Annotated in this window: 59 protein-coding genes (1 of these 59 only partly in view); 24 read left to right on the top strand and 35 right to left on the bottom strand. The window is 63.1% G+C overall.

Translation table 11 applies throughout. The features are described from left to right. Positions 1-239: 239 nt before the first annotated feature. From SM130_RS03860 to SM130_RS03845, 4 genes are read left to right on the top strand one after another with little or no spacing between them, the layout of a single operon-like run. Positions 240-773: an iron transporter gene (locus SM130_RS03860; RefSeq protein ID WP_102824496.1), complete on the top strand. Its 534-nt coding sequence runs from the start codon at positions 240-242 to the stop codon at positions 771-773. Beyond that, entirely contained in the window at positions 773-1,111 is a 339-nt protein-coding gene (locus SM130_RS03855) for a cupredoxin domain-containing protein (RefSeq protein WP_102824495.1), read from the top strand. Before SM130_RS03860 ends, SM130_RS03855 begins: the two co-directional genes overlap by 1 nt. Before the next feature lie 17 nt (positions 1,112-1,128). Next, positions 1,129-1,986: an FTR1 family iron permease gene (locus tag SM130_RS03850; protein WP_102824494.1), complete on the top strand. Its 858-nt coding sequence runs from the start codon at positions 1,129-1,131 to the stop codon at positions 1,984-1,986. Continuing rightward, positions 1,983-3,356: a 4Fe-4S binding protein gene (locus tag SM130_RS03845; RefSeq protein WP_102824642.1), complete on the top strand. Its 1,374-nt coding sequence runs from the start codon at positions 1,983-1,985 to the stop codon at positions 3,354-3,356. Before SM130_RS03850 ends, SM130_RS03845 begins: the two co-directional genes overlap by 4 nt. A 177-nt stretch (positions 3,357-3,533) precedes the next feature. On the opposite strand, the gene SM130_RS03840 is transcribed toward SM130_RS03845, so the two are convergent. The 3 genes from SM130_RS03840 to SM130_RS03830 form a co-directional block, all read right to left on the bottom strand. Beyond that, positions 3,534-4,229, bottom strand: coding sequence for an anaerobic ribonucleoside-triphosphate reductase activating protein (locus tag SM130_RS03840; RefSeq protein ID WP_102824493.1), 696 nt, complete (start codon positions 4,227-4,229; stop codon positions 3,534-3,536). Continuing rightward, entirely contained in the window at positions 4,226-4,381 is a 156-nt protein-coding gene (nrdD, locus tag SM130_RS03835) for an anaerobic ribonucleoside-triphosphate reductase (RefSeq protein WP_003279708.1), read from the bottom strand. The genes SM130_RS03840 and nrdD overlap by 4 nt, the downstream gene beginning before the upstream one ends. A 73-nt stretch (positions 4,382-4,454) precedes the next feature. Next, positions 4,455-6,473 carry a ribonucleoside triphosphate reductase gene (locus SM130_RS03830; protein ID WP_102824492.1) on the bottom strand — a complete coding sequence of 673 codons (2,019 nt, stop codon included), beginning with the start codon at positions 6,471-6,473 and terminating at the stop codon, positions 4,455-4,457. A gap of 231 nt (positions 6,474-6,704) precedes the next feature. On the opposite strand from SM130_RS03830, the gene SM130_RS03825 reads away from it, so the two are divergent. Next, a complete protein-coding gene (locus SM130_RS03825; protein ID WP_102824491.1) occupies positions 6,705-7,382 on the top strand; it encodes a Crp/Fnr family transcriptional regulator in 678 nt (225 codons plus the stop codon). A gap of 99 nt (positions 7,383-7,481) precedes the next feature. After that, positions 7,482-7,865, top strand: coding sequence for a putative zinc-binding protein (locus SM130_RS03820; RefSeq protein WP_102824641.1), 384 nt, complete (start codon positions 7,482-7,484; stop codon positions 7,863-7,865). Between the two features lie 173 nt (positions 7,866-8,038). On the opposite strand, the gene ubiT is transcribed toward SM130_RS03820, so the two are convergent. The 5 genes from ubiT to norR all read right to left on the bottom strand — a co-directional run bounded on the left by ubiT (position 8,039) and on the right by norR (position 12,442). Continuing rightward, positions 8,039-8,533, bottom strand: coding sequence for a ubiquinone anaerobic biosynthesis accessory factor UbiT (ubiT, locus tag SM130_RS03815; RefSeq protein WP_102824490.1), 495 nt, complete (start codon positions 8,531-8,533; stop codon positions 8,039-8,041). Then, positions 8,527-9,417 carry a U32 family peptidase gene (locus SM130_RS03810; protein WP_102824489.1) on the bottom strand — a complete coding sequence of 297 codons (891 nt, stop codon included), beginning with the start codon at positions 9,415-9,417 and terminating at the stop codon, positions 8,527-8,529. Before SM130_RS03810 ends, ubiT begins: the two co-directional genes overlap by 7 nt. 14 nt (positions 9,418-9,431) lie before the next feature. Then, positions 9,432-10,427, bottom strand: a complete 996-nt coding sequence (gene ubiU / locus SM130_RS03805; protein ID WP_102824488.1) for a ubiquinone anaerobic biosynthesis protein UbiU — start codon at positions 10,425-10,427, stop codon at positions 9,432-9,434. A 204-nt stretch (positions 10,428-10,631) separates the two neighbouring features. Next, complete coding sequence (locus SM130_RS03800; protein ID WP_102824487.1) at positions 10,632-10,841, bottom strand: hypothetical protein; 210 nt, start codon at positions 10,839-10,841, stop codon at positions 10,632-10,634. A gap of 74 nt (positions 10,842-10,915) precedes the next feature. Then, positions 10,916-12,442: a nitric oxide reductase transcriptional regulator NorR gene (gene norR, locus SM130_RS03795; protein WP_102824486.1), complete on the bottom strand. Its 1,527-nt coding sequence runs from the start codon at positions 12,440-12,442 to the stop codon at positions 10,916-10,918. A 144-nt stretch (positions 12,443-12,586) separates the two neighbouring features. Between norR and ytfE the strand changes: the two genes are divergently transcribed. The 4 genes from ytfE (at position 12,587) to SM130_RS03775 (ending at position 14,963) form a co-directional block, all read left to right on the top strand. Then, positions 12,587-13,291 carry an iron-sulfur cluster repair protein YtfE gene (ytfE, locus tag SM130_RS03790; RefSeq protein WP_102824485.1) on the top strand — a complete coding sequence of 235 codons (705 nt, stop codon included), beginning with the start codon at positions 12,587-12,589 and terminating at the stop codon, positions 13,289-13,291. Next, positions 13,288-13,809: a DnrO protein gene (locus SM130_RS03785; protein WP_102824484.1), complete on the top strand. Its 522-nt coding sequence runs from the start codon at positions 13,288-13,290 to the stop codon at positions 13,807-13,809. Before ytfE ends, SM130_RS03785 begins: the two co-directional genes overlap by 4 nt. A 136-nt stretch (positions 13,810-13,945) precedes the next feature. Then, positions 13,946-14,629 (top strand): Crp/Fnr family transcriptional regulator, encoded by a 684-nt coding sequence (locus SM130_RS03780; RefSeq protein ID WP_102824483.1) that lies wholly within the window; start codon positions 13,946-13,948, stop codon positions 14,627-14,629. A 142-nt stretch (positions 14,630-14,771) separates the two neighbouring features. Further along, positions 14,772-14,963, top strand: coding sequence for a DnrP protein (locus SM130_RS03775; RefSeq protein ID WP_102824482.1), 192 nt, complete (start codon positions 14,772-14,774; stop codon positions 14,961-14,963). Between the two features lie 383 nt (positions 14,964-15,346). On the opposite strand, the gene SM130_RS03770 is transcribed toward SM130_RS03775, so the two are convergent. The 13 genes from SM130_RS03770 to SM130_RS03710 all read right to left on the bottom strand — a co-directional run bounded on the left by SM130_RS03770 (position 15,347) and on the right by SM130_RS03710 (position 26,778). Continuing rightward, positions 15,347-17,188, bottom strand: a complete 1,842-nt coding sequence (locus SM130_RS03770) for a nitric oxide reductase activation protein NorD (RefSeq protein WP_102824481.1) — start codon at positions 17,186-17,188, stop codon at positions 15,347-15,349. Between the two features lie 82 nt (positions 17,189-17,270). Continuing rightward, entirely contained in the window at positions 17,271-18,698 is a 1,428-nt protein-coding gene (locus tag SM130_RS03765) for a cbb3-type cytochrome c oxidase subunit I (RefSeq protein ID WP_102824480.1), read from the bottom strand. A gap of 44 nt (positions 18,699-18,742) precedes the next feature. Further along, positions 18,743-19,183 (bottom strand): c-type cytochrome, encoded by a 441-nt coding sequence (locus SM130_RS03760; RefSeq protein ID WP_102824479.1) that lies wholly within the window; start codon positions 19,181-19,183, stop codon positions 18,743-18,745. Positions 19,184-19,440: 257 nt separating this feature from the next. Continuing rightward, positions 19,441-19,947, bottom strand: a complete 507-nt coding sequence (locus tag SM130_RS03755) for an Lrp/AsnC family transcriptional regulator (RefSeq protein ID WP_102824478.1) — start codon at positions 19,945-19,947, stop codon at positions 19,441-19,443. After that, a complete protein-coding gene (locus SM130_RS03750) occupies positions 19,922-20,365 on the bottom strand; it encodes an Lrp/AsnC family transcriptional regulator (protein WP_102824477.1) in 444 nt (147 codons plus the stop codon). The genes SM130_RS03755 and SM130_RS03750 overlap by 26 nt, the downstream gene beginning before the upstream one ends. Further along, on the bottom strand, positions 20,358-20,870 hold the full coding sequence (locus SM130_RS03745; protein ID WP_102824476.1) for an Lrp/AsnC family transcriptional regulator: 513 nt from the start codon (positions 20,868-20,870) through the stop codon (positions 20,358-20,360). Before SM130_RS03745 ends, SM130_RS03750 begins: the two co-directional genes overlap by 8 nt. Then, positions 20,867-21,325, bottom strand: a complete 459-nt coding sequence (locus SM130_RS03740) for an Lrp/AsnC family transcriptional regulator (protein ID WP_102824475.1) — start codon at positions 21,323-21,325, stop codon at positions 20,867-20,869. Before SM130_RS03740 ends, SM130_RS03745 begins: the two co-directional genes overlap by 4 nt. A 1-nt stretch (position 21,326) precedes the next feature. Then, positions 21,327-22,502, bottom strand: coding sequence for a cytochrome D1 domain-containing protein (locus SM130_RS03735; protein WP_102824474.1), 1,176 nt, complete (start codon positions 22,500-22,502; stop codon positions 21,327-21,329). Continuing rightward, the gene (locus SM130_RS03730; protein WP_102824473.1) at positions 22,499-22,840 is read right to left on the bottom strand and encodes a c-type cytochrome; all 342 of its coding nucleotides are present in this window, start codon (positions 22,838-22,840) and stop codon (positions 22,499-22,501) included. The genes SM130_RS03735 and SM130_RS03730 overlap by 4 nt, the downstream gene beginning before the upstream one ends. Positions 22,841-22,858: 18 nt before the next feature. Then, the gene (locus tag SM130_RS03725) at positions 22,859-23,173 is read right to left on the bottom strand and encodes a c-type cytochrome (RefSeq protein WP_015275758.1); all 315 of its coding nucleotides are present in this window, start codon (positions 23,171-23,173) and stop codon (positions 22,859-22,861) included. 323 nt (positions 23,174-23,496) lie between these two features. Further along, positions 23,497-24,372, bottom strand: a complete 876-nt coding sequence (locus SM130_RS03720; RefSeq protein WP_102824472.1) for an ethylbenzene dehydrogenase-related protein — start codon at positions 24,370-24,372, stop codon at positions 23,497-23,499. Between the two features lie 48 nt (positions 24,373-24,420). Beyond that, entirely contained in the window at positions 24,421-25,026 is a 606-nt protein-coding gene (locus tag SM130_RS03715) for a cytochrome c3 family protein (protein WP_102824471.1), read from the bottom strand. Positions 25,027-25,095: 69 nt separating this feature from the next. After that, a complete protein-coding gene (locus SM130_RS03710; RefSeq protein ID WP_102824470.1) occupies positions 25,096-26,778 on the bottom strand; it encodes a nitrite reductase in 1,683 nt (560 codons plus the stop codon). 333 nt (positions 26,779-27,111) lie between these two features. On the opposite strand from SM130_RS03710, the gene SM130_RS03705 reads away from it, so the two are divergent. From SM130_RS03705 to SM130_RS03645, 13 genes are all read left to right on the top strand, one after another. Next, positions 27,112-27,924 carry a CbbQ/NirQ/NorQ/GpvN family protein gene (locus SM130_RS03705; protein WP_102824469.1) on the top strand — a complete coding sequence of 271 codons (813 nt, stop codon included), beginning with the start codon at positions 27,112-27,114 and terminating at the stop codon, positions 27,922-27,924. Further along, on the top strand, positions 27,908-28,495 hold the full coding sequence (locus SM130_RS03700) for a cytochrome c oxidase subunit 3 (protein WP_102824468.1): 588 nt from the start codon (positions 27,908-27,910) through the stop codon (positions 28,493-28,495). The genes SM130_RS03705 and SM130_RS03700 overlap by 17 nt, the downstream gene beginning before the upstream one ends. Before the next feature lie 3 nt (positions 28,496-28,498). Beyond that, a complete protein-coding gene (locus tag SM130_RS03695) occupies positions 28,499-28,747 on the top strand; it encodes a cytochrome C oxidase subunit IV family protein (protein ID WP_102824467.1) in 249 nt (82 codons plus the stop codon). Positions 28,748-28,915: 168 nt separating this feature from the next. Then, entirely contained in the window at positions 28,916-30,097 is a 1,182-nt protein-coding gene (gene nirJ, locus SM130_RS03690) for a heme d1 biosynthesis radical SAM protein NirJ (protein WP_102824466.1), read from the top strand. Between the two features lie 69 nt (positions 30,098-30,166). After that, the gene (gene cobA / locus SM130_RS03685) at positions 30,167-31,003 is read left to right on the top strand and encodes a uroporphyrinogen-III C-methyltransferase (RefSeq protein WP_102824465.1); all 837 of its coding nucleotides are present in this window, start codon (positions 30,167-30,169) and stop codon (positions 31,001-31,003) included. Then, positions 30,994-32,517, top strand: coding sequence for a nitrite reductase (locus tag SM130_RS03680; protein WP_102824464.1), 1,524 nt, complete (start codon positions 30,994-30,996; stop codon positions 32,515-32,517). The genes cobA and SM130_RS03680 overlap by 10 nt, the downstream gene beginning before the upstream one ends. A gap of 312 nt (positions 32,518-32,829) precedes the next feature. Next, on the top strand, positions 32,830-33,222 hold the full coding sequence (locus tag SM130_RS03675) for a type IV pilin protein (RefSeq protein WP_102824463.1): 393 nt from the start codon (positions 32,830-32,832) through the stop codon (positions 33,220-33,222). A gap of 5 nt (positions 33,223-33,227) precedes the next feature. Next, a complete protein-coding gene (pilV, locus tag SM130_RS03670) occupies positions 33,228-33,788 on the top strand; it encodes a type IV pilus modification protein PilV (protein WP_181019232.1) in 561 nt (186 codons plus the stop codon). Next, positions 33,785-34,903 carry a PilW family protein gene (locus tag SM130_RS03665; RefSeq protein WP_102824462.1) on the top strand — a complete coding sequence of 373 codons (1,119 nt, stop codon included), beginning with the start codon at positions 33,785-33,787 and terminating at the stop codon, positions 34,901-34,903. Before pilV ends, SM130_RS03665 begins: the two co-directional genes overlap by 4 nt. After that, positions 34,900-35,373 carry a pilus assembly PilX family protein gene (locus SM130_RS03660; protein ID WP_102824461.1) on the top strand — a complete coding sequence of 158 codons (474 nt, stop codon included), beginning with the start codon at positions 34,900-34,902 and terminating at the stop codon, positions 35,371-35,373. The genes SM130_RS03665 and SM130_RS03660 overlap by 4 nt, the downstream gene beginning before the upstream one ends. Positions 35,374-35,395: 22 nt before the next feature. Further along, positions 35,396-38,413, top strand: a complete 3,018-nt coding sequence (locus SM130_RS03655; RefSeq protein ID WP_102824460.1) for a pilus assembly protein — start codon at positions 35,396-35,398, stop codon at positions 38,411-38,413. An 8-nt stretch (positions 38,414-38,421) separates the two neighbouring features. Next, positions 38,422-38,937 carry a GspH/FimT family pseudopilin gene (locus SM130_RS03650; protein ID WP_102824459.1) on the top strand — a complete coding sequence of 172 codons (516 nt, stop codon included), beginning with the start codon at positions 38,422-38,424 and terminating at the stop codon, positions 38,935-38,937. Between the two features lie 65 nt (positions 38,938-39,002). Next, entirely contained in the window at positions 39,003-39,863 is an 861-nt protein-coding gene (locus SM130_RS03645) for a LysR family transcriptional regulator (RefSeq protein ID WP_102824458.1), read from the top strand. A 9-nt stretch (positions 39,864-39,872) separates the two neighbouring features. Here the strand turns inward: SM130_RS03645 and SM130_RS03640 are convergent, their stop codons facing one another. The 13 genes from SM130_RS03640 to SM130_RS03580 form a co-directional block, all read right to left on the bottom strand. Beyond that, complete coding sequence (locus SM130_RS03640; RefSeq protein ID WP_102824457.1) at positions 39,873-41,012, bottom strand: HPP family protein; 1,140 nt, start codon at positions 41,010-41,012, stop codon at positions 39,873-39,875. A gap of 341 nt (positions 41,013-41,353) precedes the next feature. Further along, positions 41,354-42,097: an SDR family NAD(P)-dependent oxidoreductase gene (locus SM130_RS03635; protein ID WP_102824639.1), complete on the bottom strand. Its 744-nt coding sequence runs from the start codon at positions 42,095-42,097 to the stop codon at positions 41,354-41,356. A 118-nt stretch (positions 42,098-42,215) separates the two neighbouring features. After that, entirely contained in the window at positions 42,216-43,406 is a 1,191-nt protein-coding gene (locus SM130_RS03630; RefSeq protein WP_102824456.1) for an NnrS family protein, read from the bottom strand. Positions 43,407-43,730: 324 nt separating this feature from the next. After that, positions 43,731-43,913, bottom strand: coding sequence for a twin-arginine translocase TatA/TatE family subunit (tatA, locus tag SM130_RS03625; protein WP_102824455.1), 183 nt, complete (start codon positions 43,911-43,913; stop codon positions 43,731-43,733). A gap of 52 nt (positions 43,914-43,965) precedes the next feature. Next, positions 43,966-44,529 (bottom strand): nitrous oxide reductase accessory protein NosL, encoded by a 564-nt coding sequence (locus tag SM130_RS03620; protein WP_102824454.1) that lies wholly within the window; start codon positions 44,527-44,529, stop codon positions 43,966-43,968. A gap of 25 nt (positions 44,530-44,554) precedes the next feature. Further along, on the bottom strand, positions 44,555-45,385 hold the full coding sequence (locus tag SM130_RS03615) for an ABC transporter permease (RefSeq protein WP_102824453.1): 831 nt from the start codon (positions 45,383-45,385) through the stop codon (positions 44,555-44,557). Then, on the bottom strand, positions 45,382-46,308 hold the full coding sequence (locus SM130_RS03610; protein WP_102824452.1) for an ABC transporter ATP-binding protein: 927 nt from the start codon (positions 46,306-46,308) through the stop codon (positions 45,382-45,384). The genes SM130_RS03615 and SM130_RS03610 overlap by 4 nt, the downstream gene beginning before the upstream one ends. After that, entirely contained in the window at positions 46,305-47,615 is a 1,311-nt protein-coding gene (locus tag SM130_RS03605; protein ID WP_102824451.1) for a nitrous oxide reductase family maturation protein NosD, read from the bottom strand. The genes SM130_RS03610 and SM130_RS03605 overlap by 4 nt, the downstream gene beginning before the upstream one ends. A 126-nt stretch (positions 47,616-47,741) precedes the next feature. Continuing rightward, positions 47,742-49,655, bottom strand: coding sequence for a TAT-dependent nitrous-oxide reductase (gene nosZ, locus SM130_RS03600; protein WP_102824450.1), 1,914 nt, complete (start codon positions 49,653-49,655; stop codon positions 47,742-47,744). A gap of 66 nt (positions 49,656-49,721) precedes the next feature. Further along, entirely contained in the window at positions 49,722-51,899 is a 2,178-nt protein-coding gene (nosR, locus tag SM130_RS03595) for a transcriptional regulator NosR (protein ID WP_102824449.1), read from the bottom strand. A 259-nt stretch (positions 51,900-52,158) separates the two neighbouring features. After that, positions 52,159-53,409, bottom strand: coding sequence for an acyl-CoA dehydrogenase family protein (locus SM130_RS03590; RefSeq protein WP_102824448.1), 1,251 nt, complete (start codon positions 53,407-53,409; stop codon positions 52,159-52,161). Between the two features lie 231 nt (positions 53,410-53,640). Beyond that, complete coding sequence (locus tag SM130_RS03585) at positions 53,641-54,081, bottom strand: CopD family copper resistance protein (RefSeq protein WP_102824447.1); 441 nt, start codon at positions 54,079-54,081, stop codon at positions 53,641-53,643. A gap of 69 nt (positions 54,082-54,150) precedes the next feature. Further along, positions 54,151-54,504, bottom strand: coding sequence for a hypothetical protein (locus SM130_RS03580; protein WP_102824446.1), 354 nt, complete (start codon positions 54,502-54,504; stop codon positions 54,151-54,153). Positions 54,505-54,720: 216 nt separating this feature from the next. Between SM130_RS03580 and SM130_RS03575 the strand changes: the two genes are divergently transcribed. Continuing rightward, a complete protein-coding gene (locus SM130_RS03575; protein ID WP_102824445.1) occupies positions 54,721-55,140 on the top strand; it encodes a DUF488 domain-containing protein in 420 nt (139 codons plus the stop codon). Here SM130_RS03575 and SM130_RS03570 read toward each other — a convergent pair. After that, positions 55,124-55,881: the 3' portion of a TRAP transporter substrate-binding protein gene (locus SM130_RS03570; protein WP_181019231.1), read on the bottom strand. It continues 241 nt past the right edge of the window; the window shows 758 of its 999 coding nt (coding positions 242-999); its start codon lies off the right edge, out of view; the stop codon is at positions 55,124-55,126. The two genes, SM130_RS03575 and SM130_RS03570, sit on opposite strands and share 17 nt — an antisense overlap.

Raw genomic sequence — 55,881 nt, 5'->3', positions numbered from 1 at the left:
AGGATTCGTTCGATGCAGGTTCGCAACGCGCCGCTCGTTGGCGGGCAACCAGGCTTACTGTGACGACTGGTCGCAGCTCGGCTACAGCCCCCGCGAGCAGCGGTTTGTAGTGACATTCGGATTTGCATACAGCCACCGGTAACAAAATATTTCTTGGGAAATTGACGCGAATCATTATCATTCGAAGGCGCAAGTGCAATCTTCTCTCCGTCCTTTTCTGCTTTCCGGAGGCTCCCCAAATGCGCATCCCCGCCACTCTGGCTATCACCACCTTGCTGCTCACCCCGCTCGCCCAGGCGAAGGAATACCCCATCGGCGAACCGCAACAGTGCGGCGGCATGGAGGTCGGCGCGGTGTATCTGCAGCCGGTCGAAATGGACCCGCCGGGCATGATGCGCGCCGCCGCCGAGTCCGACGTCCATCTGGAAGCCGATATCAGCGCCACCGAAGACAACCGCAACGGCTGGCAGGAAGGCAGCTTCGTGCCGTATCTGAGCATCCACTACACGCTGCGCAAGAAAGGCTCCGACGAGGTGGTGGAGGGCGAATTCCATCCGATGGTGGCCAACGATGGGCCGCACTACGGTGACAACGTCAAGCTGCTCGGCCCAGGCAAATACCAGCTGACCTACAAGATTCTTCCGCCAGGCTCGGGGCACAACATGTTCGGTCGCCACACCGACAAGGAAACCGGCGTCGCGCCCTGGTTCGAAGGCTGCGAGCTGAGCTACGAGTTCACCTATGCCGGCATCGGCAAGAAAGGGGGCTACTGATGCGCCGCGCCGGGCAAGCGCTGCTCGGCATGTTGCCGTTGCTTGCCGGGCTTGCTGGCCCGGCTCAGGCAGCGCTGCCGACGTATGAGCTGACCATCCGCGACGGCCACTTCGAGCCGGCAACCATCGAAGTGCCGGCCCGCCAGCGCTTCAAGATCATCGTGCACAACGCCGGCAGCGGGCCGACGGAGTTCGAAAGCACACCGCTGCGCGTCGAGAAGGTGCTGTCACCCGGTGTGACCTCCTTCGTCGTGATCCACCCGCTCAAGCCAGGTCGCTATCCGTTCTTCGACGAATTCCATATGGATCTTCCCGAAGGCGAGATCATCGCCAAGTAGTAAAAAGGAGCACATCCATGGGCCAATCCATGTTCATCGTCTGGCGCGAAAGCGTCGAGGCCCTGCTGGTCATCGGCATCCTGCATGCCTGGCTGCGCCAGCAACCGGGCGCGGGCAATGCGCTGCGCATGCTCTGGGCCGGTGTCGCCGCCGGCCTCGGCCTGGCCGCCGCGCTGGGCTGGGGCGTGCTGCATGCAGGTGACTGGCTCGCCGGCAGCGGTGGTGAATGGTTCCAGTGCGCGATGCTGCTGGTAGCCAGCCTGCTGATCCTGCACATGGTCGGCTGGATGCATCAGCATGGCCGCACCATGAAGGCCAGCCTGCAGAACAGCGCCGCGGAAAAGCTCAGCCAGGGCAGCGGTTTCGGTTTGCTGCTACTGGCCATGCTCGCAGTGGGCCGCGAAGGCAGCGAGACGGTGGTGTTTCTCTACGGCATCGGCAACCAGCAGGAGGGGCTGGACCTCACCCGCTTCGTCATCGGCGGCGTGCTCGGTTTCATCCTCGCCCTGCTCAGCTATGCGGCTCTGCAGGCCGGCAGTCGCTACTTCAGCTGGCGGCGCTTCTTCCAGGTCAGCGAGGTGATGTTGCTGCTGCTCGGTGGCGCGTTGCTGATGGCGGCGCTGGATCGCTTCAGTGGCCAGCTGATGGGCATGGACGTACCGGAGGTGCTCTACACCGTGTTTGGCGATCCGCTCTGGGATACCTCCGCCCTGCTGGATGACGGCAGCGCGTTAGGCGGCACCATCGCGGGTCTCACTGGCTATCGCGCGATGCCTTCGCTGGCGGCGGTTGCAACCCTGGGGCTGTACTGGCTTGCCGCATGGGCCTGGCTCAAACCCCGGCCGCAGGTGCAGCTCGCTACGAGGCCGGCGTGATTACCCAAGCGCCGTGGCTGGCGCGACTCGGCGACCTGCTACGCCAGCATGCGAAGGCCATTCGCCTGCTGCAGTGGCTGGTGGTGGGCTTCTACCTGACGCTGCTGGTGCTCCCCGCCGTTCTCGATCTGCCGCCGGCCCAGGCCGGTATGCTCGACAACCTGACGGTGCTCGCGCAGTTCATCTTCTGGGGCCTCTGGTGGCCGTTCGTGCTGCTGTCGATGGTCTTCTTCGGCCGCCTGTGGTGCGGCGTGCTCTGCCCCGAGGGTTCGCTCAGCGAGTGGATCAGCTGGCGCGGGCTGAACAAGCGCACGCCGCGCTGGGTACGCTGGAGCGGCTGGCCGACCATTGCCTTCATCCTCACCACCGTCTACGGCCAGCTGATCAGCGTCTATGACTACGCCCAGGCGGCGCTGCTGATCCTCGGCGGCTCCACGGTCGCGGCGATGCTGGTGGGCTTTCTCTACGGCCGCGGCAAGCGCGTCTGGTGCCGCCATCTGTGCCCGGTCAGCGGCGTGTTCGCATTGCTCGCCCGGCTGGCGCCGGTGCATTACAAGGTCGATGAGCAGCGCTGGCTGGAAAATCGCGAACCGCACCTGCCGACACCCAACTGCGCCCCGCTGATCGACATCCGCCGCATGCAGGGCAACGCCGACTGTCACGCCTGCGGTCGCTGCAGCAGCCAACGCGGGGCGGTGCAGTTGAGTGCACGCTCGCCGAACGCGGAAATTCTCATCGTCGGTGGCCAGCAGCAAAGCAATCACTGGGACAGCACGCTGTTGCTGTTCGGCATGATCGGCCTGGCCATGGGCGCCTTCCAGTGGACGGTCAGTCCCTGGTTCATCACCCTCAAGCAAGCCGCGGCGGAATGGCTGGTGGACCGCGACATCTTCTGGCCGCTGGAAGCCAACGCCCCCTGGTGGCTGCTGACCCACTATCCGCAGGCCAACGATGCCTTCACCTGGCTCGATGGGGCAGTGATCCTCACCTATATCTTCGGCGCCTCGTTGCTCGTCGGCGGCGCGCTATGGCTGCTGCTGCGCGCTGCCGTGCGAGTAATGCGCCGTGGCGACAACGTGTTCCAGCACCTGGCATTGGCGCTGGTCCCGCTGGGCGGCGCCGGGCTGTTCCTCGGCCTTTCCGCGACGACAGTGAAGCTGCTGCGCTACGAAGGCTTCCTGCTGGCCTGGGCACAACCGGCGCGCGCCGCGCTGCTGATCGGCGCCGTGCTCTGGAGCCTGTACCTGGCCTGGAACGTGATCAGCCGTCACGGCGGCAACGGCCTGCGCCGGTTGCTGGCGTTTGCCTGCGTCAACGCCAGCTGCGTACTGGTGGGCTATGGCTGGTGGTTGCAGTTCTGGGGCTGGTGAGTAGCCTGAACATGTTGGGCTAGAGCCCATCCCCGATGGGACTGCAGCACCGGCAGGCGTAGGGTGGGCTTCAGCCCACCAGAATCTCTTCAACGCCCCGCACGGTGGGCTAAAGCCCACCCTACAGAGCCAAGCCTAGCGCGCAAGCACGCGTGGATAAGGTACTCGCCACACTCGCTAGCCGCGCAAAACGAACGAAGGAAACAACCGATCCAGCCGCTCCCACAGTCGCTGCTGATCGTAGGGCGCACGGCTTTCGGCGAGGCTGTCGTCAAACATCCGCGCGGTGCGCACGCATTGCACGGCGAAGCGTTCGACCCCCAGCCGGCGCAAGCGCTGGGCCATGTCCCAGAGGGTATCGGCGTCGAACAGCTGCCAATGCACAGTGGTCCGGCATTCATGCTCGACGCCGCTGTCCAGCAGGTGTTGGAGGCTCTTCCAGTTGGCCTTGCCGCTACCATCCACGCCGGTGATCGCCGTGCTGTGCTCGGGCAGTGCCTTGATGTCGAAACCGACCCAATCGACCAGTGGCAGGATGTTGGCGAACAGCTTCGGCTTGATGCCCGCACTGTGCAGGCCGACCTTGTAGCCCAGCGCCCGCACCTGAGCGATCGCCTCGGGCAGCGCGGTCTGCAGGGTCGGCTCACCACCGCTGAACACCACCGCCTCGAGCAGGCCGACGCGTTGTTCGAGGAAGGTGAGGATTTCCGACCAGGGCTTTTCCTCACTGCCACAGGCGGGGATCAGTTGCGGGTTGTGACAGTAGCGGCAGCGCCAGCCGCAACCCTGGCAGAACAGCACACAGGCCAGATGGTCGGGGAAATCCAGCGTGGTCAGGGGGACCAGCCCCCCGACGCGAAGTGCTGCGGTCACCGCGCCGCAGCTTCGGTGAAATGCAGCCGCTCGCGGTGCTCGGACTGCTTGCCCGGGTTGAACGCGGTAACCGGGCGGTGATAGCCCATTACGCGGGTCCAGACTTCGCAACGCTGGCGCTGGTCCTGGGGCAGTTGGCTGGCTGGGTTCATGGTGACGCTCCTTTATTGAGGGTTAAGTATGCGGCGCCGCACCTGACGGGGCGGCGTGACATGGGATCGCAGATCAGACGGCTACGACCGCGGCAGCCTGCCGCTTGTGCAGCAGTGCCTCATCACACTTCGGACAGAACTCGTGCTCGCCGGCCAGATAACCGTGCACCGGGCAGATCGAGAAGGTCGGCGTTACCGTCAGGTAAGGCAGCCGGTAGCGCGACAGGGCGTTGCGCACCAGCTTCTTGCAGGCCTCGGCGGAGGAAATCTGCTCGGCCATATAGAGGTGCAGCACGGTGCCGCCGGTGTATTTGCACTGCAGTTCGTCCTGCAGCTCCAGGGCCTCGAACGGGTCATCGGTGTAACCCACCGGCAGCTGCGAGGAGTTGGTGTAGTACGGCGCCTCCACGGAGCCGGCCTGGAGAATGTCGGGGAAGCGCTTGCGGTCTTCCTTGGCGAAACGATAGGTGGTGCCTTCGGCCGGCGTCGCCTCGAGGTTGTAGAGGTGCCCGGTATCTTCCTGAAACTGCACCAGTCGCGCCCGCACATGGTCGAGCACCTCGATCGCCAACGCTCGGCCGGGCGCAGTTTGCAGCCCCTCGGCGTCGTCGGTGAAGTTGCGCACCATCTCGTGAAGGCCGTTCACACCGATGGTGGAGAAGTGATTGCGCAGGGTGCCGAGGTAACGCTTGGTGTATGGGTAGAGGCCGGCATCCATGTGGTTCTGAATGACCTTGCGCTTGACCTCAAGGCTCTGCCGCGCCATGTCCAGCAGCGCATCCAGCTGTTCCAGCAGAGCCGCCTTGTCGCCGCGATAGAGATAGCCCAGCCGCGCACAGTTGACCGTCACCACCCCGAGCGAGCCGGTCTGCTCGGCTGAGCCGAACAGCCCGCCGCCGCGCTTGAGCAGCTCGCGGACGTCCAGCTGCAGGCGGCAGCACATTGAGCGCACCTGGTTGGGCTGCATGTCCGAGTTGAGGAAGTTCTGGAAGTACGGCAACCCGTAGCGTGCGGTCATCTCGAACAGGCGGTCAGCGTTCTCGCTGTCCCAGGGAAAGTCGTGGGTGATGTTGTAGGTAGGTATTGGAAAGGTGAACACCCGGCCAAGGCCGTCGCCAGCCTGCATTACTTCTATATAGGCGCGGTTGATCAGCTCCATCTCGGCCTGCAGATCGCCGTAGGCGAAAGGCATCTCCTCACCACCGATATAGGGGATCTGCTCGCGCAGGTCCTCGGGGCAGACCCAGTCGAAGGTCAGGTTGGTGAACGGCGTCTGCGTACCCCAGCGAGACGGCACGTTGAGGTTGTAGATGAATTCCTGGATCGCCTGACGGATCTCGCGGTAACCGAGATTGTCCTTGCGCACGAACGGCGCGAGGTAGGTATCGAAGCTACTGAACGCCTGGGCGCCGGCCCACTCGTTCTGCAGCGTGCCGAGGAAGTTGACCATCTGCCCCAGCGCGCTGGAGAGATGCTTGGGCGGGCCGGACTCGACGCGTCCAGGAATACCGTTGAAGCCCTCGTTGAGCAGCGTGCGCAATGACCAGCCGGCACAATAGCCGGCGAGCATGTCCAGGTCGTGAATATGCAGATCGCCTTCGCGGTGGGCCGTGCCGATTGCCGGGCTGTAGACCTCGTCCAGCCAGTAGTTGGCGGTGACCTTGCCGGACACATTGAGGATCAGTCCGCCGAGCGAGTAACCCTGATTGGCATTGGCCCGTACTCGCCAGTCCTCTCGCGAGAGGTATTCGTTCATCGAGGCAGCCACATCGACCACCGCCTTGCGGTCGCGGCGCAGGCGCGCATGACGTTCGCGGTAGACGATATAGGCGCGGGCGGTATCGAAGTAGCCGGCAGCCATCAGCGCGCGCTCGACCCCATCCTGCACCTGCTCTACTTCAACCGCCGTGCGATGGGCCAACTGCATGCGAACGGCCTCGGCCAGCGCCTGTGCCACCGGAGCCTCGAACTCGCCAGTCGCCGCGCCGGCGGTCGCGATTGCACGCGCAATCTTGTCCACTTCGAATGCTGCCAGCCGTCCGTCACGCTTGCGCAGCGAAACCGGTTTTGCCACTTCTGCCTGCCTGGGCATCAACGCCTCCATAACCATATGTAGTGTGTTTTTGTCTTATAGACACAATATGGTGTGACTTTAGAGGCGTAACGCGGTTACCAAATTGACCAGCGTCAAGCATCCCCGAGTGACTGCCAAACGGCCTCCGCACGCCATGACGGGCAGACTTGTCTGCGATCAAGGAAGCGCCAGACGCCTGCCTCCTAGGATGAAGGCTGATAAAACCCGGGCCAGTCCGGGGGAGGACACATGCTCACCGAAAAAACCCTGGTGGCCGAGCTGCGCCGCCACCATCTGTTCAGCCGACTGCCTGAGGCCGCGCTACAGGAGGTGTGTACCTCAGCCAACCTGAAGCGCCTGCCGGCCGGGGCGGCGCTGTTTCATCAGGGCGACAAGGCCGATCGCTTCTATTTCCTGTTCAGCGGACAGATCAAGCTGCACCGCGTCGTCTGCGATGGGCAGGAGAAGCTGGTGGAGGTAATGCGTGCCGGAGAATCCTTTGCCGAAGCCCTGCTGTTCAAGGGCACACCCAGCTACCCGGTCAGCGCGACAGCACTCAAGGCCAGCCTGGTGGCGAGCCTGAACGGCCCGCATTACCGGCGCATTCTCGAGCAGCACCCGGACATCTGCCTGGACATCCTGGCCACCCTGAGCATCCGCCTGCACCAGCGCATGACCGAGATCGACACGCTCACCCTGGCCAACGCCAGCCACCGAGTGGTGCGCTTCCTCGCGCAATCGCAACAGGATGACAGCGGCGTGGTGATGCTCGACGTACCCAAGCGGCTGATCGCATCGAAGCTCGGCATCCAGCCGGAAACCTTCTCGCGCATCCTGCATCGGCTGATCGATGCCGGAACCATTTCCGTCCAGCGACGGCGCATCGAGATTCTCGACAACCGCAAGCTGGCCGCCTATGACGAGTGAGCGGCGGCAGATCTTCCCGCAGCGCCTGATGGCTGTCGAAGCCACTTACCGGCGTGCCGTTAATGGCCCGCATCGTGCCACTGCCAGGAGAACGCTGTGATCACCACCACGCCCCTGCCCTTGGTCTATTCCTGTTCCGGCTGTTCGAATGTCGCTCAGCTGGCCAACACCCTGGCGGTTCGCCTCGACCGCGCCGGGCTCGCGGAAATGTCCTGTATCGCCGGTGTCGGCGGACGGGTCGCTGCGCTGGTAAAGAAGGCCAATTCCGGCCGCCCGATCCTGGCCATCGATGGCTGCCCAATGCACTGCGCCCGCGCCTGCCTGGCGCAACATGGCGTCACCCCAGACGTGCATATCACCCTCAGCAGCTACGGCCTGCGCAAACGTTATCGGGAAGATTGCAGCGAGGACGAAATCACCGCGTTGTTCGAGGACATGCGAGACATCATCGCCAGCGACCGCATGCAGCTGCACGCGAATTGACATAACCGGGATTCGACGACGGCTCGATGCCCTTAATCTAGCGCGAAGGCAGATGCGCGGCTTCCAAGGTGGGCTGAAGCCCACCGAGAAGGTAGGAGCGAGCTTTCATGGTGGGCTGCAACCCACCGCGTCAGCCACGACAGGCGCTCCATCCGCAGCGGTAAACCGCTCTGTCAGGCTCTGGCCGTCTGGGCTCGGCCAGCCGCGGCGACTTCCTCGCCGGCACCCTGCAGCAGTTTCCATAGCCAGCTCGGCAGGGTATCCGGGTCGAGGCTGTCGATCAGGTTTTTGATCGACAAGCCCAGTTCGGTGTCGCCCTCGATGACCAGGCGGCGGCGAAAGAACAGCGTATCGGGGTCTTCCTGACGGCTGGCAAGCAGCAGGAATTCGCGCCAGTTGCCGCGAATGGTTACTTCAACCGGCGCCTGAGCGGCAATGCGCAGCTGCTCGCGCTCGCAGGTCAGGCACCAGGCGAGACCGAGGTCGGCGACCTCGAGCCGCATCCAATGGCCGTCGAGCACCTCGAAGGCACCGTCGCTCAGCGCCTCGGCGAACACCTGATTGAGGCTGCGCTCCAGCGCCAGGCGCTGCAGCAGGAATGGCGTCTTGGCCGCGAGTGGCAACAGCCGCCCGCCGAGATTCACCAGATGGGCACGCGGGCTCAGCATAATCCGGCCTCCTCGGCACGCAGCATGCCAGGCTGGCCATGCCAATAACCATTGCAGCCATCCACCGCCAGCGGCGGCAATGCGCCTTTGCGCACCGCATCGAAGGCGTCAATCACCTCTTCCATGCCAGCAGCGCGAGGGCTCAGGCGCAGCAGATCGGCACCGCTGTCGACCAGGCCTGCATAGTCGGCCAGCAGGTTGCTGACCGCCGCGGACATGGTCTGGATGCCGTTGATGGTAAACAGCGCCTCGCCCTCCTGGCTCAGCAGCGGAATGCCCTCGGGGTAGTTCTGACAGCAGAACTGGCAATCATCCTTGGGGCGGTTTTCGGCACGGGCAGTGAAGCAACGCGCCGAATAGGCCAGCGGCAGATGGCCGTAGGCGAATATCTCGATCTCCGGTAATGGAACGTCCAGCTCCAGCATCTGCGCCCGGGCGCTCTTGATCAGCGCGCCGGAGGCTTCCACTGGCGGCACCCAGCGAGTCATGCCGCTGGCCACCAGCTCGGCCAGGGCATGGCCGTTGTAGAGGTTCAGCGCAGGGCCACCAACGAAGGGCAGCTTGCGCTCGGACATCAGCTGCACCGCGCCCATGTCGTTGGCCTCCACCAGTAGCTCGCCGTTGTCGCACAGGCGACGCAGGCTGGACAGCTCCGAGGCGGCCTCGACCAGCGTCAGGCCGGACAGCACCAGCTGCGCCGACGAAGCTTCCGCCAGGTCGCGGGCCAGGCCGAGCCAGTCGTCGAGCATCAGCGCGCGGCGCTTGGAGCACACGGTTTCGCCGAGATAGATCACGTCCAGCGGCTGGCTGGCCATGTTGGCGTAGAAGTCCAGCGTCTGCTGGCGATCCCAGTAGAACAGCACTGGGCCGAGAGAGAGTTTCATGGGTGACTCCTCGTTCATTGCCAGGCCCGGTGATAGGCACCCAGGGTGGTCTGCGAGCCTTCGGAAAGGCCGTCTAGCACCTGTCGCCAGCCGGGTTCGACCGCATAGCGCTGTGGCGCCTTGAGATAGCTGTCCAGTGCGGCACGCCAGACGCGGGTGACCTGCTCGACGTAGGCCGGGCTGCGCTGACGGCCCTCGATCTTCATCGCGGTGACACCGATGGCAGCGAGCTCGGGGATCAGATCCAGGGTGTTCAGACTGGTCGGCTCCTCCAGCGCATGGAAACGCTGGCCATTGACCATGAAGCGACCTTTGCACAGTGTCGGATAGCCGGCCGACTCGCCTTCGGCGTAGCGGTCGATCAGTACATCGTTCAGGCGCGAGGTCAGCCCTTCCGGCTCCTCACTCCAGCGCACCGCCTTGGCTGGCGAGCAGACACCACAGAGGTTCGGCGATTCGCCGGTCAGATAGGACGATAGATGGCAGCGCCCTTCGGCCATGATGCACAGGCTGCCGAAGGCGAATACCTCGATCGGCACCGGACTGCTCGCCGCGACCTGCTTGACCTGTTTGAGCGACAGCACCCGCGGCAGCACCGCGCGGTTGATGCCATAGCGCTCCTGATAGAAAGCCAGCGCCGCGGCATTGGTCGCCGAGCCCTGTACCGACAGGTGCAGATTGAGCTTGGGATGGCGCTTGCTGGCGTAACCCAGCACACCGGGGTCGGCCGCGATCAGGGCATCGACGCCCATGTCCGCGGCCTGATCGACCGCGCGCTGCCAGCGGTTCCAGCCATCGGGCTGGGCATAGGTATTGACCGCGATATACAGCTGGCGGCCCTTCTCGCGGATCAGCTGCAGCCCCTTGTCGAGCTGCTTTTCATCAAGATTGAGACCGGCGAAATGGCGGGCGTTGGTGTCGTCGCGAAATCCGACGTAGATGGCATCGGCGCCCTGCTGGACGGCGGCTTTGAGCGCGGGCAGGCTTCCTGCCGGGCAGACCAGGTGCATGACAACTCCTAGACATTCGGGTACATGCGCGCCACGCACCAGTGGCGCGGCGGTCGTTCGGCTGAACGGAAAACAGCCGGCAGTCTAGGCAGCTGACCATTGGCCAGCATTGATAGGGGTCAAGTTTGGTCGGACGTCGCCGCTGCGACGAAACGCAGCAGCCAGGTGCGCGCCAGCAGCGTCGTTGCTGACGGGACAATGGGCTCAGATGCCCTCGTCGCCCTCGAACTCCTCGGTGGCACGAGCGACCATCTGCCGCCACGCACCGGACTCCTCGCCCAGCAGGCGAAGGGCCTTGAGGCTCGCGGCGAAGGCGTCACGGTAGTGCAGCGGATTGTTTTCGCTGGCGGCCCGCTCGGCAAAGGTCTGCGCCTCGCTCAGCAGCGCTTCGAATTGGTTCTGGTCCAGGGCCATTGGGCTCTCCTCGGGATGGTGATGTGAGGTTAGACCATGCTGCGGCGTCTGCGACTCTCGCCGGCCGACGGGCGCTACTTGAGCTTCAGCCGCCGCGCCAGTTTGTGCAGGTTGCTCGGATCGACGTCCAGCAGACGTGCAGCCTGCGCCCAGTTCTCGCCGCTGGCCTCCAAGGCTCGGACGATGGCCTGGCGCTGCGCAGCGTCGACGGTTTGGCGCAGGGCCAGCACCTCGTCGGCGATTACTGGCTCTTCGGCCACCTGTGGCACGTGCAAGCCGGCGGTGTGGCTGTCCAGGTCCAGCAAATCGGGTTCCAGCGTGAGGATTTCGCTGCGCGACGCGCCACGACTGAGCAGCCGTAACGCCGCGCGACTGACGACGTGCTCCAGCTCGCGCACGTTGCCCGGCCAGGAATAGCCCAGCAGCGCACGCTCCGCGGCCGGCGACAGACGCATGCTGCGCAGCCCCAGGCGTGCGCGATTGAGTTCGAGGAAGTATCCGGCGAGGATCAGCACGTCGTTGCCACGCTCGCGCAATGGCGGAATCGGCGCCGGATAGACCGACAGGCGATGATAGAGATCGGCCCGAAAATGCCCGTCGCGCACGCTTTCGCGCAGATTGCGATTGGTCGCGGCGATGATGCGCACGTCTACCTGTCGCGGCTTGTCTGCACCCAGCCGCTGGATTTCTCCGTTCTGCAACGTGCGCAACAGCTTGGCCTGCACTGTCAGCGGCAGTTCACCGACTTCGTCGAGCAGTAGCGTGCCGCCATTGGCGGCATCGAAACGACCGGGCCGATCGGTAGTGGCGCCGGAGAAGGCTCCTTTTACATGGCCGAACAGCTCGCTTTCAGCAAGGGATTCAGGCAATGCCGCGCAGTTGACATGCACCAGTGGCTTGTTGCGGCGCCGCGAATGCCGATGCAGCCAGCGCGCAAACAACTCCTTGCCGACGCCAGTCTCGCCCAGCAGCAGCACCGGCAGCTCGGAATCCGCGACCACCTGCAGTTCACGCAGCAACTCGCGGATCACATCACTCTGACCGAGAATTTCACCGTCGCCATGGTCCAGGGTGGTCTCCATCACGTCGCTGCGCGCCAGGCGCAGGCCGCGATTCTCGTGCTCCAGACGGGTAACTCGCACGGCGGCTTCGATCACCAGGGTGTAGCGCTGCAGATCGCGCCGGGCATCGTCATCGAAGGTCCCGGCATGCAGCGCGTCCAGCGTCAAAGCGCCCCAGAGCTTGCCCTCGACGTAGAGGCTGACACCCATGCAGTCGTGCACCGGTAACGGTTCGCCGATGCGCTCGTCGAGCAGGCCGTCATACGGGTCTGGCAAGCGGCTGTCGGGCTCGAACCAGGTCGGCTCGCGCTGCGAGAGAATTGCCGCCAGCCGAGGGTGCTGGGCGATGACGAAACGCCGACCGAGCGCCTCCTGCACCAGCCCTACCGCCGCCAGCGGACGCAGACTGTCCTCGTCGAGGCGCAGCAGTACGACGGCGCCGCAATGGAAGTGCTGGTGCAGCGTATGAACCAAGCGCTGCAGCCTTACGGCATTGGGCAGTTCGGTAGTCAGATCGGCGAGCAGGGCGTCGGCCATCATGGTTATCTATACCCTCAGGGTTTTTGGAACCATAACCGCTAAGGGTAAAAACCACCAGCTGCGTGTCGTAGTCGCCATTTTCCGGGGCTATGCGCCTGGCACGGCTGTTGCGATGTACTGGTCATTCCATTCAGGACGGCCGCTATGACCATCGATCTCATCGACCAGACACTCGGCAATCTCGCATGTTCGGTGCCGGGTGCCACACGGATTTTTCGGCAGTTTCGCCTCGACTTCTGCTGCGGCGGCGACGTCCCACTGCGCGATGCCGCCGCGCGAATAGATGTCGACCCGCAGATCATCGCCGGCGCCCTGCTCGCCCTGGAGCCAGAGGACGCGCAAACAGACTGGCGCACCGTTCCGGCCGGCCAGCTGATCGACTATCTCCTGGCGCGTTTTCATGAGCGTCATCGCGACCAGTTCCCCGAGCTGATTCGCCTGGCCAGCCGCGTCGAACAAGTCCATGGCAGCCGCCCGGAATGCCCCAACGGCCTCGCCGAACACCTGTGGAACATGCAGCAGGAACTGGAAAGCCACATGCTCAAGGAAGAGCAGATTCTCTTCCCGATGCTGCAGCGCGGCATGCGCTTCCCGCAGGCGCAAGGGCCGATCTCGGTAATGCGCTACGAGCACGAGGAGCACGGCAACGCACTGGCACAGCTGGCAGCCCTGACCAATGACATCACTCCGCCGGCCAATGCCTGCAACACCTGGCGTGCGCTGTATCGCGGGCTGGCGGAAATGCGCGACGACCTGATGCAGCACATCCATCTGGAGAACAACGTGCTGTTCCGCAACGCCGAAGCACCGGCTGCGGGTTCGCAAACTATCGAGGTGGTTCAGTCATGAAACAGTATCTGCAACCTGTCGCCTGGGGCTTAGCCATGGTTTCGATCGTCGCGCTGGCCAGCAATTTCGCCTTGAGCATGGTGATCAACACGGCGCAAGCGGCCACAGCGCACGACCACAGCCAGCACGCACAACCGGTAGTCGCCACCAAGGCTACGCATGGAGAGCGCTGGAGCACCGACGTGGCGCTGCGCGAAGGCATGACCCGCATACACGAAGCCGTACAGCGCAGCATGCCGGACAACCCCGGCCAGCCAGTCAGTGACGAGTCAGCGGCCTCGCTGCAACGCGATATCGAAGCGGCAACCAGCTACCTGATCGCCAACTGCGAGCTGCCGGAAGCGGCTGACAACGCACTTCACGGTCTGCTGATCGATCTGCTCAAGGGCGCCGAGGCGCTGTCCGAGCCCGAGCAGCGCGAGTCCGGCCTACAACGCGTCCTCGATACTCTGGAGCGCTATCCGCAGCTGTTCGCCGAGCCGGTCTGGCGTGACGGATTCATTGCCCACTTGCATTGATCGACGCCCGGCGCGAGCAATTGTTTGGCCAGACCATGACCACCATCAAGGTCTGGCCTGCGTCATTGCACCTCACATGCGCTAGGCTGAAGGCTGACGTTTGTTGTTGTTGTTCAATTGAAACAGGACGCCTTGCATGGTGCTTCACCGAGTACACCACCAAATCCTCCGCAGCCACCACCTGTTCGAACCTCTCAACGAAGAGCAGATGGAAGAACTGCTCAACGCCAGCCAATTGCTCAACCTCGACAAGGGCGACAACCTGTTCCACCAGGGCGAGCCGGCGCACAACTTCTACTTCGTCATCTCCGGCGCAGTGAAGGTCTACCGGCTGACACCGGATGGCCAGGAGAAGGTCTTCGAGGTCATCGGCAATCGGCAGACGTTCGCCGAAGCCATGATGCTGATGGATACGCCCAACTATGTTGCCTCGGCCCAGGCGGTCTGTCCGTCGCAGGTCTACCGCTTCTCCAACGCCGCTTACATGCGCCTGCTGGAGGCCAACCAGCGCCTGACCTTCGCCTTGCTCGGCAAGCTTTGCGTACGCCTGCACCAGCGCATCAACGAGATCGAAACGCTGTCGCTGAAGAACGCCACTCACCGCGTGGTGCGTTACCTGTTGACGCAACTGGCGCGAGTGAAGGACGACAGCAACAGCTTCGAACTGCCGATGGCCAAACAGCTGGTCGCCGGACACCTGTCGATCCAGCCGGAAACCTTTTCGCGGATCATCCGCCGCTTGATCGACGAGAGCATCATCACCCAGGAAGGTCGGCAGATCGCCATCCTCGATCGTCAGCGACTCGAGCAGTTCGAGTAAAGGCGGCGCGTGCGGGCTGCCGCCTAACCGTCAGACGGGGCGCCACATGCGGCGGCGCAGCTTTTTCCGGCGGTTGATTGCGGTCAACTTCAATCAACAACCGGACATGGCAAGCTGCAACTGACGTAGAGAGGACGCCGCCATGCCCAAGTGCTTGTACTGCCAACAACCCAACCCTCCGCAGCAAGCCGAGTGCAGCAATTGCGGCATGCCGCTACCGAAACACGCCGACAGCGCTCCGGAACGCCAGCAGCGGCGCTTCCTGTGGTTTTGCATCGGCCTCACCGTCTTCTGCGCGGTGATGATCGTCTGGTTGCCACGCTATCTGTTTTAACGGCCTTCCCGACGAGGCCGTAGTCCGTAGGGTGGATCACGCTTCATAGACCCACCGAACGGTGTGCACGGCGGATGTGAAAAGCGACATCCACCCTACATGTCTGAAGCTCGCCCTACGGGTTCGCGATGAGCCGTAGCCCCCCCGCACGCGAGGTACATGGCGGCATAACCTAAAGAGACAACCACGTCGCGATCTGCTCGCCGGGACCGTAGGGTGGGCTTCAGCCCACCAGAAACCCGAAACGAGCCAGCTGTCCCAGAGAACCCCGAAGCGAAAAGCCCCCCACCTGACCGATTACCACGCAAGATCGCAACCCAGTACCGTCCAAAAATGGCGGGCTGAAGCCCGCCCTACGGTATGCGTTGAGACATCGGGCGCCGTTACGGCTGGGTCAGCTGCTTGTACAGCTGCGGCAGGCGGAACGGCAGCTGTTGCGGTTCCTTGATCAGCGTGTAGCCGTTGGCGCCGAACATGTACGGCAGGTAGTCGCCGGCCTCGCGGTCGATGGTGATGCAGAACGGCAGCAGGCCCTGCTTGCGAGCCTCCATCACCGCCTGACGGGTATCTTCGACGCCGTAGCGGCCCTCGTAGAGATCAAGGTCGTTCGGTTTGCCGTCGGTGACCAGCAACAACAGCTTGCGCCGCTGCTTGCAGTTGCCAAGCAGTTCGGTGGCGTGGCGGATGGCGGCGCCCATGCGGGTGTAGTAACCGGGCTTGAGCGCCTGGATGCGCCCACGGGTTTCATCACCGTAGGGCTGACGGAAACTCTTCAGCTCCTGCATGCGCACCTGCTGGCGACGCAGCGAGGAGAAGCCGTACAGCGCGAACGGATCACCCACCGCCGACAGTGCCTCGCCAAACAGCAACAGGCTGTCGATCACCACGTCGATCACCCGGTGCTCATTGTCCAGGTGAGCGTCGGTGGACATCGACAGGTCGGCCAGCAACAGACACGCCAGGTCGCGACGGTTCTGCCGCTGTTCCATGAACAGACCGCGCTCGGCGCACTGGCCGTTTTGCCGCTCGACGTGGAAGTCCAGCCAGGCCTGCATGTCCAGTTCCGACCCCTGAGGTTGCTGCCGCAGCCACTGGCGGTCGTTGCGCAGATGTTCGAACTGCCGGCGCAGCCGCCGGGCCAGCGGCGACAGGCGCAGCGGCAATGGCTTGGCCTCGGAGCCACACGGCAGCATCAGCTGCAGGTTGACGAAATCCTTCTGCAGACACTGCTTGCGATAGTCCCACTCGGGCAGCTTGATGCCTTCGCCCAGCGGCACATCGTCGAAGTCGGCAGCTGGCAGGTCGAGATCGAGCTTCAGCCCGCCGCCCTGGCGCATACGCTGGCGCGACAGCGCCAGCTCGTCGAGATCTTCTGCTACACGGGCCGCATCGAGGTCTTCGGTGTCGTCATCGCAGCGGTCCAGCTCGACATGCTCGGACCAGCTGAACAGGTTTTCCAGACGGAACAGCAGCAGCCCGCCTTTGCTGGAGCTGTCGTCGACGCGCCGGGCACGCTTGCGCTGCCGGGATTCTCCGCTAGGTGGCGTTTCCAGGTTGCCTTCGCCCTCCTCGGCGCGATAGGTCGCCTGGGGCTCGCCGAGATTGTCGGCCGGATACAGCCACAGCGGCAGCGGCCAGGGCGCGCGCTCGCAGCGCGGGAACTGGCTGACGCTACCGGGCTCACGCAGTGCCTGACATAACGCGGCCTCCAGCGCGGCTTCGGCCTTCGGTAGCTGGCGCGGGTCCGGGCGCAGCTGCAGATGCGCCTCGACCAGGCGCTGATAACGCGGGCGCATGGCCGGAAACTGTTCGAGCAGCGCTTGTGTCCAGCGCTGGTTGTCACGCGCCCAATGGCGCATCTTGCCGGCCTGTGCCGCGATCAGCGCCAGCCAGCGATAAAGATCCTGATTGAGCGAGACCTCCGGGTAGACCGCAAGACTCTGTGGCAACCGCAGATTACTGCTGTCGCACCAGGCCACCGGCAATTGCATGCAGGTGCCAGCCACCTGTTGCAGCAGGTTGCGGCGCAACACCAGATCGCGCGCGCTGGCGGCTTCGACGCCGACACCGCTGGCCCCACCCATGGCACGAAACATCAGTGACAGCGAGCGCTGCATGCTCTCCAGATCAACCCGTGCCTCCGGGAAATCCGGGCTGGCGCGACGGGTGATGAAGCGGTGCCAGACACTACCGACCCACTCTTCCACTTCGATGGTAAAGGCCATGGCGGTTACTCCGTGCTGGCACTGGAAAAGCAAAACGGCCCGCTATTACCAGCCGGGCCGTCGATCATCATTGCAATCCGTCTCAGGCCGCAGCAGCTGCTACTGGTGCAACAACCGGTACGCGACCACGTTGGCGGAAGCTGTACAGGTAGCAGATCAGGCCGATCAGGAAGAACACCCCTGCCACCAGGCGCAGCCAGAAGAAGATGGCCAACTGGTCAGCGGTATTCATGAACGACATGGCAGCGCCGTCGGCAGGAATTCGCTGCAACCACACCTGCACCACGCCAGCAGCGGTGAGGAACAGAGTGATGGCGACCATGGAGATGGTCATCAGCCAGAAGCCCCAGACTTCGATGCGCTGAGCGCGTGCATCCGGTGCTTCACCCAGGCCACGCAGACGCGGCATGGCGTAGCTGATCATGGTCATCACGATCATTGCGTAGGCACCGTAGAAGGCCAGGTGGCCGTGTGCGGCAGTCAGCTGCGAACCGTGGGTGTAGTAGTTCACCGGAGCCAGGGTGTGCAGGAAGCCCCACACGCCGGCACCGAGGAAGGCAGTCACGGTAGTGCCGATGGCCCACAGCGAAGCGGCCTTGTTCGGATGCTCGCGGCGGCGACGGTTAACCATGTTCAGGGCGAACAGCACCATGGCGAAGAATGGCAGCGGCTCAAGAGCGGAGAAGATCGATCCTACCCACAGCCACACCGTCGGAGCGCCGATCCAGAAGAAGTGGTGACCCGTACCGATGATGCCGGTGATCAATGCCATGGCGATGATCACGTAGAGCCACTTCTCGACCACTTCGCGGTCCACGCCGGTGATCTTGATCAGGACGAAGGCCAGCATCGAACCCATGATCAGTTCCCACACGCCTTCCACCCACAGGTGCACGACGAACCACCAGTAGTACTTGTCGCGTGCCAGGTTCTCGGGGTTGTAGAAGGAGAACAGGAAGAACACCGCGAGGCCGATCAGACCGGTCATCATCACCGTGCTGACCACGGTCTTGCGACCCTTGAGCATGGTCATGCCGATGTTGTAGAGGAAGCCCAGGGCAACCACCACGATCCCGATCTTGGTAATCGTCGGCTGCTCGAGGAACTCGCGTCCCATGGTCGGCAGCAATTCGTTGTGAGTCATCTCTGCAAGCCCTGCGTAGGGCACGAACAGATAACCGAGAATGGTCAGCACACCGGCGGCGGCAAACACCCAGAACAGGATGATGGCCAGCTTTGGACTGTGCAGTTCGCGGTCCGATTCCTCGGGGATGAGGTAGTAGGCCGCGCCCATGAAGCCAAACAGCAGCCAGACGATCAGCAGATTGGTGTGAACCATCCGTGCCACGTTGAAAGGCAGCAGCGGGAACAGGAAGTCACCGACGACGTACTGCAGCCCCATGATCAGACCGAACAGGATCTGACCGACGAACAGGATCAGCGCAAACACGAAGTAGGGTTTGGCAACGGCCTGCGACTGGAATTTGAGATGCGGATTGATACTGCTCATCTCGTGGCCCCTCCTAGGGATTCGGAAACAAAGACGTCCATCACTCAACCCTCCTTGTTTGGCGGCCAGTTGTTGGTATCGATCTTCGAAGTCCACTTAAGGAACTCCGCCATATCGTCAACTTGCTGCTCGCTGAGATTGAACTGCGGCATTGCACGGCGACCGGGGGCTCCGAGTGGCTGAGCTTTCATCCAGGCATGCAGGAAGGGTTTGAAGGTTTCCTCTCCGCCGCGACGGACGAACACGTTGCCAAGCTCCGGCGCGAAGTAGGCGCCTTCACCGAGCAGGCTGTGGCAGCCGATGCAGTTGTTGTTTTCCCAGACTGCCTTGCCGCGTACTACCGCTTCGGTCAACTCCGATGCGTTCGTTCGTTCGGGGAAAGTCTGCTCTGTGTGGTAAGTAAGACCGAGGAACACTAGGAAGAAGAAGACGCTTCCTCCGAAGTAGATATTCCTGGCCATACCCTTGGTGAAGGTCTCGGACATGGTCGCCTCCTCATGGCTTGGCGTGGCCAGTTTAAGAAGGAGGCTATCGAAACGTGCTTGATGGCAATCAAGAAAAACCCGAACGTGGCAGTAGGGCTTTCTGAGTTGAGCGTGGGATAGGCGCAAAGCCTTGTGCCGCAAGGGCTGCAGTGTTTCGGACGGCCGAACCGGGACGATTTCCGACGCTGCAAAGGCGAAATTAGGGCTAGACGCTGTTGCGTCTGGCGCCCCCGCAACACCGCGTCAGTGCCGCCTGATCAGGCGCGGCGCTGCCCTGCCAGACGCAGGCCGGTCTTCTTCAGAATGCGGCTGGACACCAGCATCTCGTTCGCTCGGCAGGCATTGCCCAGCAAGGCTCGAATCTGATTGCGATAGGCCTCGATGTCACTGGCATCACGCCCGTGCACCATGGCGAACAGGTTGTATGGCCAGCCTTCCTGGCGCGGCCGCCGATAGCAGTGACTGACGAAGGGCTGCGCCCCGATCAGGGCACCCAGACGCGCGATATCGGCATCGTCGACGTCCCACACGGTCATGCCGTTGTGCCGATAGCCGAGGCGGTAGTGATTGGGTATTACCGCAATCCGCCGGATCGCACCATCGGCCTGCAGACGCTGCAGCAGTGCCAGCGTCTCGTCGACATCGACCCCCAGCTCATCGGCGAGCCAGGCCCAGGGATCGGCCACCAGCGGCAGCCCGGCCTCGGTCAGTTCGATCAGGCGGCGAGTCAGGTGATCATCAGACGGGGAAGTGCAAACCGACATGAAAGGTTTCCTCTTTCGGCAGATTCAGCACCGCCAGGCCAGTCTCGACCTCGATGCGCGCAATGCTCTCGGCGATGCCCTGTGGCGTTTCGCAACCGAGCACGAACCACATGTTCCAACGGTGCTCGCGGCGATAGTTGTGAGCGACCTCCGGCATCGCTCCGAGCTGCGCAGCAACCTCGTCGAAGCGCTCTTCCGGCACCGATAACGCCGCCAGGGTGAAGGAACCGCCAAGGCGGTCGATGTCGAACATCGGGCCGAATCGGGTCAGCGTGCCATCGTCGAGCAAGGCCTGAACCCGCTCGCGCAACGCCTCGGAGGTACTGCCCAATTCGTTGGCCAGCGCCTCCCACGGGTGACGTACCAGTGGCAGGCCGTGCTGCAGACGATTGATCAGCTGGCGGTCGAAATCATCCATGGGCAACCCCCGGCAATGGCGGCGCGAAGCGACCACCGCACTGCTTGAAGGCCCGTGTGCTGAACAGCAGCTGGTGCGGCACCTCGCTGAGGCCGTTATCAGCCAGCAGGCGCTCAATCAGCAGGCAGACCTGCTCGCGCTCCCGCCCGTGGACCATGCAAAACAGGTTGTATGGCCACTGCGGCAAACGCCGCGGGCGCTGATAGCAGAGATTGACCCCGGCGGCCTGGCCGAGCCGCCGCCCGACCTCATCGACCTGCGCATCAGGAATGTCCATCACCAGCATGGCGTTGGCGCGAAAACCCAGCGCGCGGTGCTTGAGCACCAGCCCGACGCGACGGAACAAACCTTCTTCCTGCCAGCACTGGATCTGTTCGAGGACCCGCTCCTCGATGCTGCCGATCTGCTCGGCGAGCCGCTGATAGGGGCGTGCAGCCAGCGGCAAACCGCCTTCGAGCAGGCGGCGCAACTGCATCGCCTGCAGGTCATCGAGGCAACCGGTCATGATGGATCTCCCAGCGGAAAGCCAAGGTCGATGCGAAACGCGTGCAGCATCGGCAGGTCGAGCGGCGTGAGGCCGGTATCGGCCTCGATCTCGGCCAGCAGCCGGTCGATGTGCGGCCGATCCGGCCCGGTCAGCACGAACCAGAGGTTGTAGCGATGCTCGCGCAAGTAATTGTGATTGACCTCGGGAAAGGCGTTGATCCGCGCCGCGACCTGTTCCAGCCGCGCTTCGGGCACGGCCAGCGCAACCAGCGTACTGGCGCCGGCGCGGCTGTGCTCAAACACCGGGCCGATGCGCGACAGGCCGCCGCCTTCCTGCAAGTGTTCCAGGCATGTCAGCACCTCGCCTTCGCTGCAGCCAAGCTCCTCGGCCATGGCGCGGTAGGGTTCGGCGCACAGCGGCATGCCGTGCTGGTAGCGGTCGATCAGTCGGCGACTGAGGGCGTCGATTTGCATGTCACAACCCCGTCTCGTGGGCGCGGCTGCTGAAGAAGATGCCACTCGGGCTGTGCGCCGGTAGTCGCTTGAGCAGCTTCAGGGTGTAGGGGTCCCAGACCTGGATCTCTTCGCCGTCACGCACGGACAGCCAGAGCTGGTCGCCGCGGGCGGTGAACTCCATGTGCAGCACGGCCGGGCCGGGTTCCAGGTCGGCGATGATCTCGTGGGTCTCGCTGTCGATGACCTGCACCCGGTGGTTGTCGGGGTGGGCGAAGTTGACCCAGATCTGCCGCGCATCCGGCCGTGCCATGACGAATATCGGCTGGCCGGCGACGTCGATAGCGGCGGTCTGTTGCCAATTCTGCGAATCCATTACCAGTACGCGGTGCTGGCCGACCGCAGGCACGAAGGTCTGGTTACCGGCCACGGTCCAGCCTTCCAGATGCGGCATTTTGTAGACCGGCAGCTTCTGCTCGCCGCGGCCATAGCCATCGAGAATGCGCTCGACACCGCGCTCGGGATGCCAGAGATCGATCTTGGCCATGCCGTCCTCGCCGAACAGGCCGGCGATGTAATAGCGGCCCTCCGGCGTCAGCAGCGCATCGTAAGGTTGCCGACCGATACCCTCGAAGCGGGTGATCTTTGGCTGGTTGCCCTGGCTGAAATCCAGCAACCAGGTTTCGTCGGTGTCGAACAGGCTGTAGATGAAGCCCCGTCCCGGCACGTCGATCACGCCGACGACGCGGGCATTGCGGCTGCCATCGGCCAGTGGCGTGGCCGGAATGTCGGCGACCAATTCCAGGCTCGTGGCATCGAAGACCTTGACCCCGCCCGGCTCGTAGTTGCCGACCGCGATCAGGGTGCCGTCCTGGCTGATGGCGCCACCGATGCTGTTGCCGCCCTGGATCACCCGGCGGTCGATGCGCTGACGCAGCAGGTCGACCTTGGTCAGCCCGCCATCGCGGCCGAACACGTAGGCATAGCGCTGATCACGGGAGAACACTACCGAGGCATGGGACAGATCGCCCAGGCCTTCGATACGGGCGAGTTGGCTCTGGTTAGTGCTCTCGATGATCTGCAGGCTACCGGTGGCACGCTCCACCACCACGCCCAGGTCACCGGTGCCGCGTAGCGGTTGCTGTGCACAGGCTGCAAGCAGGCCGGCCGCAGCCAGCAGCAGGAAAGGACGAATCATGGCTTGGGATATCCTTCGAGGAGCCGGTCGACCAGATAGGCGATGTCCTGCTCGTCGAGCAGTGCATTCCAGCCGGGCATGGCAGTGCCGGGGCGGCCGTGGGTAACGGTGGCGACAAGACTGTCACGGGGTTTGCCGGCAAGCGCCTCGCGGGTCAGCGCGGGGCCAAGGCCGCCGGTCATGCGCAGGCCATGGCAGGAGCCACAGTCCTGAAGAAGCAGGTGATCGAGCTTTGCCTGGCGCTCGGCAGCGGGCGCTGCGGCCACAGCAAGCGGTATCAGGAGAACGGACGCCAGGGCCAGCCCCAGACGTGAAACGGCGTGTCGGGCAACTGTCATGGCGTCCTCCGGTGCGACTTACTTGAGGCTAAGAACCCACTCGGCGAGGGTCTTGGCTTCTTCTTCGGTGACTGGGTTTGGCGGCATCGGGATCGGACCCCAAACGCCTTGGCTGCCATTCTTGATGTGCTGGGCCAGGGTATCGGCGGCGCCTTCGACGCCCGCGTTCTTGGCAGCGACTTCTTTCAGAGCCGGGCCAACCATCTTGGTGTCGACACTGTGGCAGGCCGCGCAGGGCTTGCTCTTGAACAGCGCTTCACCGTCCTGAGCCAACGCCGGCTGCAGGGTCAGCGCGCCACCCAGGGCGAGCATCGGGATAAGGATTTTCTTCATTAGAACTATTCCTCAAGGCTAAAAGAGTGAACGTTACCGCTCACCCAAAGGGTGCTCAGCAAAACGCACTGAGCAAGTGCACGGTAAATTTACCGCTTGTGCTAGGCAACCTTTTGTCCTTGGTCATTGTTTGTGGGTTCCGGACCTCAAACGGCTGCGTCGCAACCAGTGCGGGCAGGTTCAGAATGAACGAGCCTCCAGACCGCTTCCTTGATTGCAATCAAATCACCCCGTCAGCAGGTGACGATGCGTATCGCCGCCGGTCTGGTGCCCGTGAAAAGCACAAGGCCGGCATGCGCCGGCCCGTTGCTTGGTGCTCCTGCTTACTGCTTGGCGGCAGTGATGTCACCCTGGGCGTCGATGCCCAGCGTGTAGCCGAGCGACACGTGGTGGAAGCGCCCGGTGGCACTGTCGTCATGGATCGCAAAGCCGAAGTTGTAGAGGTTGCCCGACGCCAGTGTCACGTCGCCTTCGCCACCTGCGAATTTGCGTGTGAACACTACCGACCAGGTATCCCCATCGAGCTGCCCTTGGGCGTCGACCAGCGCCTGGCCACCTTCCATTACCCGCTCAGTGGCAACGTAGCCATCGAAGGCCTTGTTCTCGCCGCTGCGCCACTGGTTCAGGTCGTAGTAGACGCCATTGGCCAGCGAACCGTCCTTGACGTATTTGGTCTTGGTGTCGGCAGCGCCCGGCATGGTGCGCGCATCGCCGTGGCAGCTACCCCAGCAACCGCCCGCCTCGGCCAGTTCCACCTTGGAACCGCCTTCGAGCATGTAGGCGATTTTCACCGGATTGGCAGCGTCCATCGGCGCGGCGCCGGAGGCTGTCGGTTGTTTCCAGGTGAAACGCAGATAGAGGTTCTCGCCATCGTTGGCGGCCTGAACCTTGGCGTTGATGAAGGGAGCCTTGCCAGCGATAGGACTGGGCTCGAGCTTCTTGCCGCCGGCCATCTTGACGCCCATGTCGGTGGCTTCTTCGGAGTGGCAGCCGACACAGGTTTCGCCTTTTTTCAGCGCCCGTGCACCGCCGTGCTCGGTGCCCTTGGTGATCCATTCCACCGGTGATACACCCGGGTAGAACAGCGTGACATCGGTCGCTGTCACCGCATTCCAGTCGGCAGGCGCGGCAGCCATAGCGTTTTGTGCACCGAAGGCGATCACCGCCGCCACCGCACTGGCCATCAGGGTCTTTTTCATAATCGGTTCCTCATCATCGATGGTTGGCTGGCCCGCCAGAACCTGGGGTCAGTCTTCGTCTTCTTCGGTCATGCCTTCGGGCAGGTGGTGCGCAATCCCCTTGTGGCAAGCGATGCAGGTCAGGTTGTCTTCACGCGCCATCTCGTGCTGCTTGCGGGCACGCTGCTTTTGCATGTCGGAACTCATGCTTTCCAGGCTGTGGCAGTTACGGCATTCGCGGGAATCGGATGCCCTCATCCGCGCCCACTCGCGACGCGCCAGAGTCAGCCGCTTGGCTTCGAATTTCTCCGCGGTGTCGATGGTGCCGACAATCTTGCCCCACAGCTCCTTGGAGGCCTCGACCTTGCGCACCATCTTGTGCGTCCAGTCGCGCGGCACATGGCAGTCAGGGCAGGTCGCGCGAACACCGGTGCGGTTGGCGTAGTGAATGGTTTCCTTGTACTCGGGGTAAACGTTGTTCCCCATCTCGTGGCAGGAGATGCAGAAGTTCTCGGTGTTGGTGGCTTCCAGCGCGGTATTGAAACCGCCCCAGAACACGACGCCGGCTACGATGCCCACTATCAGAATGCCGCCGAGCGAATAACGCGCGCTCGGCCGGCGTAATAGCGCAAGGATGCCGCCCTTTTTTTGCTTGTTGCCGTCTTGATCTGTCATGGAATCTGTTCCCTTGCCAGACCCACCGCGCCAGGCACGGTGGGTGTTAACAGGCAATCCTCGGGCGGATTAGTACACGTCGTGCATGGTGTTGAAGACGTTGAACTTGCCGGTCGGCGTGACGATTGCCGGGTCGGTGATCACTTTCTTCAGCTTCAGCGTCTTGTCGTCGTAGATCACGATGGCGGACTGGTCGGTCTTGCCACCCCACAGGGAGATCCAGACTTCGTCACCGGCCAGGTTGTACTCGGGGTGGGTGGCGCGACGGATCGCCTTGCTTTCCGGCAGACCGGAGTCCTTGGCGACGTCGAGACGCTTGGGCTCCTTGGTCAGGTCGCCCAGGTCGTAGACGTAGACGGACTCGGCGACTTCCCGCTCGGGGTTCATCGGCGCGTCGGCCCAGAGGTTCTTCGACTTCGGATGGGTCTTGACGAACAGGTTGCCGGCGCCCGGCATCTTCAGCTCCTGCACCACCTTCCAGTTGTGTTCCTTGTACTTGGCGTACTTCGGATCATCGGAGGCAGTAGAGATCAGCGAGACCACGTCATCACCCAGGTGACCGGTGGTCCAGACCGGACCGAACTGCGGGTGGATGAAGTTGGCGCCGCGACCCGGGTGCGGGATTTTCGCGGTGTCGACCAGCGCGGCCAGCTTGCCGGTCTTGGTGTCGACCGCAGCGACCTTGTTGGAGGCGTTGGCAGCGACCATGAAGTAGCGCTTGGAGTAGTCCCAGCCGCCGTCGTGCAGGAACTTGGCCGACTCGATGGTGGTGGTCTTGAGGTTCTTCAGGTCGGTGTAGTCAACCAGGATGATCTGTCCGGTTTCCTTCACGTTGACCACCCACTCCGGCTTGATGTGCGAGGCGACGATGGACGCCACGCGCGGCTCGGGATGGTATTCGCCGTCGACGGTCTGACCGCGGGTCGAAACGACCTTGATCGGCTCCAGGGTCTCGCCGTCCATGATCGAATACTGCGGCGGCCAGTAGGTGCCACCGATCAGGTACTTGTCCTCGTAGCCCTTGAACTTGGAGGTGTCCACCGAACGGGCATCGGAACCCAGGCGCACGGTAGCGACGGTGGTCGGATCTTCGTACCACATGTCGATGATGGTGGTCAGGCCATCACGGCCGACGGTGTAGACGTAGCGGCCGGAAGCCGACAGGCGCGAGATGTGCACCGCGTAGCCGGTGTCCAGCACCTTCCAGATGGTGTGGGTATCGCCGTCGACCAGGGCCAGCTTGCCCGCATCGCGCAGGGTGATGGCAAAGACGTTCTGCAGATTGATCTTGTTCAGCTGCTTCTTCGGACGCTGGTCAACCGGAACGATGAGCTTCCAGCTGTCCTTCATGTCCTGCAGGGAGAACTCTGGCGGCACATCCGGAGTGTTCTGGATGTAACGCGCCATCAAGTTGATTTCTTCCTTGGTCAGGATGTCGTCATAATTGACCATCCCGCCTTCGGTGCCATAGGCAATGATGTTTTCCAGGCGTTTGGTGCCCAGATTGAGGGTGCCGCCCTCGCTCTTCTTGCCATCCGCGTCGGTCTTGCTCCAGTGCGGTTCGAGGTTCTTGCCCGTGGCTCCTTTACGCAGAACGCCGTGGCAACCGGCACAGCGTTCGAAATAGATCTGCTTGGCCGCTTCCTTCTCTTCGGCGGTCATTTCTGGGGCTGCGGCCTGGGCAACGGCCAGACCAAGCAACGAAAGGCCGGCGATCAGGCCAGCCAGAATAGGTTTACCGACATTGCTCATCCTTCTCTCCTATGGGAGCGCACCTGGCGACTCCTGCTAGTTACGGCGGTGTGGCAGTTCCCGGGGACTTCTTCTTTTTGCGACTTGGATGCTATGAGAGCGCCGCTGCGAAGGCGCTTGACGGCAATCAAGAGAGGCCCCCACCCCCCCTTAGCGTGACGCCTTGTCGCGGGCTGCAAAGGTCGATTCGCCTGGCGCCGGGCTTGGTTCGCACGCCATCCGAGCCGGGACTTGATCGCAATCAAGCTTTGCCGGCGGATGGCTTGAGAGGGTTCGGAGGGGTCGGTAGCTTGGCGATGGAAATAACCAACTGCTGCCGTGAGGTACTTGCCTGTGAATGCGATTGAAATCCCGACTGCCGCCGGCACGCCTGACGCGCCCTTCTATCAACCGCTCGGCAACGAGGAGCAGTTGTTCGAACAGGCCTGGCAGCACGGCATGCCCGTGCTGATCAAGGGCCCGACCGGCTGCGGCAAGACCCGTTTCGTGCAGCATATGGCGCATCGTCTGAACCTGCCGCTGTACACCGTGGCCTGTCACGATGACCTGTCCGCTGCCGACCTGGTCGGCCGCCATCTGATCGGCGCCCAGGGCACCTGGTGGCAGGACGGCCCGCTGACTCGCGCCGTGCGCGAAGGTGGCATCTGCTATCTGGACGAAGTGGTGGAAGCACGGCAGGACACCGCGGTGGTGCTGCACCCGCTGGCCGACGATCGCCGCGAGCTGTTCATCGAGCGCACCGCCGAAGCGCTCAAGGCGCCGCCGGGCTTCATGCTGGTGGTGTCGTACAACCCCGGCTACCAGAACCTGCTCAAGGGCATGAAGCCCAGCACCCGCCAGCGCTTCGTGGCGATGCGCTTCGATTATCCGCCAGCCATCGAGGAAGAGCGCATCGTGGTCAACGAGGCGCAGGTGGATGCCGCGCTTGCCGCACAGGTAGTCAAGCTCGGCCAGGCGCTGCGCCGGCTGGAGCAGCACGACCTGGAAGAAGTCGCCTCGACCCGCCTGCTGATCTTCACTGCGCGGATGATCCGCTCCGGCATGACCCCGCGCCAGGCCTGCCTGGCGTGTCTCGCCGAACCGCTGTCGGATGACCCGCAGACGGTCGCCGCGCTGATGGACGTGGTCGATGTCCACTTCGGCTGAAACCATAGCCAGTCACGTCCGGCGCCTGCCGGGCGATCTGGCGATGTGGTTCTTTATCCTTGCCGAGCTGACCGTCTTTGCCATCCTGATCCTGGCGTTCGCGGTTGCACAGATGCTCTACCCCGAGCAATTCAATGAAAGCCGCGCGTCACTGGACAGTTCCATCGGTCTGGCACTGACCCTGAGCCTGCTGACCTCGGGCCTGTTCGCTGCGCTGGCGGTGGAGCAGGTGCGCCAGGCCCGATCCGGACGCGCCGCGCTGCTATTGCTTGCCGCGCTGGGATCGTCCTGCGTCTATGTGGCGCTCAAGCTCAACGAGTACAGCCATCTGGCCGGGCTCGGCCTGGGCATGGAACACAACACCTTCTTCACCCTGTACTGGATTCTGACGGGCTTTCATTTCCTGCATGTGCTGCTGGGCATGGTGATCCTCGCCTGGCTGGCTGTGCACTGTCGGCGCGGCGCCTACGGCCCCGACAACCACAGCGGGCTGGAGTCCGGGGTGCTCTATTGGCACATGGTGGATATGGTCTGGGTGCTGCTGTTCCCGCTGGTCTACGTGCTGAGGTAAGTCATGTCTGCTTCGAAGGTTCTGGTGGCCTGCTGGCTCGGCCTGGCCCTGCTATCGGTTTCCACTGTCCTGCTGGGCAATGCCGGCGCCACGTTGGCATTGACCGCAGCGGTTCTGCTCACGGCGTTCGGCAAGGCCTGGCTGATCACCGATGGTTTCATGGAGTTGCGTCATGCCCCGCGGGCGTGGCGCCTGCTACTGCTCGCCTGGCCGCTGGTGCTGGTGCTCGGCGTGCTGCTAACCCTGCTCTGACCAACGGTACCCCGGCAAAGAAGCTGACGAGGCGGTCAGCCATGCCCCGCGCCTTTTATTGTTTCCGATCAAGGCCAGCCCTATCCCGCTCAGTGATCCTGCTGCCCAAGGAACGGGCGCCCGACACGGCGCGCCCGGTGAGATACGCTGCAGAAGCGGAGTCGCCCCATGTTGAGAATAAGCCATTACCTGCGCGCCCTGGCCCAACCGGCCACAGCGGTACTCGGCGCCCGCAGCGCCAGCGGCAAGCGCCCACCCGTGGTGATCTGGAACCTGCTACGGCGCTGCAACCTGACCTGCAAACACTGCTACGCCACCTCCGCCGACAGCGAATTTCGCGACGAGCTGGACACCGACGAGGCGTTGAAGGTCATCGATGAGCTGCACGAAGCAGGCGTTCGCGTGTTGATCCTCTCCGGCGGTGAGCCGCTGCTGCGAGCCGACATCTTCCAGCTTGCCGATTACGCCCGCGACAAGGGCTTCTTCGTCGCCCTGTCGACCAACGGCACGCTGATCGACGAGAGCAACATCGAGCGTATCGCCGCGGCGCAGTTCGACTACGTCGGCATCAGCATCGATGGCCTGGAAGCGGTGCACGACGACTGGCGCCAGCTCAAGGGCAGTTTCGCCGCCTCCATGCACGCCATCGACCTGTGCCGCCAGCGCGACATCCGCGTCGGCCTGCGCACCACCCTGACCCAGAATAACTACCCGCAGCTGCCGGCCCTGCTGGCGCTGATGCGCGAACATGACGTGCAGAAGTTCTACCTCTCGCACCTCAACTACAGCGGCCGCGGCAAACGCAGCCGCAAGGCCGACGCCCACCACCAGATGACCCGCGACGCCATGCATCAGCTGTTCGACCAGGCCTGGGACGATGTGCAGCACGGCCGCGAGACCGACTTCGTAAGCGGCAACAACGACGCCGACGCGGTTCTCCTGCTGCAGTGGGCCGAAGAGCGCCTGCCGGAGCACCGTGACCGCCTGGAAAGCATGCTTCGCGCCTGGGGCGGCAACTCCTCGGGCAGCGGTATCGCCAACATCGACAACATCGGTGACGTGCACCCCGACACTTACTGGTGGCAGCACACCGTCGGCAACGTGCGCCGGCAGCACTTCAGCGACATCTGGCTGAACGAGCCCGCCCCGCTGCTGCAGGAGCTACGCCAGCACCCGCGTGCGGTCACTGGTCGCTGTGCCGATTGCCGTTGGCTGGAGATCTGCAATGGCAACACCCGTACCCGCGCCTGGGCAGAGGGCGATCTGTGGGCCGAAGACCCCGGCTGCTACCTCACCGACGAGGAAATCGGCCGGCCAGCCGCCGAGCGCATCCCCAGCATCGCCATCTAATCATTCGAAGCGGCCAGCAAGCGCCGCAGCAAGCACTCCGTAAGCCCGATGAGAATTCAGGAGCACCGCATGGACCAGCCACTCACATTTCCCGCTTCGCTGAGCGCCGCGTTTGCCCCCGGCGAAGTCGCCCTGGTTGGTGCTGGCCCCGGCGACCCCGGCCTGCTGACCCTGCGCGCCTGGAGCCTGCTGCAACAAGCCGACGCGGTGGTTTACGACCGTCTGGTCAGCGAGGGACTGATGGAACTGCTGCCGGCACGCTGCAGCCGTCACTACGTAGGCAAGAGCAGCGGCTACCACAGCCTGCCGCAGCCGGAGATCAACCAACTGCTGGCCGACCTGGCCGTGCAGAACAAGCGCGTGGTGCGGCTCAAGGGTGGCGACCCGTTCATCTTCGGCCGCGGTGCCGAGGAGCTGGAGTTCCTGCTGCAGCGCGGCATCGACTGCCAGGTGGTGCCGGGCATCACCGCTGCGGCCGGCTGCAGCGCCTATGCCGGCATCCCGCTGACGCACCGCGATCTGGCGCATTCCTGCCAGTTCATCACCGGCCATCTGCAGACCAACGGCGAGCTGCACCTGCCATGGGATGCCCTGGCCCAGGGTGGCCAGACACTGGTGTTCTACATGGGCCTGGCCAGCCTCGGTGAAATCTCGCGCAACCTGATCTCCGCCGGCCTGCCAGTGGATACCCCAGCTGCGCTGATCGGCAACGGCACTCGTGAGAATCAGCAAGTGGTGCGCTGCACGCTGCGGCAGCTGCCGAGCATGGCCGACGAGCAACACCTCACGCCGCCGACCCTGACCGTGATCGGCCGGGTGGTTGACCTGTTCGCCGATCGCCAGGTCCAGCACCCGGCGCGCCTGCACGGGGATTCAGCCCCGCAAACGGAGGCCGTATGCAACTGATACCCGCCCTGCTGCTGGCCGCTGCGCTGCCAGCGGCCACCTTCGTCGCCCTTGACCTGGCCATTCCGCGGGCTGCCGCTGCGACACCAGCGGCCGATAGCCAGGCCCTCTATGAGCAGCACTGCCAGGGCTGCCACGGTGTCAACCGCCTCGGTGGTGCCGGGCCGGCACTGTTGCCGGAAAGCCTCAGTCGCATCAAGCCAGCCGAAGCCCATGCGGTGATCCGCGACGGCCGCCCGGCGAGCCAGATGGCTGCCTATTCCAGCGTGCTGAACGAAGCGCAGATCAGCGAACTGGTCGACTACCTCTACCAGCCATCTGCCGTACCGCCGACCTGGAGCGATGCCGAAATCCGCGCCAGCCACCGCATCCTCAATGACGTCGCCACGCTGCCGAGCACGCCGCAACATGGCGCCGACCCGCGTAACCTGTTCGTTGTGGTGGAGGCAGGCAATCACCACGTCAGGGTTCTCGATGGCGATCGCTTCGAGGAACTGGCCAACTTCCAGTCGCACTTCGCCCTGCACGGCGGGCCGAAGTTCTCCCCCGACGGCCGCTTCGTCTACTTCGCCTCCCGTGACGGCTGGGTCAGCGTCTATGACCTGCACAACCTGACCATGCTCGCCGAGGTACGCGCCGGGCTGAACACGCGCAACCTGGCTGTCAGCAACGATGGTCGCTGGGTGCTGGTGGGCAACTACCTGCCGGGCAATCTGGTGTTGCTCGACGCCCGCGACCTGTCGCTGATCAAGCACATCCCGACCGTCGGCCAGGACGGCACCCCGTCACGGGTCAGCGCCGTGTATACCGCACCGCCGCGCAACAGCTTCGTGGTCGCGCTGAAAGACGTGCAGGAAGCCTGGGAACTGTCCTATGCCGGCGAGCCGACCTTCGAACCGCGACGGATCAAGGCGATCGACTATCTCGACGATTTCTCCTTCACCCCGGATTACCGTTACCTGCTCGCCACCTCGCGCAAGGCCCACGGCGGCCAAGTCATCGACCTCGACAGTGGCAAAGCGGTGACCGACATCCCGCTGCCGGGCATGCCGCATCTGGGCTCGGGGATCTACTGGAAGCGCGACGGCAAGTGGGTATTCGCCACCCCGAACGTCAGCAAGGGGCTGATCTCGGTGCTGGACCTGGAAACCTGGAAGCTGATCAAGGAGATCCCCACTGAAGGCCCGGGCTTCTTCATGCGCAGCCAGGCCAATTCGCCCTATGCCTGGACCGACGTGTTCTTCGGCCCGAACAACGACGCCGTGCACCTGATCGACAAGCAGACCCTGGAGGTCGCCCACACGCTGCGCCCGATGCCAGGCAAGAACGCCGCCCACGTCGAGTTCACCAACGACGGCCGCTACGCCCTGCTCAGCGTCTGGGACACCGACGGCGCACTGATCGTCTACGACGCCAACACCCTGGAAGAAATTAAACGCATCCCGATGAACAAGCCCTCCGGCAAGTACAACGTCGGCAACAAGATCGAATTTGCCGAAGGTACTTCGCACTAGAGCGCGACCGCCTCGAGGTCGGTCGAGTGATCGGTGGCGCAACGCCACCGATCACTCTCCAATAGCAGCCAACCAGCCCCACCGCCCGCGCTAGACGCAACGGCTCTCGTTTTCTGCCACCCGCACGACCCGATCCAGCCCGCCGCGGCACCAGGCGGCTCCTTGCTCACGTCACCACAAGTGACCAACCAGTCTATCTTTGAACATAGAGTCACTATAATATCGCTTAGCCATCACACATCAACGTGAAGGCTAAGCCAACGGATGGCTGTGGGCGCTCTCAATGCATTCGCACCCCGTTGGAGAAGTACAGTGGCTCGACATTTGGCACGTGGTTTCACACTGATCGAAGTGATGATCGTGGTGGTCATCATTGGCATTCTTGCCTCCATCGCGCTGCCGAACTATCGCCAGTACGTCGTCCGCAGTAACCGTACCGCGGCGCAGGCGCAGATGTTGGACATCGCCAACCGTCAGCAGCATTTCCTGCTCGCCAACCGATCCTATGCCGATACCCCGGCGCTTACCGCCAGTGGTTTCAGCCTCTCCAGCGAAGTGAGCCCTCACTACAGCTTTGCCGTCACCGTCGGCAGCGGCACGGTGCCCTCCTACCTGATTACGTTCACGGCCGTTGGCAGCCAGGCCAGCGACGGTAACCTGACCCTCGACAACGAGGGAACGAAGACTCCGGCGGACAAGTGGTGAACACCATGGGAACGGGGAGCGGCCGCCAGGCTGGTATCAGCCTGATCGAAGTACTGGTCACATTGGTCGTTCTTGCCGTAGGTCTGCTCGGCGTGATGGCGCTGCAGGCACGCCTGCAGCAATCAGAGATGGAGACCTATCAGCGCTCGCAGGCCCTGCTGTTGCTCGACGACATCGCAGCGCGCATCACCGCCAACCGCACGGCAGCGGCAAGTTACGTAACGGGCACCGCTAGCCCTCTGGGAGCCGGCATGACCTGCCCCACCAATAGCTCGACGCAACAGCAACGGGACTCCGCCATGTGGTGCGCGGCGCTTCAGGGCGCAAGCGAAAGCACCAGCAGCGGCCTCGCCGGCGCCATGATCGGCGGGCGCGGCTGCATCGAGCCGCTGGGCAGCAATCAGTATCTGTTGACGGTCGCCTGGCAAGGCTCCCTCCCGCTGGCCGCGCCAAACGCGAGCGTAGCCTGCGGCAAAGACGCATTCGATGGCGCGACCGGCAGCCAATGCAGCAACGACCGCTGCCGGCGAGTGGTGACCACCCTCGTACGGGTGGCGCCGCTATGAACCGTCTGCCGCGGAGCAATGCCGGCCGTAACGGCAGCGCAGGCTTCGGCCTGATCGAGCTGATGGTGGCGATGACCATCGCGCTGATACTCAGCGCGGCCACGTTGGGCCTGTATCTGAACATGAGTCGCAGCAACAGCGAGCTGGCCAAGACCAACAGCCAGATGGAACACGGCCGGCTGGCGATTCGTCTGCTCCGCGATGACCTGGTGCACGCCGGTTTCCTGAATGGCTATCTGCCGGAATTCGACGACCTGACCGCAGCCGGTGCTCCGTCCGACTACCCCAGTGCAATCCCGGCTCCGTGCGCGCCCTACTCGGCTTGGGACGCACAGTACAAGACCAACCTGATCGGCGTTCCGCTCCAGCTGTACGCTGCCGTACCAACCGACTGCGCCAGCACGATGCCTTCGGCGCTTGCCGGCAGCGATGTGCTGCTGGTCCGTCACGTAGCCGGTTGCGTGACCGGCTCGGCCAACTGCGACGTCGACGTCAACGGCAGGCTCTACTGGCAGACATCCTACTGTGCGAGCGAACCCCGCTACGTATTCGATACCAGCGGCTTCACGCTGCACAGGCGCAACTGCACGGCCGCGGCGGAGAAGCGTCGCTTCCTCAACACGGCCTACTACATCCGCAACTTTGCAGTAACCGCTGGCGACGGTATCCCGACGTTGATGCAGTCGAGCTTCGACCTGGCCGGCGGCGCACTGGAGCAGCAGGACCCCGTCCCGATGGTCGAAGGCGTCGAGGCGATGCGCTTCGTCCTCGGCATCGACAACCTAAGCGATACCGGAGCGGCAGTCGACTACAGCCAGGCCGTGCAATGGGCCAGCGCGCTGAACCGCAACTCGCCGACCAACCGGGGCGATGGCGCCCCGGACTCCACCTGCACATCCGCCACACCCTGCAGCCTTGCGCAACTGACCAACACCGTAGTGGTTCAGGTTCACCTTCTGGTGCGCAACATCGAACCCACACCGGGCTACCAGTCCAGCAAGACCTACAACCTGGGCGGCCAGACGTTCGGGCCTTTCTCCGATGCATTTCAGCGCCACGTCTATTCCACCACCGTGCGCCTGACCAACGTTTCGGCTCGCAGGGAAACGCCATGAACGCATCCGAGTCCCGCGGCTTCGCCCTGATCACCGCATTGATCATGCTGCTCCTGCTGACGGTGATGGTGACCTCGTCCTACACCCTGACCAAGGTCAACCTGGACGTAGTGGGTAACCAGCAATGGCGCAACGAAGCGCTGGCGGCGGCGGATAACGCCATCGAGCAGGTGATTCCTTCACTGAGCCTTACCACGCCCTCCGCGCAAACGATCGGCATTGATATCAACCGGGACGGCGCGGATGACTATGAGGTCGCGCTGGCCGCACCCCAGTGCCTCAGAACCAGCCTGGCCAGCGCTGTGGCGCCCAGCAGCCTGACTCTGGAAGGCATGTCCAGTTCTACCTGGAATACCGAGTGGGAGCTGGTCGCCAGCGTCCTGGACCCTGGCACCGGCGCATCGGTGCGGGTGCGCTCCGGCATCCGCCTGTTGCTCTCTGACGCTCGCAAGAACCAGCTGTGCCCATGAAGTCGGCCTACGAGGTAAGCGCATGAAAACCCATCTTAGCCGCCTGCTGCTGGCGTTAGCCGCCAGCCTGAGCCAACTGGCTGTAGCCGAGGATATTGATCTGTTCGTTGGTGTACCTGGCAGCGCGACCGGGGCGCCGAACGTGCTGATCATCCTCGACAACACGGCCAACTGGAACACTGCATTCAGCAACGAGATGGCCGCGTTGCGCTCAGTGGTCAGCGCGCTACCGCTGGACAAGTTTCGCCTCGGCATCATGATGTTTACGGAGACCGGCAACGGCAACTCCGGTTCGGATGGCGCTTATGTACGGGCGGCCTTGCGGCAGATGGACGTAGCGAATAAAACACGTATGGTCGATCTAGTGGCCAGTTTCCACGAGAACGGTGATAAGTCGAACGGCGGCAAGGTAAGCAGGGCGATGCAGGAGGCTTATCTGTATTTCGCTGGCGCCACACCGCACGCAGGAAATAACAAGGCCAAGGCCGATTACGCCGGCAATATCAGCGGAACGGCCGCCTCCAACGCCATCTACGCACTGCCCAACAACGCGTTAGCGAGCAAGACTGCCACCTCGTATCTGTCACCGATCATTTCAGGCTGCGGCAAGAATTACATCATCTACATCAGTAACGGCCCCGCGCAGGACAGCGCCTCCGATATTGCTCAGGCAACGACAGCGTTGGCCGGCCTGGGTGGATCCACCACCACAATTCCCATCACGCCAAGCGGCTCGCAGGACAATATCGCGGATGAGTGGGCGCGCTTCATGAAGAAAAGCAGCCAGCAGATCACTACCTATACGATCGACGTCAACCGTGATACGACCGGTCAGGGGCCCGGCTGGACGGCACTTCTGCAAAGCATGGCGCGCACCAGCGACGGCAAGTATTTCGATGTCAGCAGTACCGGCAACCAGATCGTCGACGCCCTCAATGCCGTCTTTTCTGAAGTTCAGGCGACCAACAGCGTATTCGCCTCGGTCAGCCTGCCGGTCAGCGTCAATGCCCAAGGCACCTACCTGAACCAGGTCTTTATCGGCATGTTCCGTCCGGACGAAGACGGATTCCCGCGTTGGCATGGCAATCTCAAGCAGTACAAGCTCGGCTACATCGGCTCCGACCTTCGTCTGCTCGATGCCGACAGCGCAAGCGCCATCAACAGCAACACCGGATTTATCACCGAGTGCGCACGCAGCTTCTGGACGCCGGCCGCAGCAGATAGCTACTGGAGCTTCAGCGCCCGCGGCAACTGCCTGACGGGGGGGGATTCGAGCGGGTCCAACAGTCCGGATGGCAACATCGTCGAGAAAGGCGGCCAGGCTTATCTGCTGCGGGCATCTAGCTCTCGCAACATGTTCACCTGCGGCGCAGCCGGTGGCTGCACGTCGTTAACCAGCTTTTCGACCACCAACAACGCGATAACGGCAACGACCCTGGGCGTAGCCAATGACAGCGAACGCACAGCCATAATCAACTGGGCCCGCGGCGTCGATATCAAAGACGAGAACGGCAATGGCAACGTCAGCGAAATGCGCCCTTCGGCGCACGGCGACGTGGTGCATTCGCGCCCGGTAGCGATCAATTACGGCAGTACCGGCAGCCCGAGCGTGGTGGCGTTCTATGGTGGCAACGATGGTGCATTGCGTGCCGTAGTGGGCAATCGAACCAATGCGCTCGGTACCCACGCCGCAGGCAGCGAGCTCTGGTCATTCATGCCGCCGGAGTTCTACGGCAAGATCAAGCGGCTCTATGACAACAACATTCCCATCAGTTTTCCTGGCTTTACCGGTACCTCGACGCCAAAACCCAAGGCATACGGCATGGATGGTCCGGTCGTGGCCTACCAGAGCGACTCCACCGCCTGGATCTACGCGACCATGCGTCGAGGCGGAAGAGCGCTGTACGCCTTCAATGTGAGCGATCCGGCGACGCCGGCGCTGAAATGGAAACGTGGCTGTCCGAACAACTTCGCCGCCGATGGCAGCGTCAGCGACAGCGACTGCAGCGACGGTTTCAGCGGCATCGGCCAGACCTGGGCGCCACCCAAGTCGCTCAAGGCCAGCGGCTATGGTTCAGGCGCACTGCCGATGTTGATCATGGGCGGCGGCTACGACAGCTGTGAGGACGGCGACCCGAACACCTGCACCAGCGCCACCAAGGGCAACAAGGTCTATGTGCTCGATGCCGACAGTGGCGAACTGCTCAAGACATTCGACACTCTGCGCAGCGTGGTTTCGGATATCACCCTGGTACGCAATAGTTCCGGCCAGGCCCTTTACGGCTACCTTGCCGACCTTGGCGGCAATGTCTACCGCATCACCATGGGCGCAGCCGCCCCGCAACAGTGGGGCATCACTCGCATCGCCGCCCTTGGCTGCGCCACTGCTGGCACCTGCACACGGAACCGCAAGTTCATGTTTGCCCCGGACATCGTCGCCGATGGCGCCGACTACGTGCTCATGCTCGGCTCCGGCGACCGGGAAAAACCGCTCCTCGACTACGATGACGCGGCAGCCACCTCAAACTACTTCTTCATGCTGCGCGACCGCCCAAGCGACGCCAACTGGCTCACCAGCGAGGCGGGTACCTGCGGCGCCAATCTGCTCTGCCTTGGTTCGCTACTCAGCGTGACCACTCAGAGCGCACCGACTGCCGCCAACCTGGGGCAGAAAAAGGGCTGGTACCTGCAGCTCGATAACACCGAGCAAGTGGTGACCTCGGCAATCACCGTGTTCGGCGATGTCACCTTCAGCACCCATCAGCCTCGCGTGCCGAACGCCGGCGTATGTTCGGGACTCGGCGAAACGCGCGTCTACACCGTCAACTACCTGACCGGCCAGGGCGTCTATCACGACGTGGTCGGCGATGGTCTGCCGCCCTCACCGGTGGCCGGCATGGTGACGCTGGACGACGGCGTGACCACCGTGCCGTTCGTGATCGGTGCAGATCCGTCTTCGCCCTTGCAAGGCAGCCCGCCGATCAACCCAGCCTCGGTCATGCAACCGACCTCCCGGGTGTTCTGGAACATCGAGCAGTAGGGGACGGCATGACATACCGTAAACGCCAACAAGCCACGAGTGCCCGCCAGGCCGCATTCACCCTCATAGAAGTGATGGTGACGCTGGCGATACTGGCCGTGCTCGCGGCCATTGCCGTGCCGGGCTACGACAGCATCGTGCTCAACAGTCGGCTGCGTACCTACACCACGGACTTTTCGGCCAGCGCTCAGCTCGCCCGCAGCGAGGCCATGAAGCGCAATAGCCCGGTGACGCTATGCAGCTCCAGCAACGGTGCGACGTGCGACGCCAGCGCCGGGTGGGAACAGGGCTGGGTGATACGCTCCGGCAGTACGGTGATCCGGCGCTTCCCAGCAGCCAACCCTGGCTATCTGCTCTCTTCCACGGTACGCGAGCTGACCTTCCTGCCAAGCGGCTTCGGCTCCACGCCCGCATCGCTGACCATCTGCCGCGCCTCCCCGCTCGGCAGCCAGGAGCGCGCGCTTACCCTCTCGGTGACCGGTCGCATCACGCTCACGCGTACCCAGACCGGTAACTGCTCGTGATTGGTGCGTAACCCGCGCCGTTGCGGTTGCTACAATCGCAACCCAAACCAACTCGGGGCTCGCACATGGACATCGATCTCGCCCGCACCTTTCTCGAGATCATCCGCAGCGGCAGCTTCATCGCCACTGCCGAGCGACTGCATATCACCCAGACCGCTGTCACCGCGCGCATTCAGAACCTGGAAAGCCAGCTGAGCTGCAAGCTCTTCGTGCGCAATCGAGCGGGTGCTCGTCTGACTACCGACGGCGAGCGCTTTGCGGCCTATGCACGGCAACTGGTGCAGACCTGGGAGGCCGCGCGGCGAGATCTGCCGCTGCCGCAGGGATACGGAGAAATGCTCACGCTGGGGGCCGAAGTGAGTCTGTGCAACCCACTGATGCTGGCCTGGGTGCAACGCCTGCGTCAGACGCTGCCCGGCCACGCCTTGCGCAGCGAGGTTGCCAGCGACGCCGAACTGCAGCACAAACTCGAGCTTGGCACGCTGGACGCGGCACTGGTGCATCAGCCGGAGTACCGACCGGGCCTGCAGGTGGAACAGCTACTGGAAGAGAAGCTGATTCAAGTGGCGCACAAAAGCCTGCCAGCGCCTTATCTGTACATCGACTGGGGACCGGCGTTTCGCAAGCAGCATGACCAGGCGCTGCCCGAACACACCCGCGCCGCACTCACCTTCAGCCTCGGGCCGCTGGCCCTGCAATATCTGCTGCAATGCGGCGGGCGTGGGTATTTCCGTACGCGGGTGGTGCAGCGCTATCTCGACGAAGGCCTGCTCGAGCGGGTCGAACATGCCCCGGAATTCAGCTATCCGGTGTACCTGATGCATGCGCGGGCCAGCGAATCGCCGGCGCTGCTCAAGGCGGTGGAAATGCTGCGCGAAGTGGCACGCGACGAATACGATTGGTCACGCTGGTATTACCCGCTCTGAAGCCGAACTTCAGTCCGGCAGGTGTCGAAGCCAGTTGCGATACAGCGCGGCGATCAGGTCGGTCTGGGTGATCATGCCGACCAGGCGCCGCTCGGCATCCACCACCGGCAGGCAATGCAGACCACGGTCAGAAAGCAGATAGACCAGCTCGACCATGTGCGTATCGGGCGTCACCGAGACCACCGGGGAGCTCATGATGGCGCGCAGCTTGGTGCCACGCAGGAACTTCAGCTGGCCGAAGTTCAGCCGTCCTGGCCGTGGATGGAAATGCTTGAGCAGATCGACCAGGGTAACGATGCCGACCAGCTCGAGGGTTTCGCTCACCACCACCGGCAACGAACGCAGACGATTGCGCTGCAGCGTGCTCCAGGCCTGCTCGATGAAGGTGTCGGGTGTGTGCGAATAGAGGTCGCGGGACATGATGTCCGCTGCGGTGACCTCGCCCATGCTGCGGCGCAGCGCGTGCTTCTCGGTCTGTTTGATCAACCGTTCAAGATCGTCACGGGTCACGTCGACATACTCGCCGAACTCGCGCAGCGCGCGGTCGACGTCGTCATGACTGAAGCTCATGCGCTCGCTCGGCTGCGGGTCGCTCGTATGGTGCAGGCTTTCGCGCGGCAGCCTCGGTTTCGGATACGGATGCCGCGTGAGATTGTTGTACAGAAGCGCCACGGCCAGCAGCAACAACGAATTGAACGCCACCGGATAGAGCAGTCCATAACCTAGGTGGTGAATTTCAGGACTGCCAACCACCGCAACCAGCGCCAGGGCCGCGCCGGGCGGATGTAGGCAGCGCAGGCTGAACAGGCAGACCAGTACCAGGCACACGCACAACGCCGCCGCCGCCATCGGCGAAAGGCTGGTCAAGCCCAGGCTGACCCCGATCACAGTAGCCAGCAGGTTGCCGCCGAGCACCGACCAGGGCTGAGCGAACGGGCTGGAGGAAGCGGCGAACAGCAACACCGCCGAAGCCCCCGCAGGTGCTAGCAACTGCAACGTCAACGGCGCGCCAAATAGCCAGAAACCGCTGAAAACACTCAACAGCATGACGATGGCGATGCCACCTGCAGCACGCAGCCATTCTTTCGGCGGGGCATTGAACGGGGCGGGAACGAAGGAGCGGAACCAGTCGATGAGGTTGTCGTGCATGTGTCCTGCTTGGATCGAGACGGCGGAGGCGCGCATAACGCGCAGCGGCTATTCGCTCGGCAGCACTGCAACGGTTGCCGGCAGCGCAAGCAGCGACGTCAGGTCGCAGCCGCTGCGACGCAATGCCACAGCGCATGAAAGCGGGCGGCATTGTCGGCCGGACGTGCAAACAATCTCTAACGAATACTTTTGAGCGGATAGTGCAATTTAAATGCACTAAAACCGTGCGCAACGCTGTTACAAGAACGAAAGCGCTGCTGGAGAGGAACAGCCAGGCCATCGTGGCGGCCTGGCTAAGTGGCGATGCGGCGCCGCTGGGGGCGCCGTTCGAAGCTGACCGATCAGCTGATGGTATAGCCGTTGTCCACCACCCAATCCTGACCGAATACGCCACGCGCGCCCTGGGAAAGCTGGAACAGAATCACGTTGGCCACCGCCGCGGACTCAAGGAAATGCCCCGGCAACAAGCGTTTGGTGACGCCGTCGGCGACCGCTTCGAGCTGGTCGTCACTGAGCCCCAGCGTGCCCCAGATTGCGGTAGCGGTCGGGCCGGGCGAGACCATGTTGATGCGCACGTCCAGCGGTGCGAATTCCGCCGCCAGCGTGCGTGCCTGCGCAGCCAGTGCCGCCTTGCTGGCGATATACGCGGCCAGGCCGGGAAAGGCCGAACGGATCAGAAAGGTACCGACGAATACTACCGAGGCGGGCTTGGCCAGTTCGTTGCGCAGCGCCGCGAAGGTGTTCAGCGCGCCAGCACCGTTGACCGCCCATTGGCGGTCGAACGCGGCCATGTCCAGCCCGTCGGCCAGCTCGGCGATACCCGCGTTGGGCACCAGGTAATGCACCGTGCCCAGCTGCGCGGCACGTCGTGCCAGCTGAGCCAGATCATCGGCCGAGGTGACATCGCCTTGCAGCCACTGCAGCTGCTCGGCATGGGTTTCCAGCAGCGGCTCGAGCCCTCCGAGGCTGCGCGACATCGCCAGCACCCGCGCGCCCCGCTGCAGCAAGGCTGAGCACAATGCCAGACCGATTCCGGAGCTGGCTCCGGTGACTACAGCCAGACGATCCTGAAACTCGCTTTTCATCATCATCTCCGAGCTCGACGCATGCCGAGTCACAGGCCGCCTTACAAGGCAGCGTTATTGGGGCTAGGTAATTTGGCGAACAGGTGCTGTGCACCTGCCCGATTTCACGCGCCGGGCTTCAGCCCGGATGACCGTCTACGCGCGCGGCGACCAGCATCGGCGCATAGCGCCAGACGTAGAGTGCGAAGGCCAGGGTCCAGCAGATCGCAGCCAGCCACAGACCACCTACCGGCCAGGCGACGGAGAGGAACACCCGCGCCGCTGTGCCCAGGTTGAACAGCAAGAAAGCGCCGATAATCCCGGCCGGCAGCTGTAACGGCCGGCCCGTATGGCCGAGGGTCACCCGCGCAATCATCGCCAGAATCAGCCCGCTCATGGAGCCCACACTCAGTGCGTGCAGCGACGGGCTGGATTGCGCCAGCAGACCGAAATGCCAGAGCGCCAGACCGAACGCAGCAACCACCAGCCAGAGCATCGCCATATGCAGTGACCAGAGCAGCCCGACTTTCCAGATGCCGTGGTCGTACCAGCGCGCCAGGCGCAGCAGATGGCCAACACCAATTGCGACAAACAGCGCGCCTAGCGCCGGGTGCGGCTGCATCGCGACGCCGAAGGCATGCAACAAGGCGATCACACCGGTGCCCACCAGCAAGGCGATGTCCAGCCAGACCCAGGGTTTGACGGCCTCGACCTTGCCCAGTCCACGCTGGGTGAAGAATGGAATAACCCGGCCGCCAATCAGCGCCATCAACGCCGCGACCAGCCACAAGCCGGCCAGCACGCCCTGGCGCTGCAGAGCGTCGTTGCCCTGCACCAGGCCTGTGAGAATCAGAACATCGGCGCCGAGCATCAGGGAAAGCACCACCACGATCGGGTAGTTGCGCTTCTGCCGCACCGCCCAGAGCATCCGCGCCATCATCCACACCAGCACCAGCAGAAACAGCAGGTCGAGTGGCGCCAGCCACTCGGCGGGCAGGCCGAACAGCCAACCCAGACGAGCCGCCAACCAGACCGCCGCCAGGCCTACCAGGCGATTGCCCGATGGCGCCGTTTGGCCGGTCCAGGTCTGCACCGCGGTGAGCAGAAAGCCGGCAACGATCGCCATGGCGAAACCGAACAGCATTTCGTGGCGGTGCCAGGCCAGCCAGCCTCCGGTGGGCTGAAAACCCGGCCAGTGGCCGGTCCAGGTCGCTACCCAGAGCGGAATCGCCAGCAGCGCGTAAACGGCGCCGGCGAGAAAGAACGGGCGAAACGCGAGTCGCCAGATGGGCGCGATACTCAGGGCTTTTCGCCGATCGATAACTTGCACGGAAGGGCCTCCAGACGTTCTGTGCCCGGCTGCGACAATCACTACGCGCCGGACTAGATGACCGCTCCCGAATCTGGGAGCCAGGATTACTTTCTACAGGGTAGGTGCCCTCGGCAGACTTGATTGCAATCAGCTTTTTTCCGAGGCGACGGAAAAGTGACGATTGGCGCGCAGGGGGCGCGCATAAGCGCACCGTTGCGGTGCGCAGCAGCATTGCCGGTTGAGGAGGCGAGGAAGTCGCGGATGAACCCGGCGGGCATCGCGATTACGCCCGCCGTCGTCAGTTCAGATGCCGGGCCATGGTCACGGCAGATCGAGGCGTGACTACTTGAGTTCCTGCTTCACCGCTTCGGCCTGGGCCGTGGTTTCGCCCTCACTCACCGATTTGCGAAAACCGCTGATCGCGCTGCCCAGATCGGAGCCCAGGCCACGCAGGCGCTTGGTGCCGAACAGCATGACCACGATCAGAAGAATGATCAGAAGTTGCCAGATGCTGATACCCATCATTTGTGCTTACCTCGGGATGTGTCGAAAGACTGGTTGCGGTTACTGAATCGCTTCAATGCCCCTGGTGCGAAGCGCCGGGCCTGTGGTCGTGCATGCTGCCGTGCTGCATGCTGGCTGCCTCCTGCAGCAGCGCCTGGTCGATCTGGTCGAAGCGCAGTACGCGACCGCCATGCTCCTCGGCCAGACGCAGCGCGTCCTGCTCCTGGGCGAAGCTTGCCAGCGACGCGCCCATGGCGCCCTTGAGCGATGTGCCGACCACATAGTAGGCGCTGGTTGCGTCGATCAGATGACCATCGTCCGGGTGCTCCCAAACGCTGCGACCCATGTCATGCACATACAACTTGGCGTTGAGCAGCCGGTTCTCCGGTTGCAGCCACCAGCCGAGCATCTCGGCGGTGGAGCAGAACTTCTTCACCCCGCCCTTCTCCACTGCTTGCCCCTTGGGGCCTGGGAAGTCGCTGATGACCATGCCGCAGACGTGGCATTCGTCTTCAGCATGAAACGCCACCGGCTCGAGCGATTGCTGAGCCTCTTGCTTCTCTTCACAGCCGCTCAGGCCGAAAGCGAGCAATGCGGCGAACAGGGTGCCGGCACCGATGCGATACAAAGCGTTCATGCAGGTATTCCTCGATTCGTGAGTATCAGGTCAGGCGGCGGCGGAAGATGCCGTACGCGAGCAGCAGCGACGCCCCGATCCACGCCAGCAGGCACAGCCAGAGTACCGATGCCGGCACCGGCAGGTCAGCGCCGAGCGAGAGTACGCCCATGGCGCTGCCACTGCCCTCGAAGCCGGATAGATTGATCAGCCGGTAGATGTCGGTGGGGTTGAGCAGCAGTAACCAGGGCAGCAGCTCGGGATTGAACTTGCCTTCACTGAGCACCAGCAGCGCCAGCAGCACCAAGTCGAACACCAGCACGAAGAGAAACCACACGCCGAGCGCCAGTCCGGCCGCGCTCGACTTCTCGCTGACCTTGCCGCTGAGCACGTAGGCGAAAGCGAGGAATACCCAGCCAAGCAGTGTCGAGGAGATCATGAAACGGCCGAACGCCCAGAGCAGCAGGCCGAGTTCGACACCGTCGACCAGCAGGGCAATGGCCAGCGCCGCACAACCGAAGCCGATCAGTACCGCCAGGGCGAGGATCAGCCCGTGGCCGACGAACTTGCCGAGCAAGATCTGCCCGCGGCCCAGCGGATAGGTCAACAGCAGCATCAAGGTGCCGCCCTCGTCCTCACCGACGATGGCGTCGTAAGCCAGAAGCAGAGCGATCAGCGGCATCAGGAACGTGGCCAGGCTGGCCAGGCTGGCGATGGTCGCCGGAATCGAGGTGAAGCCAAGCTGGCCGGAAGCCGCGGCGCCGAGCCAGGCGATGCCAACCGCCAGCACGGCGAAAAGCAGGCTGATGGCGAGCAGCCAGCGGTTGCGCAGGCCATCACTGAATTCCTTGCGGGCGATGTTCCATACCTGGTTCATACGCGACCCTCCTGAGCGCGCACGTCGCCGGCGCGCTCCATGTAAAAGCGATAAAGGTCTTCCAGCGACGGCTGATGGATCTCGATGTCTTCCGGCTCGCTTTCGCCGAGCAGTTCACGCAGCAACACCAGCTTATGGCCGTTTACCGCCACCACCTCCAGGCTCGATTCACTGAGACCACGGGCGCTGTGCCCGGCGGCGCTCCAGCGCTGCAACCAGCTATCACGCTCGCGGACACCGCTGGCGCGGATACGCACCGGCAGACCGGCTTCGGCACGCAGCTGCGTCAGGCTGCCGACCGCCTGCAAGCTGCCCTTGGCGAGGATTGCCGCACGGTTGATATGCGCTTCGACGCCAGGCAGCACGTGGGAGCAGAGAATGATGCTGGTGCCGCGCTGGCGCAGGCGATCAATCAGCAAGTACAGATCTTGCGTGGCAATCGGATCGAGGCCCACCGTCGGCTCGTCGAGCAGCAGCAGGCGCGGCTCGCCAAGCAGTGCCTGGGCCAGCCCGAGGCGCTGGCGCATGCCCTTGGAATAGGTTTTCACCCGGCGATCGGCAGCGTGCGCCAAGCCGACCTGTTCGAGCAGTTCATCCACCTGAGCCACAGCCGCGCCCTTCAGCCGGGCGAAGTGGCGCAGGGTTTCGCGACCACTCAACTGCGGGTAGAAGGTGACGTTCTCTGGCAGATAGCCAAGCTGGCGGCGCACCTGCGGATCGTTTGGCGCGCGGCCGAGCACTTTGACCCGGCCTTCGCTCGGCGAAAGCAGGCCGAGAATCAGTTTCATGCTGGTGGTCTTGCCCGCGCCGTTATGGCCGAACAGCCCCAGCACCTCGCCTTCACCGAGGTTCAGATTCAGATCGTGCAGCACGGTCATGCTGCCGTAACGCTGGCTTACGCCCTGGATCTCGACGGCGTTCATGACGTTGGTTCCTGCTTTTCGGTTAGGAGTTTTTCAGTGGGCAGCTTCATCAGCGGATGGCTGTCCTGCACGCCCGGCGACTTGACCACCGGGAAGGCCCGCTGCACCCAGCGCAGCACTTCGATGCTCGGGCTGTTCATCAACAGACGCACCTGCGGGTAGAGCCAGAGCAGGCGATCAACGTTGTCGTTGGGTTCGTAGGCGACATCGCCAAGACCGTCGTCATTGCGGTCCCAGCCCAGGTAATCGCTCCAGTAGTTGCCACGGCCGTCCACCGACCATTCCTGGGTGCGACTGGCGACGTACTTGACCTGCTGCTGATTGGCGACGAAGGCGTTACCGGAAATGCGGTTGTCTTCCGAGCCCGCGGTCAGATGGATGCCCAGCGAGCTTTTCTCGAAGTGGTTGTTTTCGATGGTGTTGAACAGCGAGTTGTAGATGAACAGGGCCTTGCCCTCGCCACCGCTGATCATGCTGTCGCCGCCCGTGTCGCCACGCTGCACGTCACTGACGAAGTTGCCCTTGATCGTCGAGTAGGTGATGTAGTTCATCAGGATGCCGTAGTTCTGGTCCCGCTCGGAACGGTTGCCGATCACGGTCAGCTTGCGGCTCTGCATCAGGGCATAACCGGTGCGGGTACGCCGGGTGATGTTGTCGATCACGCTGTTGTCATTAGCGAACATGTAATGCACGCCGTAACGCAGATCCTCGAGGACATTGGCTTCCAGGTGATTGCCGTTGGAGGTGTCGATGTAGATACCGTCGCGGGCATTGCGCACCTGGTTACCGATAACCCGCGCACCTTTCACCGCGAACAGATGGATACCGTTGCCGCGGTCCTGCGAGCGAACGCTCGGCTCACCGTCGATTGTGTTGCCGGTCACCTGCACGTCGCTGGCGCCATCGACAAACACGCCGAATCCGGGGCCATGCATGCGGTTGTTGCTGATCAACGCGCGCCCGGCGGCCGGCAGGATGAAAATCGCCGAATCCATAGCGGTCAGATTGGCGCCCCACTCGCGCAGCGTACAACCGTCGACGACGACGTCGGGTGCGCTGATAACGAGGCTGCTGCCCTGCCCCTCTGACCGGATGATCGCCCCCGGCTCGCAATGCAACTGCAGGGTCTGCTCGATGGTGAACTGACCCTGATATTCCCCGGCAGGTAGCCGCCAGCGGTTTTCACCGTCGGGCTGCAGCGGCAGGGTTGTGATCGATTGCGGCGCCGCCTGGGCAGTGCCACTCAATAGGAGCAGCAGCGTGACTGCTGCCGAGTAAAGCGAAAACGTAGCCTGAGCTTTGAACACTGCGTTTGACCTTCTTCAGCTTCCAGGCGGGTGAATCCTGCCGCTGGAACCCCGGCGATACACCGAGGTTCTGCGCGCAATCGTTGCACCATCACCCGCCTGCTGACGGGCGATGGTTCGTACAGCTTAAGCGGGCTCGACCAGCATGCGGCCGACCATTTCCATGTGCAGCGCGTGGCAGAACCAGCTGCAGTAGTACCAGTGCAGGCCGGGCTTGTCAGCGACGAAGGTAATGGAAGAGGTCTGCTGCGGGCTGATCTCCATGCTCGCACCATGGTTGACCATGACGAAACCGTGGGACACGTCCTCGATCTGGTCGATGTTGGTGATGGTCACGGTAACTTCATCGCCCTGCTTGACGGTGAATTCCTGCACGCCGAACGCCGGCGCCATGGAGGTCATATAGACGCGCACCTTGTTGCCGTCACGGATGACCTTGTTGTCGGCGTCCAGGTTGATGCCGTCCTTCTTCGCCATTTCCACGGTGGGGGCGAAGAACGGGTCGTTGCGGTCCCAGATCTTCTTGGTCTTGATCTGGTCGCGACGGGCCATGATGCAGTCGTGCGGCTCGGCATAAGTCGGGCCATCGTGCACCAGCTTCATTTCCTCGCCGGAAATGTCGATCAGCTGATCGTTCTCCGGATGCAGCGGGCCGGTCGGCAGGAAGCGGTCCTTGCTGAACTTGCACAGCGCCACCAGCCACTTGCCGTCGGCTTCGCTGGTTTCGCACAGCGAGGCATGGATGTGGCCAGGCTGGTAATGCACGTCCAGCTTCTGCTTGATGTAGTTGACCTTCTCGCCGTTGTAGGCGCGAACCGCATCGGCCATGTTCCACTTCACCACCTGGCTGTCGATGAACACGGTGGTGTAGGCGTTGCCGCGACCGTCGAAGGTGGTGTGCAGCGGGCCGAGGCCCAGTTCCACTTCGGCAGCGATGGTGTCGCGCGGGTCCTTCAGCTTGTCGGCGAACAGATCAGGCAACTTGGCGATTTCGATCATCGACACGGTAGGGGACAGCTTGCCGTTGGCGATGAAGTACTTGCCGTCGGACGAAGTGTTCAGGCCGTGCGGGTTCTTCGGTACCGGGATGTAGCGGGTGAACTGGCTGTCCTTCTCGGCCTTCTTGCGGCCGTCGAGCACCGGCACCTTGGAGTCGCCGAGAGTGATGAACTTGCCGGCCTTGACCGCAGCTTCTGCAGCCACGATGTCGAATACCACGACCCAGTCGCGCTCGTTGCGCATCATGCCGCCGAGGTCGTAGGCCTTTTCCGAGTTGTAGCAGGTGGCTGCGGTGAAGCGGCCGGTGTAATCGGCGTCGGTGTTATCGAGGTTGCCGTCGACGATGATCTGGAAGGCCATCTCCATCTTCTCGGCGTCGATGACGTTGTACATGGTGTAGCTGTTCTCATCCTGCAGATCGAAGATCTTGCCGTCGTTCGGGTGCGGGATGACGAATTCGGCGTTGGCGAATACGTATTTGGTGTGTGGCACCTTCTGCAGGCGCAGGCCGTGGATGGCCTGGCAGTTCGGCACGGTGATCATCTTGTCGCACTTCATGATATCCAGACGGATACGGGCGACGCGGGTGTTGGCCTTGTCGTTGATGAACAGGTACTTGCCGTCGTACTTGCCGTCAGTCATGGAGATGTGCGGGTGGTGGCAGTCGCCGTTGAGGAACTTGGCACTGTCGCCCATGATCGCGCGGCTTTCGTTGGTCAGGCCCCAGCCGCTGGCGGAATCGACGTTGAACACCGGGATACGCATCAGCTCGCGCATCGACGGGATACCAAGCACGCGCACTTCACCCTGGTGGCCGCCGCTCCAGAAACCGTAGTAGTCATCCAGTTCGCCCGGAGCGACGTGGATGTTCTGCCGCGCGTCCTTGACCGCTGCGGCCCAGGATTCACGGGTCATCACTGCGCCGCCCAGGGCAGTGGCCGCTACAGCCGCGCCGGTAACGGCGCTGGCGCCGAGGAAGCCGCGACGGCTCATGCCGCCTTTTTCCAGCGCCTCGGGGTTGTTCTTGCTCTTGTCGCTCATGGGGTTTTGCTCCTTTGGGACATCTGCTTCAACACAACGATCGAGCACCTCGCCAACGGCGACGGCTCAGGGTTCCACCACTTGCACCACGGGAATCAGCTCGGCGGATGCCGGTGCTTTCTTGCCGCGCTTGTTGCGCTTGTTCTTGTTCACCAGCGGCGGACACTTGTTCTCGTTGTGATAAGTCATCTGGCAGTCGAGACAGTAGTGGCACTCGTTGGCATTGATGCGGCCGTCCGGATGGATCGCCTGGATCTCGCATTCCTTGGCGCAGAGCTGGCACGGATCGCCACACTCCTTGCGGCGCTTGAGCCAGTCGAACAGACGCAACTTGGTCGGAATCGCCAGCGCCGCGCCCAGCGGGCAGACGTAGCGGCAGTACACCTTGCGGGTGAAGATATTGATCACCAGCAGGAACACCGCGTAGGCGACGAACCACCACTGGCGGTCGAACTTGAGGGTGATGGCGGTCTTGAAGGGCTCAACCTCGGCGGCCTTCTCGGCCATCATCATCGACTCGAGGGAGAGGCCGAACAGCACCAGCAGGACAATGTACTTGATCGCCCAGAGCCGCTCGTGCACGGCGAACGGCAGCTCGTACTGCGGAATCTTCAGCTTGCGCGCGGCCTCGTTGATCAGCTCCTGCAGGGCACCGAACGGGCACAACCAGCCGCAGAATACCCCGCGACCCCAGAGCAGGATGCTGGCGGCAGTGAAGGTCCAGATGATGAAAATCACCGGATCGGAAAGGAACAGCTCCCAGCGGAAGTCCTGAAACAACGCATGAACGAAGGTCAGCACGTTGACCACAGACAGCTGGCCCAGCGCATACCAGCCGATGAACCCGACGGTGAACACCAGGTAGCCGCGGCGCAGCCAGTGGAGGAATTTCGGTTGCTGGGTGAATTTGTCCTGCAGGAACAGAATCACGGTCAGCAGACCAAGCGCCGCGAGGATCACGCCGATCTGGAAGGACTTCTGGTACCAGATGTTGACCCACATCGGCCGGTTGGCTTCCTCGATCGCAGCCAGTTCCTCGGCAGTTGGCTGCGGACGCTCGATGTAATCCTCGAGCATCTGATAAGGCAGCTCGAAGCTGGTGAACATGCCACTGACCGGGCCGGTCTGGCGACGCACCAGCAGTTCCAGCGTCCAGGGTGAGCCTGGGTCGAACGCCGCTTGCGCACGAATGATGAAGATCGCCATCTCGCTGAAGCGCGGCGCGCCGTCGAGGTAGATGTCGTTGAGCCGCTGGAAGTCGAGATCACGGAAACTGATGATGTCGCCGAATTGGCGCAGCTGCATCCGATCGAAAATGCCGCCGCGCACGTAACCCGAGCCCTTGAACGAATACTCGCCGCTGCCCAGTACTGCGATGGCCTGCTCGCCGGGTTTGAGCTCTTCCATCAGAAAGCGGTACTGGTTTTCACCTAGCAGATTGCGGCCGATGGTCGGCGGGTTCAGGTGGGTCGCGTAGAGGTCGATGAAGGTGTCGTTGGCGGTTTGCGCCGTGGCCTCGTCGATGCCTTCGGCTTCGGTGCCCTTGAATGCCTCGTCGATCTGCCCGCGGGTCAGGTGCAAACGACGGATAGCGCCACTGCCGGTCAATTCGGTCCAGTCGGCAGGCTGGAACAGGTCCTGGCGGACGCTGGCAGGCTTAGGTCGCGCGCTGTCGCCGGCCTCGATCAGGCCCAGCGATACCGCCACTTCATGGGCGGCGCGCATGACCACCTCGTTGACCACCATCACCGTCACCGTGGCACCGGTCACGGCGTCGATGGTCACCGCGTTGCTGTCCTTGGAGCGGCCGACCACTACGCGCCGGTCCGCCTTGATGCCTTCGTACTTGGCGTTGAAATCGTGCAGCTTCTGCTCGGGGATGCCGATCAGCAGGATCGGCTCGTGGTGCTCGAGCACATAGGCATCGCGGATTACGCCCTGCGGATCGAGCAGCACCTGCATGTTGATCGGCTTGCCGGAGTAGGCCGGGATCTTGGTGACGTTGATGCTCTGGAAGGCGTAGCCCAGCACCTCGTCGCCCTTGCGCAGCGTGCGAACCTGATAGTCGCCCTCGGGCTCGGAAATGCTCTGGGCATCGGGAAAGAACTGCTCGATGCGCTGGCGCTCGGCCTCGTATTCCTTGGCCTGCGACGGCAGTGCGCAAACAGTCAGGGTTAAAAGTATGACAAGGCTCTTGGCCCAGGCACCTAACGCACCAGCCAGCCAGAACTCGCGGGGAGCCATCTCATTACCTGCTTGTGCCGTTGATATGGCCTGCATGGTAGGGGAGCGGTGGCGCGACTCCCCTTGACTGCAATCAAGGACGCGCCCGGCGGGCACTTTCGTTGTTCCATGTCAAAGAATCCATGACACGGAACGAACACGGCGTTGCAGTGACCAGCCTAGGCCACCAGCGGAGAGACGCAAGCGTATGCACCGGAATGGCGCAAACTTGAGAAAGGCCGCGCAACGGCGAGAGCAGCGCAGCCAGCAGCAATCGTTGTCAGTGCCGCCCGGGCGGCGTGAGGTAATCGGCCGTCGCGCCACGTGTGGCCTCGCTGGCCTTGATTTCCATCCTGGCAATGCTGCGCAGATGTACCTGGTCAGGGCCGTCGGCGAAGCGCAGGGCGCGGCCGCCGGTCCACATGTCGGCCAGCGGCGTATCCGGCGTCAGCCCCATCGCGCCATAGACCTGGATCGCGCGATCCACCACGTTGGTGTGCATGCGCGGCACCAGCGCCTTGATCATCGAGATCTCCTTGCGCGCCGCCTTGGCACCGACCTCGTCGATCATCCAGGCGGTCTTGAGCACCAGCAGCCGTGCCTGCTCGATCTCGATGCGCGATTCGGCGATCCAGTCGGCGACATTGGAATATTGCTGCAGGTACTTGCCGAACGCCTTGCGCTCCTGGCAACGCTCGACCATCAGCTCCAACGCCAGCTCGGCCATGCCGATCGAACGCATGCAGTGGTGGATGCGCCCAGGCCCGAGACGCGCCTGAGCCATCATGAAGCCGTCGCCCTCCTTGCCCAGCAGGTTGCTCGCTGGCACCCGTACATTGCGCAGCAGGAGCTCACTGTGGCCTTCCGGCGCGATGTGGTTCATCACCGGGATATTGCGCACCAGCTCAACACCGGGTGTGTCGAACGGCACCAGGATCATGCTCTGCTGCTGATGGCTCTCCGCGTCCGGGGCGGTCTTGCCCATGACGATCAGGAGTTTGCAGTTGGGATGCGAGGCGTTGGTGATGAACCACTTGCGCCCGTTGATCACGTAGTCGTCGCCGTCGCGGCGGATCAGCGTCTGGATATTGGTAGCGTCCGAAGACGGCACGTCCGGCTCGGTCATGGCAAAGGCCGAACGGATCGCCCCATCAAGCAGCGGCTTGAGCCAGCGCTCGCGCTGCTCGGCTGAGGCGAACATGTGCAGCAGCTCCATGTTGCCGGTGTCCGGCGCGTTGCAGTTGAACACCTCTGAGGCCCAGTGCACGCGGCCCATGATCTCGGCCAGCGGCGCGTACTCGAGATTGCTCAGGCCCATACCCGGCTCATCGTCGCGAAGCGACGGCAAAAACAGGTTCCATAGCCCTTCCGAACGCGCCAGCGCCTTGAGATCGTCCATGAACGACACCGGATACTGACCGGCCGCCACCTCCGAATGCCAGGCACCGATGCGCGGCACGATGTGCTCATCCATGAAGCCGCGCAGCTGCTGGCGCAGCGCCTCGACGCGTGGGCTGTAGGCGAAATCCATGGGGCAACCTCTGCTGGTCCGGTAAACGATGCAGCCACCATAGCTCCCACTGCCGTTAAAGCAACGAGCCTGCAGCGGCTGAATCGAGCTCCATCAGCGCCACGATAAGCGCCACCTTACTTGACCAGAATCATCACCTTGCGCGGCGGACCTGCTAGGGCAGGCGCAGGCTGGTTCGCCACCGACAGGCCAGGCCAGCAGCCACTTGCATACGGAGCTCGCAGCGCCGGGCTACCAGTGCAGGTAGAACATGCCCTTGGCCAGCAACACGATGCCGATCATCTGCAGCAGGATCGCCCAATGAATGGCCCGGTAGCGCACCGGCGTCATGCGCCCTTTGCGCAGCAGGATCGCCACCAGACCGAAGGTGAGAAACACGCCGATCGCCAGCAGAACCTTCAGCGACAGCAGCGTGGCGAAGCTGCTGGCAAACGGGGCGGCCAGCGCCTGCCGGTGGTACCAGCCCAGGCCGATACCGGCACCGTAGACGAACAGCACGACCCAGTGCAGGACCACCCGCGAACGGGCACCGACGGCGCGCTCGACCAGGGGCATGGTCTGCTCGCCGATCTGCTGACGGACACGACCGAGGATCATCACCTCGAAGAACAGCGTGCCGATGAAGAAGATCGCGGCCAGCAAATGCACCACATGCAGAACGGAATAACTCATCAGTGCCTCCTAGTGACGGTCAGCCGCGATCATCCCCCATCGATCAACTACCCGACCAGCCGTACGACATCATTTGGCTGACGCAGTGACCCGCCCGCCATCGCGCTCGATCTGCTGGCCCTGCAGGAAGCCGCCGTCGGATGTACGAATGCGCGCGACACTGCCATCCTCGCGCTTGACCACATACAGAGTCTGCTCCATCCCGGCAGCCTGTTGCGCGCCCTGCCCCATCAAATAACCGACACCGCCACCGACCAGCGCGCCGACAGGGCCGCCTGCCGCAGCGCCGAGCATAAAGCCGCTGAGCCCGCCGAAACCGCCACCGACCGCGCGATCGGCATGCACTTCCAGAACCTCGTCCGCACTGACTAGGCTGCTTGCCAGAATCACCGTCGCTGCCACCAGAACCGTCGTGTATTTCATTTCGTGCTCCTTTCGGGAATGGGTGTCACGAAAAGAACAGCTTCAGGAAACGTGCCGCTTTTTCTATCAATAAAATCAAAGTGATATGGCGGACAAGGTAATAAGAACCCATACACAAAAGGTCTTTATGACCTATACGAGAGTACTTTTAACCTCTCACTGTGCTGTATTGCGTCTACGCTTCAGGCGAAACGAAAACAACGGACCGACGACCCCATGATTCGATGCAAACGCGCCTATCAGGCGCCATCGCCTGAAGACGGCTACCGTGTGCTGATCGACAGACTCTGGCCGCGCGGCAAACGCAAGGACAGCCTGGCACTGGACGCCTGGCTAGCGGACGTCGCACCTTCGGCCGAGCTACGTAAAGCGTTCAAGGTCGGCACGATGCAGTTCGAGGAATTCAGCCGGCGTTACCGCGGCGAGCTGGCGGCGCATCCTGAGAATTGGTGGTCACTGCTCGAGATTGCCGAACGGGGCACTTTGACGCTGGTATACGCCGCGCGCGACGAACAGCAGAACAATGCGCAGGTACTGGCCGAATGGCTGGAACAGGAAGGGGAGCGGCTTGAGCGCCACAGCTCGCCGGCCTGCATGGCCGGCGAGATTCAGCGTCGCCTCAGCGACGACGATTGACGGTCATGGCAGCGCGAATCAGGTCAGCGCCGATTTCCGCTTCGTAGGTTTTCCACACCGGCAACATCTGCTCGCGCCAGGCCTGGCGCTCTTCCGGCGTCAGGGTGATCAACTGGCTGCTACCGCTGGCGAGGATGCGATCGCGGTCGCGCCGATTCACTGCCGCGGCCTCGCGATTCACCGCCTGGGTTACCTCGAGAATGATCCCCTCCAGCTCGGAGCGCACGGCGAAGGGCATGCTCAGCCAGAACTCGTTGTTGGTGATCAGCATGTAGTCGAGCACACCGTGGTTGCTCTCAGTGATGTACGGCTGAACGCTGTGCATGTTCTGGCTGAGGATGTTCGACCACGGGTTTTCCGCACCCTGCACCACGCCGCCCTTGAGCGACTCGTAAACCTTGGCGAACGGCAGTACGACCGACTTGGCACCAACCGCCGCGAACTGCGCTTCGAGCACGGGCGACGGCTGGATGCGGAACGCCAGACCGTTGGCATCGCTCGGCTTGCGCAGCGGTGTAGTCGCGGAAAGCTGCTTCAGGCCGTTGTTCCAGTAAGCGAGTCCGTAAACCCCATGATCGGCCATGGAACGCAGCAGCTGACGCGCAGCCTCGCGTTTCTGGAAGCGCTGCAACGCCTCGGCATCGTCGAACAGGAAGGGCAAGTCGAACAGCTGCAGCTTCTTGGTATAAGGCGCGAACTTCGACATCGACGGCGCCAGCAACTGGACCTTGTTGTCGAACA

Origin of the sequence: Stutzerimonas stutzeri (assembly GCF_038561965.1) — a bacterium.
GTDB classification, from domain to species: Bacteria; Pseudomonadota; Gammaproteobacteria; order Pseudomonadales; family Pseudomonadaceae; genus Stutzerimonas; species Stutzerimonas stutzeri_AA.
The sequence above is the reverse complement of the archived record's forward strand: the minus strand, read 5'-3'. Positions and strand labels throughout refer to the sequence as shown.

Bases quoted from the DNA above. Each gene is read 5' to 3' on its own strand.
- SM130_RS03860 (WP_102824496.1), top strand. From the start codon at position 240: ATGCGCATCCCCGCCACTCTGGCTATCACCACCTTGCTGCTCACCCCG.
- SM130_RS03855 (WP_102824495.1), top strand. From the start codon at position 773: ATGCGCCGCGCCGGGCAAGCGCTGCTCGGCATGTTGCCGTTGCTTGCC.
- SM130_RS03850 (WP_102824494.1), top strand. From the start codon at position 1,129: ATGGGCCAATCCATGTTCATCGTCTGGCGCGAAAGCGTCGAGGCCCTG.
- nrdD (WP_003279708.1), bottom strand. From the start codon at position 4,381: ATGAACCCAGCCAGCCAACTGCCCCAGGACCAGCGCCAGCGTTGCGAA.
- SM130_RS03830 (WP_102824492.1), bottom strand. From the start codon at position 6,473: ATGCCCAGGCAGGCAGAAGTGGCAAAACCGGTTTCGCTGCGCAAGCGT.
- SM130_RS03825 (WP_102824491.1), top strand. From the start codon at position 6,705: ATGCTCACCGAAAAAACCCTGGTGGCCGAGCTGCGCCGCCACCATCTG.
- ubiT (WP_102824490.1), bottom strand. From the start codon at position 8,533: ATGCTGAGCCCGCGTGCCCATCTGGTGAATCTCGGCGGGCGGCTGTTG.
- SM130_RS03810 (WP_102824489.1), bottom strand. From the start codon at position 9,417: ATGAAACTCTCTCTCGGCCCAGTGCTGTTCTACTGGGATCGCCAGCAG.
- ubiU (WP_102824488.1), bottom strand. From the start codon at position 10,427: ATGCACCTGGTCTGCCCGGCAGGAAGCCTGCCCGCGCTCAAAGCCGCC.
- SM130_RS03800 (WP_102824487.1), bottom strand. From the start codon at position 10,841: ATGGCCCTGGACCAGAACCAATTCGAAGCGCTGCTGAGCGAGGCGCAG.
- norR (WP_102824486.1), bottom strand. From the start codon at position 12,442: ATGATGGCCGACGCCCTGCTCGCCGATCTGACTACCGAACTGCCCAAT.
- ytfE (WP_102824485.1), top strand. From the start codon at position 12,587: ATGACCATCGATCTCATCGACCAGACACTCGGCAATCTCGCATGTTCG.
- SM130_RS03785 (WP_102824484.1), top strand. From the start codon at position 13,288: ATGAAACAGTATCTGCAACCTGTCGCCTGGGGCTTAGCCATGGTTTCG.
- SM130_RS03780 (WP_102824483.1), top strand. From the start codon at position 13,946: ATGGTGCTTCACCGAGTACACCACCAAATCCTCCGCAGCCACCACCTG.
- SM130_RS03775 (WP_102824482.1), top strand. From the start codon at position 14,772: ATGCCCAAGTGCTTGTACTGCCAACAACCCAACCCTCCGCAGCAAGCC.
- SM130_RS03770 (WP_102824481.1), bottom strand. From the start codon at position 17,188: ATGGCCTTTACCATCGAAGTGGAAGAGTGGGTCGGTAGTGTCTGGCAC.
- SM130_RS03765 (WP_102824480.1), bottom strand. From the start codon at position 18,698: ATGAGCAGTATCAATCCGCATCTCAAATTCCAGTCGCAGGCCGTTGCC.
- SM130_RS03760 (WP_102824479.1), bottom strand. From the start codon at position 19,183: ATGTCCGAGACCTTCACCAAGGGTATGGCCAGGAATATCTACTTCGGA.
- SM130_RS03755 (WP_102824478.1), bottom strand. From the start codon at position 19,947: ATGTCGGTTTGCACTTCCCCGTCTGATGATCACCTGACTCGCCGCCTG.
- SM130_RS03750 (WP_102824477.1), bottom strand. From the start codon at position 20,365: ATGGATGATTTCGACCGCCAGCTGATCAATCGTCTGCAGCACGGCCTG.
- SM130_RS03745 (WP_102824476.1), bottom strand. From the start codon at position 20,870: ATGACCGGTTGCCTCGATGACCTGCAGGCGATGCAGTTGCGCCGCCTG.
- SM130_RS03740 (WP_102824475.1), bottom strand. From the start codon at position 21,325: ATGCAAATCGACGCCCTCAGTCGCCGACTGATCGACCGCTACCAGCAC.
- SM130_RS03735 (WP_102824474.1), bottom strand. From the start codon at position 22,502: ATGATTCGTCCTTTCCTGCTGCTGGCTGCGGCCGGCCTGCTTGCAGCC.
- SM130_RS03730 (WP_102824473.1), bottom strand. From the start codon at position 22,840: ATGACAGTTGCCCGACACGCCGTTTCACGTCTGGGGCTGGCCCTGGCG.
- SM130_RS03725 (WP_015275758.1), bottom strand. From the start codon at position 23,173: ATGAAGAAAATCCTTATCCCGATGCTCGCCCTGGGTGGCGCGCTGACC.
- SM130_RS03720 (WP_102824472.1), bottom strand. From the start codon at position 24,372: ATGAAAAAGACCCTGATGGCCAGTGCGGTGGCGGCGGTGATCGCCTTC.
- SM130_RS03715 (WP_102824471.1), bottom strand. From the start codon at position 25,026: ATGACAGATCAAGACGGCAACAAGCAAAAAAAGGGCGGCATCCTTGCG.
- SM130_RS03710 (WP_102824470.1), bottom strand. From the start codon at position 26,778: ATGAGCAATGTCGGTAAACCTATTCTGGCTGGCCTGATCGCCGGCCTT.
- SM130_RS03700 (WP_102824468.1), top strand. From the start codon at position 27,908: ATGTCCACTTCGGCTGAAACCATAGCCAGTCACGTCCGGCGCCTGCCG.
- SM130_RS03695 (WP_102824467.1), top strand. From the start codon at position 28,499: ATGTCTGCTTCGAAGGTTCTGGTGGCCTGCTGGCTCGGCCTGGCCCTG.
- nirJ (WP_102824466.1), top strand. From the start codon at position 28,916: ATGTTGAGAATAAGCCATTACCTGCGCGCCCTGGCCCAACCGGCCACA.
- cobA (WP_102824465.1), top strand. From the start codon at position 30,167: ATGGACCAGCCACTCACATTTCCCGCTTCGCTGAGCGCCGCGTTTGCC.
- SM130_RS03680 (WP_102824464.1), top strand. From the start codon at position 30,994: ATGCAACTGATACCCGCCCTGCTGCTGGCCGCTGCGCTGCCAGCGGCC.
- pilV (WP_181019232.1), top strand. From the start codon at position 33,228: ATGGGAACGGGGAGCGGCCGCCAGGCTGGTATCAGCCTGATCGAAGTA.
- SM130_RS03665 (WP_102824462.1), top strand. From the start codon at position 33,785: ATGAACCGTCTGCCGCGGAGCAATGCCGGCCGTAACGGCAGCGCAGGC.
- SM130_RS03660 (WP_102824461.1), top strand. From the start codon at position 34,900: ATGAACGCATCCGAGTCCCGCGGCTTCGCCCTGATCACCGCATTGATC.
- SM130_RS03655 (WP_102824460.1), top strand. From the start codon at position 35,396: ATGAAAACCCATCTTAGCCGCCTGCTGCTGGCGTTAGCCGCCAGCCTG.
- SM130_RS03650 (WP_102824459.1), top strand. From the start codon at position 38,422: ATGACATACCGTAAACGCCAACAAGCCACGAGTGCCCGCCAGGCCGCA.
- SM130_RS03645 (WP_102824458.1), top strand. From the start codon at position 39,003: ATGGACATCGATCTCGCCCGCACCTTTCTCGAGATCATCCGCAGCGGC.
- SM130_RS03640 (WP_102824457.1), bottom strand. From the start codon at position 41,012: ATGCACGACAACCTCATCGACTGGTTCCGCTCCTTCGTTCCCGCCCCG.
- SM130_RS03635 (WP_102824639.1), bottom strand. From the start codon at position 42,097: ATGAAAAGCGAGTTTCAGGATCGTCTGGCTGTAGTCACCGGAGCCAGC.
- tatA (WP_102824455.1), bottom strand. From the start codon at position 43,913: ATGATGGGTATCAGCATCTGGCAACTTCTGATCATTCTTCTGATCGTG.
- SM130_RS03620 (WP_102824454.1), bottom strand. From the start codon at position 44,529: ATGAACGCTTTGTATCGCATCGGTGCCGGCACCCTGTTCGCCGCATTG.
- SM130_RS03615 (WP_102824453.1), bottom strand. From the start codon at position 45,385: ATGAACCAGGTATGGAACATCGCCCGCAAGGAATTCAGTGATGGCCTG.
- SM130_RS03610 (WP_102824452.1), bottom strand. From the start codon at position 46,308: ATGAACGCCGTCGAGATCCAGGGCGTAAGCCAGCGTTACGGCAGCATG.
- nosZ (WP_102824450.1), bottom strand. From the start codon at position 49,655: ATGAGCGACAAGAGCAAGAACAACCCCGAGGCGCTGGAAAAAGGCGGC.
- nosR (WP_102824449.1), bottom strand. From the start codon at position 51,899: ATGGCTCCCCGCGAGTTCTGGCTGGCTGGTGCGTTAGGTGCCTGGGCC.
- SM130_RS03590 (WP_102824448.1), bottom strand. From the start codon at position 53,409: ATGGATTTCGCCTACAGCCCACGCGTCGAGGCGCTGCGCCAGCAGCTG.
- SM130_RS03585 (WP_102824447.1), bottom strand. From the start codon at position 54,081: ATGAGTTATTCCGTTCTGCATGTGGTGCATTTGCTGGCCGCGATCTTC.
- SM130_RS03580 (WP_102824446.1), bottom strand. From the start codon at position 54,504: ATGAAATACACGACGGTTCTGGTGGCAGCGACGGTGATTCTGGCAAGC.
- SM130_RS03575 (WP_102824445.1), top strand. From the start codon at position 54,721: ATGATTCGATGCAAACGCGCCTATCAGGCGCCATCGCCTGAAGACGGC.